We start from the raw sequence: 55,431 nt of genomic DNA, 5'->3' as shown, positions 1-55,431 counted from the left end.
CTGATGTCGATAAAGGGGCAATTATCCAGACGGGACAACACCCCATCTGTGTCTCACGGACTTGCGAACAGGGAATGCGACATGACCGATCACTCTCCAAAGACAGCCCTTGTCACCGGCGCCTCGCGCGGAATCGGTGCCGCCATCGCCGAACGCCTCGCGGCAGATGGCTTTGCCGTGGTGGTGAACTATGCCGGAAACGAAGAGGCCGCGTCCGACGTGGTGGCGCGGATCGAAGCCAAGGGCGGGCGGGCCGTTGCCGCCCGGGCCGACGTGGCCGATCCCACGCAGGTGGCGCAACTCTTCGACCGGGCCGAGGCGGCCTTTGGCGTCCCGGACGTGCTGGTGGCCTCGGCCGGGATCATGCAACTGGCTACGCTTGCAGAGAGTTCGGATGATCTCTTTGACCGCACCATCGCCACCAACCTCAAGGGCACGTTCAATACTCTGCGCGAGGCGGCCCGGCGGATGCAGGATGGCGGACGGATCATGACCCTGTCGAGCTCTGTCGTCGGCGCGAAGCTGCCATCCTATGGTGTCTATGCCGCCACCAAAGCCGCGGTGGAAGTGATGGGCGACATCCTGTCGAAGGAACTGCGCGGGCGGAACATCACCGTCAATTCCGTTGCTCCCGGACCGACGGCGACCGCTCTCTTTCTCGATGGCAAGACCGATGCGCAGATCGAAGCGCTGTCCAAGGCCAACCCACTGCAGCGTCTGGGCCAGCCGGAGGACATCGCGAATACCGTGTCCTTCCTCGCCGGTCCTGATGGAGGCTGGATCAACGGCCAGACCCTGCGTGCCAATGGTGGCATGGTGTGAAAGAGGCGCTCATGCCCGAAATCTCCCCGGTCAACGGCGCATCACGCGGGTTCGGCGCCAAGACCGCGCGCTTGCCGCAAACGGTCAGACCATCTGCGCCCCTATGCCCGAGCCCCAAGAGCGAATTGGCCCAAAGGGCCCGGAAATACCGGTCCATGCCGCTCAGTCCACGGCGACACGCGCTCTTTCAGGCCTGCTTTCAGGTGTGTCGATGCGTGCGAGAACTAGATCGATCATGTCCTGAGCGTATTCGATCTGTTGAGCAAGAATGTCCGCCTGGGCGGGCAGGCTGGCCCTGGCTTCGACGGTCAGCGCCTCCTCGAAGCGGGTGCCCGTAGAGGCCACACGGTGCGATACCCGGTGCAGAATGTCATGCGCCTTCAGGCGGCCGAGACGCTCGGACAACTGCATCATCACGGCTTCGGCATGAATGAGGCCCTGGGTCATGTCGAGGTTTCTCGCCATGCGTGGGGCATTGACCTCCAACCCGGACACCAGCTCGTTCGTCAGTGTCACGGCGCCCGCCAGCTGTTGCACCGCCCGGCAGAGGGCCGTGCGTTCGCGGTAGCCGTGGCCGATGCCGCGCTCATGCTCTTGCAGCATTCCCTCGAGCACGACGGTCGGAACATGGCGCGTGTCCCGCGCGGCTTCGAGGATCGCCTCGCAGATCACCGGGTTGCGCTTTTGCGGCATGGTCGAGGAACTGCCGCGGCCCTCGGCGGCGGGTTCCAGCAGCTCGCCGACCTCGGTCGACATCAGGTGCGCTATGTCACTGGCCATCTTTGCCAGCGCCGCAACCAGCGCCGCGACAGCCGAGGCAAGGGCAACCATGCGGTCGCGGCTGACGTGCCATGAAATGTCCGGCTCCCGTAGGGACAGCGCGGCGGCCAGATCCCGGCGCACGGCCATCCCGTGCCCCTGCAATGCGGCAAGGCTGCCGACAGCGCCGCCGAATTGCAGCACCTCGGCGCGGGACAGGGCCTCGGACAGGCCGTCGCGGGCGCGCAGGATCTGGTCAAGCCATACGGCAACCTTGTAGCCGAAGGACACCGGGACCCCATGCTGCAGCTTGGAGCGTCCCGCGATGGGCGTGCGGCGATGCGCAGCGCAGAGATCGGCCAGCAGGTGCGCGGTCCGATCCAGATCATTCAAGACCCCCGACAGCGCCTGACGCAGCTGAAGCACCATGCCCGTGTCCATCACGTCCTGCGTGGTGGCCCCGTAGTGAACCCATTGACCGTGGGGCCCTGCCGCATCGGCAATCATCGCGACCAGCGGCGCGATCGGGTACCCCACCGCCAGCGATCCGGTCCGGAGCTTGGCAAGGTCAAGCTTGCCCTGATCGCAGGCCGCCCGGATCGGGGCGACCGCCTGGCCGGGGATGACACCGAGGCGGCCCTGGACCTCTGCGAGGGCCGCCTCGAACTGCAGGTAGGCATCGACCGTCCCGGCCTCGCCAAAGATCTTGGCGCAGCGCTGGTAGCCTTCGCTGCCACAAAGAAGACCCGGATCGGTCGATGCAAGCGTCATTGTCGTCAGCCCTCGGCGCCCGGTGCGATCGCGTCCGGGATCTCGACGCCGATTTCCGTGTAGTAGCGCGCGGCGCCCGGATGCAGCGGTATGAAGGTGTTCTTCAGGATGTTCTCAGCCAGCGTCTGCTTGGCCGCCGCGTGGGTCGAAATCATCCGGGCGTTGTTCTCCAGCACTGCGCGGGTGATCTGATAGGCAATGTCGTCGGACATCGAGGCATCTGCCACGACGAAATTCCACATGGCGACAGTTTGCAGGTCGCTTGCTGGTGTCTTGTACGTACCCTCCGGGATGCTGAAGCTAACCGCGTAGGGGTTCTCATCCAACAGACGCGCCTGTGTGGCCGCGGACATGCCGAAGATCATCACGTCCTGCGTGTTTTCGAGTTCGGAAAGCGCCGGATGCGGGATCCCGCCAGCAGTCACGATCGCATCGAGACGGCCATCGGCAAGCTGGCTCGCCTGATCCCCAATGCCGCCGTATTGCAACGACACGTCCAGATCCATGTTGTCCAGCCAACGGGTCCAATAGGTGCCGCCGGTGCCGGCGCGGGGACCGGCGCCGACCCGCTTGTCCGCCAGATCATCGATCGAGTCGATGCCGCTATCGGCCAGGGCAATCATCTGAAAGGGCGTCGGATACATGGCGAACAGCGCGCGCAACCCGTCGTAGTCCTGTCCCGGTGCCAGTTCCAGCGCACCGTTCATGGCCTCGAAAGCCGGGCCCGAGGTGGTCATCGCCAGTTCGGTCTGTCCGGCCTGCAGGAGCACAAGGTTCTGCGCAGGGCCCTGGGTCTGGCGGGTCGAGGTCGGGATGCCGACCACGTCGCTGAGGATCTGGGCCACACCTTCTCCATAGACGGCGTAGACGCCACCCGGGGACGCGGTCGAGATTGTCATGGAAGCCGGGGCGTCCTGTGCGGAAGCCGGCAATACCCCGGCGGCGAAGAATGCCGCGCTGGCGATCAGTCTGGTTGCGATGGTCATGAGTTTTCTCCTCTTGCAAACTCGGTGAAGTGAAGGGGTCAGGCGGTTTGATGGGATTTGCGGTGCGAGCGGCGTGCCCAAAGCAACAGGCCCACCGTGATGCCGAGGCCCGCAATGTCTGTCGGCAGACTGGACCACAGCAGCAGCAGCGCCGCGATCCCGGCCATTACACGCATCGGCGGACCCAGGGGGCCGAACAGCTGGCCTTCGCCGGCGACGGCGATCAGCCAGATCGCCACCAGCGCCGTGGCAAAGACATGGGCGGTCTCGATCCAGCTGCCCAGCATCAGGATCTCGGGGCTGGTGTAGAACATGAAGGGCAGGACAAAGGCCGCGATGCCGAAGCGCATGGCCCGGATCGAGGTCGGCCACGGCTTGCCCCCGGCGATTGCCGCACCGGCAAACGCCGCAATCGCGACCGGCGGTGTGATCGCCGAGATGACAGCGCAGTAGAACACGAACAGATGCGCGGCCAGCGCCGAAATCCCCATTTGCTGCAGGGCAGGGGCCACGACGGCCGCGGCAATGGCATAGGCGGCGGTGGTCGGCATACCCATGCCGAGGATGATCGAGATCATCATCGCCAGCACGAATGCCAGGGCCTGGCTCTCGCCCGCTGCCGCCAGCAGTACCGAGGAAAAGCGCCCCCCGAGCCCGGTCAGCCCCAACACCCCGACAACGATGCCCGCGCAGGCCATCACGCTGATCAGCTGCAACGACTTGCGCGCGCTGTCAGAAAGCCCCTCGTAGGTGGTGGTGCCGAGCGTGCGCAGAACGCGGGGCAGGGCGGGGGCCTGTCCGCGCAAGACGGCCAGCCCCAGCATCATCACGGCGCTGGTCACGAAGGCGATGGCCCCGGCGTAGTTCACCTGCAAACCGCTCATCGGCAGCGCCACGAAGAGCACCAGCGGCAGGGCCAGCACACGGGACTGGAAGCCGATCTCGCGGCACATCAGCACCAGCAGGGTCGAGGCCAGCCCCCATGTGCCCGCCGCGATGATCGAATAGCCGGACAGCAGCAGGTAGAGCAGCACGACCAGCGGAAGCAGGAAGAACACATCTGCCATCAGGTCACGCGGCTTCGGCAGTTCCCTGCGCGGCACCCCGGTTAGGCCCAGACGCACCGCCTGCAGGTCGACCGTCATGTAGATTGCGATGTAGAACAGCAGGCAGGGCAGGATGGCGGCGGTGACGATCTCGGAATAGGGGATGCCGGTGATCTCGGCCATGATGAAGGCCCCGGCCCCCATGACCGGTGGCGCAAGCTGGCCGCCCGAGGAGGAGGCCGCCTCGATCCCGCCAGCGCTTTCGCGCGGGTAGCCGACGCGGCGCATCATCGGAATCGTGAAAGTGCCGGATGCCACGACATTGGCCACCGCAGAGCCGGACACCGTCCCGAACAGCAGGCCCGAAAAGACGGACACCTTGCCGGGACCGCCGCGGGTTGCGCCGAACAGCGTCATGGCAAGCCGCATGAAATAGTCGCCCGCGCCAGAGGCCTGCAGAAAGACGGCAAAGGAGACGAAGAGGATGATGTAGCGCGATGAAGCCGCCACCGTCATGCCAAAGACCGCGTCCTGGCTGTAGACGAAGGAAAAGAAGTTGTCGGTCTGAAAGCCCGAGTGCCGCAGGATGCCCGGCATCCAGGGCCCGACGAAGACATAGGCCACGAAGATCAGCGCGATCACCGGCAGGACCAGCCCCGCCACGCGGCGGGCGAACTCCAGCACCACGATGGTCCCTGCGATGCCGCACAGCATGTCGGCGGTGGTGGTGATGACCCCGGTGCGCATGATCAGCTGGTCGACATTGATAGCAATATAGGCCGAGCATCCCAGCGCGGCCGAGATCAGGATCCCGTCGGGCACCGCGACCAAGCGGCCGCGTTCACGGCGCCAGGCCTTCAACCCGACAAAGGCGATCACCGCGCCGAGGTTGACGTGCAGCACGCGATAGACCCATTCGTCGATGGACCAGAAGTTCAGAACCGCCAGGTGGAACAGCGCGTAAAGAGCCGATACCGCGGTCAGCAGCAAGGCGATCCTGCGCGGCAGTTGCCGGTCCAGTCCCTCGGCATCGAGCTCTTCTGCTGCGGTTGGTTGGCTCGACGGAACCGCGCGGTCATCGGTCATGGTATTTTCCTCCCTTACCAACTTGTTCGGACAAGTTGACATGTTCGGATAGGTTGGGTAGAGTCGCGAGACGTGTCAAGCGCCTAATTTCAATGGTTGCGCAACCTGTTGAAAGGAAATGTAAAAATGAAAAAGCGTTACCCTGAAGTGGCGGCGAGACTGATGGCAGACCTGCGAGCGGGCGCCTTCCGCGTCGGTGAGGCCCTGCCGAGCGAGGCCGCCTTGTGCGCGCGCTTCGGTGCCAGCCGGTCGACCATTCGCAGCGCGCTGACCGAGTTGGCGCGGCTGGGCATGATCGACCGCAAGCAGGGCGCGGCGACGCGGGTCATCAGCAGCGAGCCGCCGCCGACCTACGTGCACTCCATGACCGCCACCGGGGATCTGCTGCAATTCGCGGGCGCCTCGAGGCGTGAGGTGCTGAGCGTGAGCCGGGTCGTCGCGGACGATGCTTTGGCGCAGAGACTGGGGGACCGGCCCGGACGGCGCTGGTGCCTCATCCGCCAGACTCGGCATGTCGACGGGCTGGAGGCTCCGGTGGGCTGCACGGATGTCTTTCTGAACGAGACATATGCAGATATCGCCGATGAGGTGCAGGACTATTCCGGCCTTGTCTACACGCTGCTCGAGGAACGGCACGGGGTGATCATCCGGGAGATCCGCCAGTCGATCAAGGCACGGCCGGTGCCCGAGTCCTTGGCCGACCTCCTACAGGTGGCGCCGGGCAGCCATGCCCTGGAATTGCGGCGCCAGTATCTCGACGGCGGGGCGGAGAACCAGATCGCCACGGTCAGCATCCTGCCCGCGGATCGCTACTCTTACGAGATCACGCTGCGCCGCGAAAGGATGTAGCAGGATTGCCGGCAGACGGATCTTGATGCGTTCATGCTGTTGGGGGCCATCGCGCTGGCCGCTGGCAGGACCTCCTTCGATGCATCGCGCCACGGTCGATTCGAACGGGCGGCGCAGCGGTTTGCTCTCAAAAAGGTGGCCGTGTCGGCCCGTCGAAAGGGCGCAAAGTGAACGTCGCCCCGGAATTCGGACACTGATGCAGCTATGATTTGCGGTCTGCCGATCTCCGACGAGAAACGGAGTCCGCGAACGTCCGGTCGAGAGCGCCTTTGCCCTTCAGATTGCGCTCGGTCTTCTTCATCCAATGTTCTGCCGCCTGGCGGCTCGGGAACGTGTCGCCGAGGGTGAGGATGATCTAGCCGCGCTATTTCTTCGGGATCACCGCAGTGAAGCTCTTTGCGCCGTCTTTCTTCTGGCGCGCCATGATGGTACCCATCCGGGTCTTCTTTCGGGAAATCGTTGCCGATGGTCGGCAGATCGAACCGGGAGGCGCGCGGCGGGTGGACCTTTGTCCAGGGGGCGATACCTCGCCGGCGCTCCCGGCGGAGAGCGGTGTAACAAATCGGGTGTCGGTGCAACATTTGTTGCACCACCCCCGCAAACGGGGCCAAAAGGCCCACAAATCCAAGACGACGGGTCAGGTGACCATGAGTGCAGAGCCAGATAGACAAGGGGTTTCGGACGTCCACAGGGCCGCGCGGCTAAGCGTGGCACCCATGATGGATTGGACCGACAGGCATTGCCGCTATTTTCACCGGCTGATCTCCGGCCGCGCGCTGTTGTATACAGAGATGGTGACAGCGCCCGCGCTGGTGCGCGGCGGGGCGCTGCACTTGCTGGACTTCGATGCCTCGGAACATCCCGTGGCGCTGCAGCTTGGCGGTTCGGACCCGCAGGAACTGGCGCAGGCGGCGAAACTGGGCCAGGCGGCGGGCTATGACGAGATCAACCTGAATTGCGGTTGCCCCTCCGACAGGGTGCAATCGGGCACTTTCGGCGCGGTCCTGATGAAACATCCGCAGACGGTGGTCGACTGTGTCAGCGCCATGCAGGATGCGGTGGATGTCGAGGTGACGGTGAAATGCCGCATCGGCGTGGACGACCAGGATCCCGAAGAGGTGCTGCCCGAATTCCTGGCCCGGCTGGGCGCCGCGGGCTGTTCGCGCATCATCATCCACGCGCGCAAGGCCTGGCTGCAGGGGCTCAGCCCCAAGGAGAACCGCGACATTCCCCCGCTGGACTACGACCTGGTGCAGCGGATGCGGGGCCTGTTCCCGCACCTACACCTTTCGGTCAACGGCGGCATCACCGATCTCGACCAGGTCTCGGCCTTCCTTGAACAGGGGCTCGATGGGGTCATGGTGGGCCGCGCCGCCTATCACCAGCCCTGGGACATCCTGGGCACGGCGGACGCGCGGATCTGGGGGCAGGGGGACGACCAGAGCGCCGAGGACGTGGCCCGCGCCATGCTGCCCTACATCGAGGCGCACCTGGCGGCGGGCGGCAAGCTGCACCAGGTCACGCGGCACATGCTGGGCCTCTTTTCGGGCCGTCCGGGCGCGCGGCGCTGGCGGCAAGTTCTCTCGACCGGGGCGACGCGCGAGGGCGCGGGACCGGAGCTTGTCGAAGAGGCGCTTACACATATCGGACCAGCAAAGGTGGCCTGAACAAGATGGATCTTTCGGTACTTCTGCCCCTCGTGGGTATTCTCGTGGTGGCGGCGGGCTTTGCCGGTATCCTTGCGGGGCTTTTCGGCGTGGGCGGCGGGATCATCCTGGTCCCCGCCTATTTCTACGTCTTCTCGGCAACGGGGTTCGACGGGCCGCAGTTGATGCAGATCTGTCTGGCGACCTCGCTGGCCTCGATCATCGTGACCTCGACCCGTTCGGTCATGGCGCATAACAAGCGCGGCGCGGTAGACTGGGAGATCCTGAGGACTTGGGCACCGGGGATCGCTTTGGGTGCGGTGCTGGGGGTCTTGATCGCCGCCGGGTTGCGGTCAGATGCGCTGGCGGTGATCTTTGCGGTGCTGGCGACGATCGTGGGCATCTACCTGGCCTTCGGGGGCAAGGACTGGCGCATAGCGCCACAGATGCCAGGGACGGTGACACGGGCCATCCTGTCGCCGGTGCTGGGCTTCCTGTCGGTGCTGATGGGGATTGGCGGGGGCAGTTTCGGCGTGCCGCTGATGACGCTCTACAGCGTGCCGATGCACCGTGCGGTGGCAACGGCGGCGGGCTTTGGCCTGCTGATCGCGGTGCCCTCGGTGCTGGGGTTCCTCCTCGTGCAGGTCGACGGCGCGCCGCCCTGGACGCTGGGCGCGGTCAACGGGCCGGCTTTCCTGATCACCATCTGCATGACAGTCCTGACGGCCCCGCTGGGGGCAAAGCTGGCCCATGCGCTGGACGCGATGGTGCTCCGGCGGATCTTCGCGGTCTTCATCCTGATCGTCGCGGCCAACATGATGCGCGAGGCGCTGTGGGGCTGAGCGTGCTCGAAACGCGCGGCTGGACCCGTTTCGCCGCCGACCCCGCAACGCGGGCCTGGGCGGCAGCGGCGCATGAGGCGGGCCGCGCCGTGCTGGCCGACCCGGCACAGCGCGCGACCTGGCTGCAATGCGAGGGCACCTGGTTCGTGGGCGTCGATGCCCTGCCGACGGCGCCGGATGGCAGTATCGGAGGTGTTCCCCTGGCCGGGGCCGCGCCCGAGGCTCTGGCACCGCTGCCCGACTTGCACCCGGCACAGCTCTCGATCACTTTTCCGGGCTACCCGCGCCCCCGCGCGGGGGAAAGCGTGGCCGGGTTTCGGTATCGTCTGAAACGCGACGCGGCCCATGTGGACGGGGTGCTGGCCGAAGGCGCGGCGCGCCGCCGCCGTATCCGCGAACCCCACGCCTGGATTCTGGGCCTGCCGCTGACCGAGGCGGATGCCGGCGCCAGCCCTCTGGTCGCCTGGGAGGGCAGCCACCTGGTCATGCGGGACGCCCTGCGCGGCGCCCTGGCGGGCCACCCGCCCGAGACCTGGGGCGAGGTGGATGTGACCGATGCCTACCAGGCCGCGCGGCGCCGCTGTTTCGAAACCTGCCGCCGGGTCGAACTGCCCGCCGCGCCGGGCGAGGCGCTCCTGCTGCATCGGCTGACCCTGCACGGAATTGCCCCCTGGGCCGAGGGCGCCCAGGCGCCACCGGAAGGCCGCATGTTGGCCTATTTCCGCCCCCAGATCATGGGCGGTGCGGAGGCCTGGCTCTCCGGGTGAGTTCCGCGCCAGGCCCCGGGCTTCTTCTCTGCAAAAATACTCCGGGGGGATCGACCGAAGGGAGATGGGGGCAGCGCCCCCTCCCATGCCCGATTCAGGCCGCTGACGAAGCGGCTGGCCAATTGCGCTGGCGCTCAGTCCCGGGACTTGACCCGCGCCGCACGCCCGCCGCGCCGCTTGCGGAGGCGTCCGGCACGATCGGGCAGGTCCTCGAGAACCTCGCGGCGCTCGTCCTGGCTCATGCTGGACCACATCGAGATTTCGCGCGTGGTGCGCAGGCAGCCGGTGCAAAGCCTTTCCTGCGGATGGATCACGCAGACCTTGATGCAGGGGCTTTGGACCTCGTTGCGGGACCAGATATCGTCTTTCATGCCCACGTGCTCCGGCCTAGTCGTCGGGTGCGTCCGCCGCACCCGACTGTGGGTTCAGGTACCGCATCCGGTCCAGTGCTCCTTGCAGGATATAGGCGGCGGCGACGTGGTCGATGACCTCGGAGCGACGTTTTCGTGTCGTATCCGCCTCCAGCAGGGCCTTTTCCGCCGCCACGGTCGACAGGCGTTCGTCCCAGAAGGTGATCGGACCTTCCCAGAGGCTGGCGAAGTTGCGGGCGAAGGCACGGGTCGATTGGCAACGTGGTCCCTCGCTGCCATCCATGTTGCGCGGCAGGCCCAGCACCACGCCGCCGATGTTGCGGGCCCGCAGGATCTTGACCAGTGCCGCCGCGTCGACGCCGAATTTCTTGCGCTTGATGGTTTCCAGAGGGGTCGCGACCGAGCGGAAACTGTCGCTGACGGCCACACCGATGGTCCGTGTCCCCAGGTCCAGCCCGGCCAGGGCCACCATTGGCGGCAGGTCGGCGGTGAAACTGTCGATGGTGTCGTGGATCATCGGTGCGGCACTCCGTGGATGTCGGCAACCCGGATGAGCGCCGTGCGGCGCGCAGGTTGTCTCGCCTGCGGCCTCTGGCCTCCGGCTCGGGGCAGGGGGCGCTGCCCCCGTCGCGCGCGGCGCGACTCCCCCGGAGGTATTTTCAGGCCCAAAGAAGGCCGGGGCGCGCAGGGAGCAGATATGGAGGTCAATCGGCGACACCGGCGCGTTCTGCGGCGCTTTTCAACAGTTCGAGGGCTTCGGGGCTTTGGGCAAAGACGGTCTGTGCCTCCGTGTAGATTGCGCCGGCGCGGTCGGTTTCCCCAATGACACCCAGCGAAGAGATCAACCGTGCCCAATCCTCGACCGGGCCGCCCTCTTCGGCGAGGCGGCTGGAGAGCTGGCTCACCATGCCTCGGATCATCTGCTGGCGTTCCTCCGGCGTCATGTCCCGGGCGGCGTCGATGTCGGCGGCGCTGGGCCCGCGGGGCGTGGCGGCGGCGAGCTGCGGCATCTGGAAGTTCTGGACGCCGGCCATGAAGGCGAGGTCCTCGATCTGGTCACTGATCGGCTGCACCCAGGGGTCCTGCGCGCTGCTTTCGCGCAGCAGCTTGTTCCACATGCGGAAGCCGACGTCGGGGCGCCCCACCTGGGCCATCATCAACCCGCCGTAATAGCGCGCCACACCATTGTCGGGATCGCGCGAGAGGGCCTGTTCCAGCACTGCCTGTGCCTCGGGCGAGACGTAACCGCCGGCGGCCAGGATCATCATGTCCGCGAGATCGGTGAAGTCCTTGGCGGTGGCCGCGTCGCCCTTGAGCCGGATGATCTGGCTCTGCGCCTTGTAGGCGGCCGAGAAATTCCCCAGCGCCGCTTCGGAGCGGGTCAGCAGCACATGGCCCTGGATGTCGTCCGGGCGCGCCTCTACCGCCTGGCGCAGCCGTTCGACCAGCGCCAGGTATTGCGGCGTGGCGTCGGGCGCGGCCTGGGGGGGAATGCGCGCCTCCATCGTGGCCTGCGAGGGGCGGCTTTTCAGCGCCTCCTCGGCCCGGGCCAGCCGCGCCTTGAGCGGCACGTCGCCATACCCCGCCGCGCCGATCTGGGCGTAGAGACCGAAGGCCCCGCCCACAACGACCAGAGCGATGACCGCCGCCAAGGCAAATCCCAGCGCTCGGGGTTGCTCGGCCCGGTCGCCGCGCGCCTGCATCTTGGCGTCCGCTGCCAAAAGCCGGCGCGAGATCTCGACCCGCAGGCGTTCTGCTTCTTCCGCGGGGATCTTGCCGCGGGCCGCGTCCGCCTCGATCTCTTTCAACTGGTCGCGATAGACCTCAAGGTCATAGGCCTCTGCCGGGCCCGTGGCGCGCCGGCCGCGCAAGAGGGCCAGATTCAGGGCGCCGGCGCAAAGCAGGGCCAAGGCGGCGGTCACAATCCAGAATACGGTCATCGGCCTCCCTTTCTGTTATCCCACTTAAGGCGCTGCGGGGCCGGAAAAAAGGGCAAAAGCCCGTGATGGTGCGCCATGTCGCAATCGGATGCTATTGCGACGGTTACATCCGTTGAATCCATGTCGTTCCGGTAAAATGCTGCTGAACGGACGTGCCGGATTCGAGCCCATGAAACGTTATTCTGCCTTTGCCATTGCCAGAGAAGCCCTTTCCGGCCACAAGAACTGGGAACGCGCCTGGCGCAACGCCCAGCCCAAGCGCCGCTACGACGTGGTCATCGTCGGCGCCGGCGGGCACGGTCTGGCAACGGCCTACTACCTTGGCAAGAACTTTGGCATCACCAATGTCGCGGTGATCGAGAAGGGCTGGCTGGGCGGCGGCAACACCGGGCGCAACACCACGATCATCCGGTCGAACTACCTTCAGGATCCCTCTGCCGCGATCTACGAAAAGGCGCGCGCGCTCTATGAGACGCTCAGCCAGGACCTGAACTACAACGTCATGTTCAGCCCCCGCGGCGTCATGATGCTGGCCCAGACCGAGCACGAGGTGCGCGGCTACCAGCGCACCGCTCATGCCAATGCGCTGCAGGGTGTCGAAACGCGGTTCATCACGCCCCGCGAGGTCAAGGAGATCGTGCCGATCATCAACCTCGACGGACCGCGCTACCCCGTGCTGGGCGCGCTCTGGCAGGAGCGGGCGGGAACCGCGCGGCATGACGCCGTGGCCTGGGGCTATGCCCGTGCCTGTTCCGCGATGGGCATGGACATCATCCAGAAATGCGAGGTCATCGGCGTGCGCCAGGAGGGCGGGCGCGTGACCGGCGTGCAGACCACAAAGGGCGACATTTCGTGTGAGAAACTGGGCATCGTGGTGGCCGGACATTCCGGGGATCTTGCCGCCATGGCGGGCTTCCGGCTGCCGCTGGAATCGGTGCCGCTGCAGGCGCTGGTGTCAGAGCCGATCAAGCCGATCATGGATTGCGTCGTCATGGCCAATACAGTGCACGGCTACATGAGCCAATCCGACAAGGGAGAGATGGTGATCGGCGGGGGCACCGACGGGTACAACGCCTATACCCAGCGTGGCAGCTTTCACCACATCGAGGAAACCGTGCGCGCCCTGATCGAAACCTTCCCTATGGTCTCGCGGCTCAAGATGCTGCGGCAATGGGGCGGGATCGTGGATGTGACGGGTGACCGGTCCCCAATCCTGTCGAAAACCCCGCTGGAGGGCTGTTTCATCAACGCCGGCTGGGGCACGGGCGGCTTCAAGGCGATCCCCGGCTCTGGCTGGGGCTTTGCGGAACTGATGGCCAGGGGCCACTCGCCGCTCTGCGAGGAGTTCTCCATGTGGCGTTTCGGCGAGGGGAAATTCATCGACGAATCCGTGGCGGCAGGGGTGGCGCATTGATGCGCGTGCTACCGCTCATGTCTGAAACCGCGCGGAACCCCGTGGGGGGGCAGGTCGTTCTTTGGTCAGATCGTAGAAACGAGATGACAATCAAGGAGGCTTCGCCATGTCCGACGCCACGCATAATAACACGACAACCACAACCACGACCCGTGACCGGGGCGGGAACAGCGCGCTGGCGTTCATCGTCGGCATCCTTGTCGTCGTCGTGGCCCTTCTGGGTTATGTCGTCTTCTCGGGCGGTGTCCCAACGGCCTCGGGTGACGACGGCGCAGATCTCAACATCACCGTGCAAAGCGAAGATGGCGCAGCGCCCGCGGCCGACCCGAAAGGGGGCGGCGACAACTGATCCGTCCATCAGGACCCTAATTTTTCCGGGGGCCGAGGCGCGTCTGCGCTTCGGCCCCTTTGCCTGTTCAGGCATCACATCCCCCAACGACTCTATGCTGCAAGAGGAGACCGGACATTGCTAACTTTCCAATGCCCCTATTGCGGCGTCCAGGCCGATGAAACCGAATTGCACGCGGGCGGCGAGGCGCATCTGACGCGGCACGGTCCCGGGTCCTCGGACGAGGACTTCGAGGGCTACCTTTTCATGCGCGAAAACCCCAGGGGCGTGCATTTCGAACGCTGGCGCCACGTCAACGGCTGCGGCAAGTGGTTCCACGCCGCACGCTGCACCATGACGCTGGAGGTCTTCGGCACCTATCCCGCCCAGACCACGGAACCGCCGAAGAGGATCCTCGACGCGATCACCTCCAAACGCCCCGGCTGGACGTGGAGAGAGCTGTCCTGATGTTTCTTCTCTCTGAAAATACTCACTTTCCAACGGCCAATACAGTGTGGAGGCCTGAGACATGAGCACCCGTCTCGCCACAGGCGGCCGCCTGATCGATCGCAGCAGCGACATTTGTTTCACATTCAACGGCAAGACCTTCCGCGGCCACGAGGGCGATACGTTGGCCTCGGCGCTCTTGGCCAATGACCAGGTGCTGGTGGGCCGCAGCTTCAAGTATCACCGCCCGCGCGGTGTCGTCGCCTCGGGCGCCGAGGAACCCAACGCGCTGGTGAACCTGGGACGGGACAACACCCACGAACCCAACCAGCGCGCCACCACGACGGAACTGTTCAACGGGTTGCAGGCCACCTCGCAGAACCACTGGCCCTCGCTCGACTACGATATCGGCGCGCTGAACGGGCTGTTCGGCCGTTTCCTGACGGCGGGCTTCTACTACAAGATGTTCATCCACCCGCGGCCCTTCTGGAAGCATCTGTACGAACCCTTCATCCGCCAGTCGGCAGGGTTGGGCCGTGCGCCGGATCCGGAAACCCGCGACCCCGACACCTACGAACACTTCCATGCGTTCGTCGACGTGGTGGTGGTCGGCGGCGGCGTGGCGGGGCTTCAGGCGGCCAAGGCGGCGGCGGACACAGGCGCCAGGGTGCTGGTCATGGAGCAGACGGCCCATTGGGGCGGCCGCGCGCCAGTGGATGGTGGGTCTATCGACGGCATGGCCCCCGGGGACTGGATAAAGAAAACCGTCGAAGTCCTTGATGGAATGGAGAATGTCACCCTGCGCACCCGTTGCATGGGGGCGGGCGTCTATGACCACGGGTACCTGCTGGGCTACGAGCGTCTGACCGATCACGCGCCTTTCATGAACGGCCCGCGTCACCGCCTGTGGCGCGTCCGCGCGAAACAGATCATTACCGCCACCGGCGCCATCGAGCGGCCCCTCAGCTTTGCGGGCAACGACATTCCCGGGGTCATGCTGGCCTCGGCGGTGCGCGACTACCTGGTGAATTTCGGCGTCGCCGCAGGCCAGAAGACCGTCGTCGTGACCAACAACGACGATGCCTATCGCACCGCCATCGCCTTGAAACAGGCGGGGCTGGAGGTGCCGGCGGTGATCGACGCCCGCCAGATGGGCGGCGGTGCGCTGATGGAAGAGGCCAGGGCCCTGGGCATCCGCGTCGAAACCGGACGGGCCATCGCCAAGGTCAAGGGCGGCAAACGTGTCACCGGCGTGGCGGTCTGCTCGATGGCGGGTGGCGGCGCCATGCTGTCGGAAATCAAGTGCGATGCCGTGGCCATGTCCGGCGGCTGTTCGCCGGTGGTGCACCTCTGGTCCCATTGTGGGGGCAAGCTGACCTGGGACGAGGAACGCGCCTTTTTCCGTCCCGATCCCGAGCGCGCACCGACCAGCCATGACGGTCGGCCCTTTGTCACCGTGGCGGGCAGTGCCAATGGCGAAATGCACCTCAGGGATGTTCTGGAAGATTCTGACAAGGCAGGAAAAAACTCCAGCAAGGCCGCCGGTCGAAAACCCCGCCGCTTTGCCCCGCCCAAGGGCGAGAGCGCAGAGGAGACGCCGCTGCGTCCCGTCTGGCTGATGCCGGAAAACGCCTGGGACGACCTGCGCATGAAGTCCTGGCTGGACTACCAGAACGACGTCAAGGTCTCGGACGTGCAACTGGCCGCCCGCGAGGGCTATGAGAGCGTCGAGCACACCAAGCGCTATACCACGCTGGGCATGGCGACGGATCAGGGGAAACTCAGCAACATCAATGGACTGGCGACCCTTGCTGCATCTCTGGGTGAAGAGATCCCGCAGGTGGGCACCACCACCTTCCGCCCGCCTTATACGCCGATCAGCATGGGGGCGATTGCCGGTGAGGCGCGGGGCGAGATATTTCAGCCGATCCGCAAGACGCCGATGCACGACTGGCACGAGAAACACGGCGCCGCTTGGGAACCCGTCGGGCACTGGCGCCGTCCCTACTGCTATCCGCAAAGAGGTGAGGACAAGCACCAGGCGGTGCACCGCGAGGTGCTGGCCACCCGCGACAGCCTTGGCCTGCTGGACGCCTCGACCCTTGGCAAGATCATCGTCAAGGGGCCGGATGCCGGTCGCTTCCTCGACATGCTCTACACCAACATGATGAGCACCCTGAAACCGGGCCGCTGCCGCTACGGGTTGATGTGTACGGAAAACGGTTTCCTGACCGATGACGGCGTGGTGGCGCGGATCGACGAGGATACCTTCCTTTGCCACACCACCACCGGCGGCGCCGAGCGCATCCATGCCCATATGGAGGAATGGCTGCAGACCGAATGGTGGGACTGGAAGGTCTATACCACCAACGTGACCGAGCAATTCGCCCAGCTTGCCGTGGTCGGCCCAAATGCGCGCAAGCTGCTGGAAAAGCTGGGCGGCATGGATGTCAGCAAGGACACGCTGCCCTTCATGGCCTGGGCAGATGGCACGCTGGCCGGGTTCCCGGTGCGTGTCTACCGGATCTCCTTCTCGGGCGAACTCAGCTACGAGATCGCCGTGCCCGCGAACCTCGGCCGCGCCTTCTGGGACCGTGTCGTCGAGGCCGGGCAGGAATGGAACATCACGCCTTATGGCACCGAGGCGCTGCACGTCATGCGGGCCGAGAAGGGGTTCATCATGATCGGGGACGAGACCGACGGCACGGTGATCCCGCAGGACCTTGGCCTGCACTGGGCGATCTCGAAGAAGAAAGAGGACTACCTGGGCAAACGCGCGCAGGAGCGCAGCCACATGGCCGATCCGCACCGCTGGAAGCTGGTGGGGCTGGAAACCGTCGATGGCTCGGTCCTGCCCGATGGCGCCTATGCCGTGGCGCCGGGCAGGAACGCCAACGGCCAGCGCAACACGCAGGGCCGGGTGACCTCGACCTACCATTCGCCGGCGCTGGGCAAGGGGATCGCGATGGGCCTTGTCCACAATGGCCCCGACCGTATGGGAGAGATCATTCCCTTCGTCAGGGACGATGGCGAAACCGTGGTCGAGGCGAAGATTGTCAGCCCCGTTTTCTTTGACCCCGAAGGAGAGAAGCAGAATGTCTGACCCGGTTCTGCCGCTCGGCGGCGCACAATACGAGGGGCTGGTGGACGTCCGCGAGACCGGGCCGCAGGGCATGATCGCCCTGCGCGGCGACCTGGCGGACGAGCTTCTGCAAGAGGCCGTGACACAGTTGACCGGGCTGCCCATGCCCGGTGTGCGCGGTGCGCAGGTCATGGGCGAAAGCGGGGTGCTCTGGATGTCGCCGGATGAACTGCTGGTGCTGGTGCCTTACCGGCAGGCACCGCGCGCCTGCGCGCAATTGGCCGAGGCCCTGCAGGGGCAACATGCGCTGGTCGAGAATGTCTCTGACATGCGGGCCATGTTCCGGCTGCGTGGCACACAGCTGCGCGACGTGCTGGCAAAGCTGGCTCCTGTGGACTTTGCCCGTGACGCCATGCCGGCGGGCGAGTTGCGCCGCACCCGGTTCGCCCAGGTGGCGGCGGGCGTCTGGCTGGTGGACGATACCACGGCGCAGGTCTTCTGCTTCCGCTCGGTTGCGGACTACATGTTCAACCTGCTCTGCACCGCCGCCGATCCCGACGCATTCGTAGGCTTTCACGCCGGGTGACCGGGCAGGGCGGTTGCCTTGGCGGGCGGCTCTGCCGATAGTGGCAGGGCTCACCCCCGAAACGGAGCCGCCATGCGCCGCCTCATCCTGTCCGCTCTTGTCCTGGCCGCCTTCTCCGGAGGCGCAGCGGCGGAAAAGACGGCTTATCATTGCCGCATCGACGGCACGTCCGAACGCCAGTGGATCCAGCCGGTGATCTTCATTGCGCTGGACAGGGCGATCGACCGGGTGGTCGTCTCTGACGCCTCGATCCTCGTGTTCAACGACGGCGTTCCGGTCGAGGGACGGCTGGTCAGGGACAACCGCTCACGGGTGACCGTCTCGTGGGAGCTGGAGGTGCGCTCCTCCGGAAACCGCCGGGTGCTGCTGGATTATCGCGCGACCTTCCTCAAGGCCAGCGGAAGGATCAACGTGACGGCGCAAACCCGTGGCAAGGATAGACTTTTCAACAGGGCGGGGAATTGCTTGCCGACAAAACTTTCGCCTTGAAGTCACCTTTGGGCGACGAGGCAGGGTTGACCTTCGGCGGGAAGGGGGACACCTATTGGGGCAATGAACCGCCACATCACGAAGGGGTGAACCATGTCTTTCGAACTTCCCGATCTTCCCTATGCGCACGACGCTCTGGCCAGCCAGGGCATGAGCCAGGAGACGCTGGAATACCACCACGACATCCACCACAAGGCCTATGTCGACAACGGCAACAAGCTGATCGCCGGCACCGAGTGGGAAGGCAAGAGCCTCGAAGAGATCGTCAAGGGCACCTATGACGCGGGCGCGGTGGCACAGTCCGGCATCTTCAACAATGCCTCGCAGCACTGGAACCACATGCAGTTCTGGGAAATGATGGGCCCCGGCCCGAACGCCATGCCGTCCGAGCTTGAAGCCGCGATCAAGGACAGCTTCGGCACCGTCGACGAATTCAAGTCGCAGTTCTCCGCCGCAGGTGCGGGCCAGTTCGGCTCGGGCTGGTGCTGGCTGGTCAAGGACACCGACGGCGGCCTGAAGGTCACCAAGACCGAGAACGGCGTGAACCCGCTGTGCTTTGGTCAGACCGCGCTGCTGGGCTGCGACGTGTGGGAGCACTCCTACTACATCGACTTCCGCAACAAGCGCCCGGCCTACCTGACCAACTTCCTCGACAACTTGGTCAACTGGGAAAACGTGGCCTCGCGCATGTGAACCGGATCGCGGGGCGCCGCGTCCCGCTGATCGGAAAAGACGCCCTCGCAGGTTGCTGCGGGGGCGTTTTTCGTTTGGTGGCCGGGGCATTCGCACGATTCCCAAACGCGTCACGAGATCCTATGATGCGAGCATCCTTGTCATGGGCGCGCGGAAATGTGCGGGCCTTCAGCCGCATTTCGGAAAGGTCTGTCCAACCATGCGTACACCCGGGGCTGGCGTGGCTCATCCGCAGCGCAATCCGGCATCGTCCGGTCGGACAGGGGGCGCAGGATGTTGCGCAATCTGATCGTTCGGGCGAACCAGACCCAGCAATTTCTGTGGCGCACCCATCCGGATGGGCGACGGCAGGTGTCCAGGCGGGTCTGGGTTCTGATCTTTGTCACGCCGGTGCTGTTCCTGGCGGCGGCGGCACTGCTGGCCTACGACAGCCTCAGCTTCACCTCGCGCGCGGACCGCACGATAGGCGAAGTCGTGCGTGTCTACGAGTGGGAGGACTGGACCCCCTGGGCGGGCAACCAAACGGTCTATGGCCCCGTCTTCCGCTATGAATTCCGCGAGGGCGAGATGACCGAGGCCAGCCTGGGACAATCCTCCGCCAACTGGGGGTTCGAGATCGGATCGCGGCACCAGATCCTGTTCAATCCCGATACCAAGGGCAATGTGAAACTGCCCGTGTTCGAACATCTCTGGGCGCTGCCTCTGACAATTCTCTGTATCGGGCTGATTACGCTCGTCCCGGCGCTTTTCGGGGCCTGTCGGGTGCGGCGCTGGCTGCGCGGCGGGGCAGGCGGCTGAGGCAGGGCGCGCCGTCACCGGGGCGTCGGCTTGCAGTGGCCTGCGCGGCTCTGTAGGGCAGGGGCACTGACCGGAGACCATCATGCCCCCCCAGACCCAAGGCATCCTCCTGATGATCGGCGCATGTTCGATCTGGGGGCTCTCGCCGATCTACTACAAGCTGCTCTTGCACGTCCCGCCGCTGGAACTCCTGGCGCATCGCACCTTCTGGTCGCTGGTGGTCTTTGCCGGGTTGCTGGCGGTGCAGGGACGCCTGCGTGAGCTGCGCGGGGCGGTCGGGCGGCCAAGGGCCGCGCTGATCACCGCCATCGCGGCGCTGATGATCACCGCCAACTGGTTCCTCTTCATTTTTTCGGTGCAGATCGGGCAGGTGCGCGAGACCTCGCTGGGCTATTACACCTTCCCGCTGGTCGCCGTTCTTCTGGGCGTGATCGTTCTGCGCGAAAGGCTGTCGGCGCTGCAATGGGTTGCCGTGGGACTGGCCACCCTGGCGGTGGCGCAGCTGACCTGGGGACTGGGCGCCGCGCCCTGGATCGCGCTGATCCTGGCCACGACCTTTGGCATCTACGGCATTGTGAAGAAACGGCTTTCCGTCGGTCCCGTCGTCTCTGTCACCGGCGAGGTTCTGCTGCTGGCGCCTTTTGCCCTGGGCTGGTTGGCGGTGCTGGAATTGCAGGACAAGGCCATTTTTGGCGATGACCTGTACACCTCGGGCCTGCTGGTCTTTTCCGGCCTGTTGACGGCGCTGCCTCTGGTGCTCTTCTCGGCCGCCGCGCAGCGCGTCAACATGACCACGCTGGGGGTGCTGCAATACCTTAACCCGACGCTGCAATTCCTCTGTGCCGTGGTCATCTTCAAAGAGCCGCTGACCCCGTTCCACCTCGTCGCCTTTGGCCTGATCTGGACCGCGCTGGCGATCTACTCGGCCTCGGGCTTTGTTCAGGACAGGGCGCGCCGCAAGAGCGTCATGACCTCCTCGGCCGAACCGCCGCTCTGAACGAATTCCAGCAGCGTGGGATCGGCAAACCCGGTGTCCACGACATGTTGCATCAACGCCTTCAGCGGCGCCCAGTAGCCGGCCACGTCCAGCAGGATGATGGGCTTGGCATGCAGTCCCAGCTGGCGCCAGGTCAACACCTCGAAGAACTCGTCCAGCGACCCGGCGCCGCCGGGCATGACCACCACCGCGTCGGCATTCATCAGCATGACCTTCTTGCGCTCGTGCATGGTCTCGGTGACGACGAAACTGGTGAGATCGGTCTTGCCGACCTCCAGTTGCATCAGGTGGGTTGGGATCACGCCGAAGGTCTCTCCGCCGGCGGCCTGCGTGGCGCGCGCGATCAGCCCCATCAGTCCCACGTCGCCCGCGCCGTAGACCAGACGCCAGCCTTCCCGCGCCAGCGCCTCTCCCAACGCGGTGGCCTCGTCCGCATAGTCGGGATTTCCCCCCTTGCGGGAGCCGCAGTAGACGCAGATGGACATTGTGGGCATTTCAGGCTCCAAGGCTTGCAGAAAAAACGACTTTTGACGCTTCGTAGCCTGTGGTTTATAAACGCTCAACCGTCCTGTGGCTCCGCTGAGGGACCGAGGCCGCAGGCGCTGACATTCGGAAGGCTGCCATGAGCAAGATCGCACTCTACTTGGCCCTCGCAAGCGCCGGCACCGCCGGAGCCATCTCTGTCATGGTCGCCACCGGCATGATCGACCCGCCCTGGGGCGGCATTCCCGATGGGCCGGCACCCGATCCCGTGGTCGCCGCGCCGGATGCGCCGCCGGTTCCCAGTTTCGATGGACCCGACACGCCGCTCGCCGCCTCGACCGTTGCCAGGCCCGCCGCAGATCCGGTGAAAAGCGACGATCCGGTGCCCGCGCCCACGGCCTCGGTGGACAAGCCCGATCCCGCCACCCGTCCGGTCGAGACCGTGGATGGCCCGGATCCGGCAGACCCGGCGGAGGCGACCGATCCTGTCACGCCGCCGCTGGAGACCGCCGATGCCCCAGCCCCCGCAGAGGCGCCGGACGCACCGGCCCCGACCCCGGCGGAAGGAGCAGAGGCCGCGGCGCCGGGTGTTTCGATCGCCGCCGTCGACCCCGATGGGCCAGAGCCGGACCAGACCGTGCCCGGCCCGGCCCCGGGCGATGCCCCCGACGAAACCACTGCCGCAGCCGCCCCGTTGGCAGAGGCTCCCGATCCGGACAGGCCCGAAGCCGAGGGGCCCGACCCCGAGGCACCGGAGGTGGCAGGCGCGCTCTTGCCGCTCTTCGATCCCGACGCGGCCCCGGTGCAGGAACTGTTGCTGGACGGGGACGAGGCGGTGATCCGCCCCAGCTTCGACGTTGTGCGCGCCGAAACCGACGGTTTCTCGTTGATCGCGGGCGGCGGAGAGCCGGGTGCCCTGCTCGAGGTGATCGTGAACGGCGAACCGGTCGAAGAACTCAAGATCGGCGGCGACGGCAAATTCACCACCTTCCTCAACCTGCCGCCGGACGAAGGCGCGGTCATCACCCTGCGCCAGACCGCCAAGGAACGCGTCGTCCTGTCCGAGGGCGAGGTCATCGTCGCGCCGCGCCAGGTGGCCGCCGCCGACCTGACACCGGAACGCCAGCCGAAAACGCCCGCGGCGACAGGCCCGATCCTTGAACGGGAACCGGATGCGGATGCACCGGCGGGTGATGTGCCGCGGGCCACCGCAGACCCCGATGCCGGCTCCGTAGATCCGGAGGGCGTGCCGCCCGCGAGGAACGATCAACTGGCCCGCGTCGATCCGCAGCCCGAGGTTGGCACCGGCCCCGAACCGCTGGGCGCGCCAAAGTGGAACGGCGCCCCCCAGCGCGGCCCGCTGCCTGGGACCGACCCGGAGCCTGCCATCGCCGGCGCCCCGCCGCGTCCCGGCGGCCTGCCGGGCTCGCAGGCGCCGGTGGACAGCCAGGACCCGACCGTTCCAAGCGCCCGTGTGCGCGACCCGGCCAGCCCGGAAGGCGCGGCGCCTGTCGCCGGGACCGCCGTGCCGCGTAGCGGGGACGACCCGGCGATCACCGCGCGGGCCGAACCGGACGCGGGCGACGCGCCCCCGACTGCGCCGCCGCCCGCCGTCCTGCTGTCTTCGCCGCGCGGGATCGAGGCGCTGTCGACCGCGCCGATCGCACCGGGCGACGTGGCGCTCGACTCGATCAGCTATGACGACGAGGGCGACGTCTTGCTCTCGGGCCGGGGCAAGACGGCGTCCTTTGTGCGGATCTACCTGGACAACACCCCGGTCACCACCTCGCGCATCCGCGAGGATGGCCGCTGGCGGGTGCAACTGCCGCAGGTCGACCAGGGCACCTACGTCCTGCGCGTCGACCAGATCAACGAGCGCGGCCAGGTCATCGCCCGCGTCGAAAGCCCCTTCCTGCGCGAAAGCACCACGGTGCTGGAAGGGGTGGTCTCGAAGGGGACCGGCCCGGTGCGCAGCGTGACGATCCAACCGGGCAACACGCTCTGGGGCATCTCGCGCCAGCGCTACGGCGACGGGATGCAGTACGTCCGCATCTACGAGGCCAACCGCGATCGCATCCGCGATCCCGACCTGATCTATCCCGGCCAGATCTTCGACCTGCCGCAGACGGTGACCGACTGACGAAAATGCAATGCCGCGCGCGTGACGGGGCGGGCAGGGGGCGCTGCCCCCTCGGCCTGCGGCCTTCACCCCCGGAGTATTTTCCGAGAGAAGAAACAGAACGTCGCGATCCTGTTCCGGGTCGGGCAGTTCGGCGGGGGGAACTGGGGGGCCGCACGAGACACCGCAAGCGTGGGCACCGCTTGCAGAACCGGGCGCCGCGGCCTAGGTGATAGGGCCAAACAGGAAAGCCTTTCATGCCCCCCGACAGTTCCACCGACGCCCAGATCGCCCGCGACGAACGCCGGTCCGGCTGGCGTACGATCCGCCGCGTCGGCCCCTATCTCTGGCCCGAGGGGCAGACATGGGCCAAGCGCCGGGTGGTGATCGCGCTGGGGTTCCTGGTTCTGGCCAAGCTGATCGCCGTGGCCACCCCCATCCTGTACAAACAGGCGGTCGACACTCTCTCTGGCGAGGTTTCGGACCTGATGCTGGGGGCTGTCGGCCTGACGCTGGCCTATGGCATGGCGCGCCTGATGACCGTCGGGTTCCAGCAGTTGCGAGACGCGATCTTTGCCAAGGTGGGGCAGCGCGCCCTGCGGCGGCTGGCGCTGGAGACCTTCACCCATATACACCGCCTCTCGATGCGTTATCACATCACCCGCAAGACCGGCGGGCTGAGCCGCATCATCGAGCGCGGCGTGAAGGGGGTGGAGTTCCTGCTGCGCTTCCTGCTGTTCTCCATCGGGCCCTTGATGCTGGAACTGCTGCTGGTGGCCGGGGTGCTCTTTTTCCTGTTCGATGTCTGGTATCTCGCCGTCGTGGTCGGGGTCGTCGCGCTCTATGTCGCCTTCACCTTCAAGGTGACCGAGTGGCGGGTGAAGCTGCGGCGCGAGATGAACAAGCAGGACACCGACGCCAACCAGAAGGCGATCGACAGCCTGCTGAACTTTGAAACCGTCAAGTACTTCGGCGCCGAAGAGCGCGAGGCGGCCCGCTACGATCGCGCCATGCAGGGCTATGAGCAGGCGGCGATCAAGACGGCGACCTCGCTGGCGATGCTGAACGTGGGGCAGTCGCTGATCATCACCTCGGGGCTGGTGGCCGTGATGGTCATGGCCGCCGTGGGGGTGCAGAACGGTGCGCTGACCGTGGGCGATTTCGTCATGGTCAACGCCTACATGATCCAGATCACCATGCCGCTGAACTTTCTCGGCACGGTCTACCGCGAGATCCGGCAGGCGCTGGTGGACATGGGAGAGATGTTCGACCTGCTGGAACAGCCGCGCGAGGTGTCCGACAAGCCCGGCGCGCCGGAACTTGCGGTCTCGGGCGGGGTGGTGGAATTTGACGGGGTGCGCTTCGGATATGATCCGACGCGGCCGATCCTCAAGGGCATCGACGTGGCCGTGGGCGCGGGCGAGAATGTGGCGCTGGTCGGGCCCTCGGGCTCTGGCAAGTCGACGATCGGGCGGCTCTTGTTCCGGTTCTATGACGTGGACGGCGGCGCGGTGTGCATCGACGGGCAGGATCTGCGCGACGTGACCCAGGACAGCCTGCATGCGGCCATCGGCGTGGTGCCGCAGGACACGGTGCTGTTCAACGACACGATCCGGTTCAACATTGCCTATGGCCGTGACGGCGCCAGCGACGTCGAGATCGTGGAGGCCGCGAAAGCCGCGCAGATCCACAGCTTTATCGAGAGCCTGCCCGAGGGCTATGACACCCAGGTCGGCGAACGCGGGCTGAAGCTCTCGGGTGGCGAGAAACAGCGGGTGGGCATTGCGCGCACCCTGCTCAAGGATCCGCCGATCCTGCTGCTGGACGAGGCGACCAGCGCGCTGGACACGGAAACCGAAGCCAGTATTCAGGATGCCCTGCGCCGCGCGGGCGAGGGGCGCACGGTCATCACAATTGCGCACCGCCTGTCCACCATTGCCGATGCCGACCGGATCGTTGTCCTACAAGAGGGCGAGGTGGTCGAACAGGGGACGCATGACGCGCTTCTGGCGCAGGGCGGGCGCTATGCCGCGCTCTGGGCACGCCAGCAGGCCAGCGAGGACGAGGCGGCCTGATCAACGGGCCGTCCCGTCCCGGGATCACCCGTTCCGCCGCCTCATCCGGCATCCAGCGCCGTTTGCACGCCTTCAAAGAACCCGCCCAGGTGTTCGCCATCGACCAGCGCGTGATGCACCTGGATGCCCATCGCCATGCGCCAGCCGTTGCCCTCGGGCACGATCTTGCCCCAGGCCACCCGGGGGATGCAGTCGTCCGCATGGGGCATGGCATTGTCCAGCGCGGTGAAATCCAGCCAGGGCAGGCAGGACATGTAGGCCACGCCGTCCATCCCCTCGGCATTGCCGGCCAGCGTCGCGCGATTGCGGGCCTCTTCGATGGCCGCCTTGGCGCCCGCGTCGAAACGCGCAAAGTCGGGGTCGAAGGGCACATAGGAAAAGTTGAACCCGCCATCCGGGCGCGGCACCGGGGTCGACAGCATCACCCTGTCGTGCCGGACCACGCTGTCGCCGCGGAACCGCATGTTGAGTTCCGGCACGCCGTGCAGGCCGCAGCCGATCGCATGCAGGCTGGCGCGGAACAGAGAGTGTCCCGCCGGTTTTCGCTGCTTCATCAGATGCGTTGCGTCCATCCGCACGGTCACCGCGTAATGCGGCTTTTCGAAACCGCGGAACCATTTGAATTGCGCCGTGCGCGGCCAGGTGTCGAGGTCGACGGGGTGTTCGGCCATCTTTGAAACTCCCTCTGGTACGTTCTGAACCGATGCCGGTTTCAAAGGGCAATTGAAACTGCTTCTGGCCGTTGACAGAAATCCTTATAGCGTCGCTTGTTGCCTATCGGAAACAAGATGCTAGGCTCGCCGCCAAACACCAAGAGAGGTATACTATGGTCGACCGAGTGGAACGCGCCGGGCTGAAAGTCGATGAACGACTGGCCAGCTTCATCGAAGAGCAGGCCCTGCCGGGCACGGGCATCGGGGCCGAGGGGTTCTGGCAGGCCCTGTCAGAGCTGGCGCATGACTTCGGCCCGCTCAACCGCGCCCTGCTGGACAAGCGCGAGGCGATCCAGAAACAGATCGACGACTGGCACAAGGCGCGCGCCAACCAGCCGCATGACCACGAGGCCTACAAGGCCTTCCTGACCGAGATCGGCTACCTGCTGCCCGAGGGTGATGATTTCGAGATCGAGACCGCAAATACCGATCCCGAGATCGCCACCGTGCCCGGCCCGCAGCTGGTGGTGCCGATCACCAATGCCCGCTACGCGCTCAATGCTGCCAATGCCCGCTGGGGCAGCCTTTATGACGGGCTCTACGGCACCGATGCGATGGGCTCGCTGCCGCCCAAGGGCGGGTATGAGAACGGCCGTGGTGCCCGCGTGATCGCCCGCGCCCGCGTCTTCCTGGACGAGGCCTTTCCGATCGAGGGCGTCAGCCATGCCGACGCCCGCCGCTATCACGTCCAGAACGGCGCGCTGCTGGTCGACGATCAGCCGCTGATCGACCCGTCGAAATTCCGCGGCTACCGCGGCCACCCCAAGGCGCCCGAGGCGGTCCTGCTGTGCAACAACGGGCTACACGTCGAACTGGTCTTTGACCGCACCCATTTCATCGGCGCCCGCGACCAGGCGGGGCTGGCGGATGTGCGTCTGGAGTCGGCGGTTTCGGCGATCATGGACTGCGAGGATTCCGTTGCCTGCGTCGATGGCGAGGACAAGACCCTGGCCTATGCCAACTGGCTGGGCCTGATGCAGGGCACCCTGTCCGAGACCTTCGAGAAGGGCGGCAAGACCGTCACCCGCAAGCTGATCCCGGACCACGAGTTCCTTGGTGCGGACGGCGCCCCCTTCACCGTAAAGGGCCGCGCCCTGATGCTGGTGCGCAACGTCGGCCACCTGATGACCAACCCGGCAATCCTCTTGCGCGACGGGTCCGAGATCTTCGAAGGGCTGATGGACGCGATGGTGACCGTGCTGATCGCGCGCCACGATCTGCAACGCACCGAAGGGGGCCTGCGCAATTCGCACACCGGGTCGGTCTATGTCGTGAAACCCAAGATGCACGGGCCGGAAGAAGTGGCTTTCGCCGACGAGGTCTTCACCTTTGTCGAAAAAGCGCTGAACCTGCCGCAGTATACCGTCAAGCTGGGTATCATGGACGAAGAGCGCCGCACCTCGGTCAACCTCAAGGAATGCATCCGGGCGGCAAAGCACCGGGTCGCCTTCATCAACACCGGCTTCCTCGACCGTACCGGCGACGAGATCCACACCTCGATGGAAGCGGGGCCCTTCAGCCGCAAGGATTTCATCAAGCGCAAGGGCTGGATCGGCGCCTACGAGGCGCGCAACGTGGATATCGGGCTGGAATGCGGCCTGTCCGGCAAGGCCCAGATCGGCAAGGGCATGTGGGCCATGCCCGACAAGATGGCCGCCATGCTGGAGGCCAAGATCGAACACCCCAAGGCGGGGGCCAACTGCGCCTGGGTGCCGTCGCCCACCGCCGCCACGCTGCACGCGCTGCACTACCACAAGGTCGATGTCTTTGCCGTGCAGAAGGCGCTGCGTGCCGGTGGCCGCCGCGCCCATGTGGACGCGGTGCTGGAGATCCCGCTGGCCACCTTCCGCAAGTGGCGTCCCGAACAGATCCGGCGCGAGGTCGAGAACAACGCGCAGGGGATCCTGGGCTACGTCGTGCGCTGGATCGACGCCGGTGTGGGCTGTTCCAAGGTGCCCGACATCAACGACGTCGGCCTGATGGAAGATCGCGCCACCTGCCGCATCTCTGCCCAGCACATCGCCAACTGGCTGCACCACGGCGTTGTCAGTCGTGACGAGGTCATGGAGATCATGAAGCGCATGGCCGAGGTCGTGGACGGCCAGAACGCCGATGACCCGTCCTATCAGAAGATGGCGCCGGGCTTTGACGGGATCGCCTTCCAGGCGGCATGCGACCTGGTCTTCGAGGGCCGGGTGCAACCCTCCGGCTATACCGAGCCGGTGCTGCACAAGCGGCGGCTGGAACTGAAGGCGGCGGGCTGACTGGCCGACAAGGGGCGCGTGGTGCCGGGGCCTGGCCCGGGCACGTCGCGCCTTTGCCGGAACAAATGAAATTCATGCAAAACAGGGAAAGACAGTCATGGCGATTTCGCTGAGACGGGCGCGGACGATCATCCGCAAGACATTTGACGCAGGCAAGGAGGACGGCATGAAGCCGCTGTCCGTCGCGGTGCTGGATGCGGGCGGCAACCTGATCGCCTTCGAACGCGAGGACGGCGCCAGCCCCGGTCGCTTTCAGATCGCGCAGGGCAAGGCCTATGGCGCGGTGATGCTGGGCATGCCCGGCTCTGCCCAGATGGCGCGGGCCGAACAGCAGGCCTATTTCATCTCGGCGGCCAACGCGGCCTTCGGTGGTCAGCTGGTCCCGGTTCCGGGCGGCATTCTCGTGCGCGACGCCAAGGGGCGGACGCTGGGCGCCGTCGGTGTCACCGGCGACACCTCGGACAACGATGCCAAGGCCGGCAAGGCCGGGATCGAGGCCGCTGGCCTGATCGCCGAAATCTGAACCGGTCCGGGGCGAGCGCACGCTGGGTGCTCTCGCCCCGAACTTCTGTGGCCGTGGCGGTCCGGTTCCACCGGTGTGATGGTCCTGCCCAAGCTTCGTGCAGATTGCGCGCGCTGTGTGCGGCCGCAGGCCGCTCTGTGCGGGGGGACACTTTTCGCGCGGGCGCATGTGGTCTACATATGCTCTGTTCAAAAGGAGCAGACACATGGCGCGTCCCCTCGTCGGCATCATCGGAAACCAGTACCTGATCAACGATCAGTACCCGACCCATGCGGGCGGCACGATGAACTCCGAGGCGGTCTCCGAAGTGTCGCACTGCCTGCCGGTGGTGATCCCCTCTGACCCGAGGCTGGTCAGTGTCGAGGAACTGCTCGAGGCTTTTGACGGCTTCGTGCTGACCGGCGGGCGGCCCAACGTCCACCCCGAGGAATACGGCGAGGAATGGACAGAGGCGCACGGCCAGCCCGACCGCAACCGCGATGCGATCACCCTGCCGCTGGTGCGGGCCTGCGTGCAGCGCGGCCAGCCCTTTCTCGGCATCTGCCGTGGCTTTCAGGAGGTCAACGTGGCGATGGGTGGCTCGCTCTACCCGGAGATCCGCGACCTGCCGGGCCGGATGAATCACCGGATGCCGCCCGATGGCACGCTGGAAGAGAAATTCGCCCTGCGCCACAAGGTGTCGCTGACCGAAGGCGGGCCGTTCCACCAGTTGTTCGGCTCGGCCGAGGTGATGACCAACACCCTGCACGGGCAGGGGATCAAGACCGCCGGGTCGCGCATCGTGATCGACGGCTTCGCCCCGGACGGCACGCCAGAGGCGATCTACGTCAAGGATGCGCCGGGCTTTACCCTGTCGGTGCAGTGGCACCCTGAATGGAACGCGGCCAGCGATCCGGTCTCGCGCCCGCTCTTCGAGGCATTCGGCGCCGCCGTGCATGACTGGGCGAAAAAGGGCACCGAGGGGCTGCGCGTTGCGGGGTGAGGCCCGTCAATCCCGTGACAGATGACGAAAAAGCCCCTGCCTAAACGGCAGAGGCGGAACTCGTTACTAAAGGCCCGAAAACACGCACCGGGACTGAACTATACTTTAAGTTATATCTTTTCGTTTGCCTAGATTGTGCGGCTGATCTTTTCGTGCAATTAGGGAGACTTGTCTTCTTTCGACGGGAGCAGCCGATGCCCGGCACGGCGCCGGGCATCAGTCCAGTCATCCGGCCTCAGACGTAAAAGTCGAAGGCCTTGTTGAGCGGCAGCTCACGCACCCGTTTGCCCGTCAGGTCAAAGAGCGCATTGGCCAGTGCAGGTGCGGCAGGGGGCGTGCCAACCTCGCCGATCCCGTTCAGGCGCTCCTGGTTTTCAAGGATCTGCAGCTGTGTACGGGGCATCTGCGCCATGCGCAGCGGCTCGTAATCGGGAAAGTTTTTCTGCTCCGCGACGCCGCCCGCGAATGTCACCTCTTCGCCGATGGCGGCCGACAGGCCATAGACCATCGCCCCGGTCAACTGCGCTTCGATGATCGACGGGTCCAGCGCCACGCCGGGGTCGGCGGCGATCCAGGCGTCGGTCAGGCGCACCGCGCCGTCCACGTCGCGCACCTCGATCACCATCGCCGTGGGGGTGCCAAAGCTGTAGACCATCGCCAGGCCCCGTCCGACACCTTCCTCTGTCTTGCCGGTCCAGCCGGACATGTCGCGCACCGCCTCCAGCGCGTAGAAGGCGGGCAGCCATTCGTCGCGTGTCAGTTTCAGCCGCATCTCCAGCGGGTCGGCCCCGGCAGCCACCGCCAGCTCATCCATGAAACACTCATGGAAGAACCCGTTGAAGCTGGCCCCGACCGACCGCCAGAAGCCCAGCGGCGGCGCGATGTCCGCCTTGTGGCCCGCGACGCGGTAGTTCGGGATGCCGTAGGGCTGGTTGTAGATGCCGTCGACGATCCCCTTGTCCGGCCCGCCGGGGGCAAAGCCGACCCAGCGTTTCAGCGCCTGTTCCGCGATCGAGGGCGAGGCGACCTTGGCGTCGAAGGCCACCGGCGCGCCGTCCGCCACCGCCCCCGTGATCCGCGCGATGGCGGGCGGGCGATAATAGTCGTGGGTCATGTCCTCTTCGCGCGACCAGGTGACATTGACCGGCGTGCCGGGCATGGCCTTGGCAACCTTGGTCGCCACAACCGCGTAGTCGAACTCGCCCCGGCGGCCAAAGCCGCCGCCCATCAGCGTCACGTTCACCTCGACCTCTGACGGGTCGACCCCGGCCTCGGCGGCACAGGCATCGCGCAAGAAGGTCGGCCCCTGGTTGCCGCACCACAGCCGCAGGTGTTGGCCGTCGAACCAGGCGGTGGCGTTCATCGGCTCCATCGTGGCATGGGCGAGGAAAGGCACGCGGTATTCCGCTTCGACCGCCGTTGCGCCTGCGGGCAGGCGGTCCGGGTTGCCATCGTCGCGCAACACGGAATCCGGTTCGGTGTCCAAGGCCGCCTCGACCGCGGCCACCATCGCCTCGGTGCTCTCCGGGTAGGGGGCGGGTTCCCACTCGACCTCGATGGCGTCCACGGCCCGCTGGGCCAGCCAGGTGTTGGTGGCGATCACCGCCAACCCGTCGCCCAGGTCCACCACCTTTTCGACGCCGGGCATGCGGCCCGCCTCGAAGGCGTCATAGCGTTTCATGCCGCCGCGCGTGGGCGACTGGCGCACCGCAGCAAAGCGCATCCCGGGCAGGCGCGTGTCGATGCCGAACTGCGCGGTGCCGGTGGACTTGCCCAGCATGTCGACGCGCGGCAGCGAGGTGCCCAGAAGCCGCCATTCGCTGCGCTCGCGCGGTTCGATCCGGGGCGGTTCGACCTCCGCCGCCTCGGCGGCCAGTTCGGCATAGGGAATGGCGGTGCCATCGGGGCCGATCACCGCGCCGTTTTCCGTGCGCAATTCGACAACGCCGACATTCAGGCGCTTGGCGGCGGCGGTCTTCAGCATCTCGCGCGCGGCGGCGCCGGTGGCGCGCATCCGCTCGTAGCCGTCCTTCATGGCGGTGGACCCGCCCGTGACCTGCATGGAAAACACCTTGCCCATGACGCCCATCATCTCGCCCAGCGAATGCTGAAAGGCCGAGGCGTCATAGCCCTTGTGGGTCTGGCCCTCTCCCATCAGCGCGCTGTTGTAATAGGCCTGCGCCGGCGGGCCGTGGATGACGCGCACATCCTCCCAGGCCAGGTCCATCTCCTCGGCGATCAGCGCCGCCCAGGTGGTCATGGTGCCCTGTCCCATTTCAGCGCGGGGCGCGACAAGGGTCACGCCTTCGCCGTCGATCAGGACAAAGGCGTTCAGGCTGGCCTCTCCTTCCGCGGGCTTCAGCGGATTGGGCGCGGGGCGACTGACGTACCAGGCGCCAAAGGCGGCGCCACCGGCGACGGCCACGGCCCCGAAAAGAAATGTGCGGCGGGCGATCTTGCCGATCCGGGACATGGCTCAAGCTCCTTGCGCGGCGGATTTGATGGCGGCCCGGATACGCGGGTAGGTGCCGCAGCGGCAGAGGTTGCCGTTCATGACCGCGTCGATGTCATCGTCCGTGGGGTTCGGCGTTTCGGCCAGCAGGGCGGCGGCCTGCATGATCTGGCCCGACTGGCAATAGCCGCATTGCGCCACCTGGTGATCCACCCAGGCTCGCTGCAGCCGGTGCAGCGCATCCGGTGTGCCCAGCCCCTCGATCGTCGTGACCTCTCCCCAGACGTCGCCGACCGGCACCTGGCAGCTGCGCACCGCCTCGCCGTCGATATGCACCGTGCAGGCCCCGCAGGCCGCGACACCGCAGCCGAACTTGGTGCCGGTCAGGTTCAGCGCATCGCGCAGTGCCCAGAGCAGCGGAACCTCGTCGGGCAGGTCCACCTCATGCGAGGTGCCGTTGACGGTGAGCGTGGTGGCCATGTCGTTCTCCTGGTCGATTTCTGACAAAATGGGTGAAATATGTCAGAGTGTCAATTGACAGTTTTGCGCAGTTTTGTCAGGACTGATGTCATGATGGATGCAGTCCCAGCCGATCAGGTCAAGCAAGAGGCCATACTCACAGCCGCGCTGGCGGTGATGTGCCAGTATGGCTATCGCCGTACCTCGATGGGGGACATAGCACAGGCGGCGGGCATGTCCCGTCCCGCGCTCTACCAGCATTTCCAGGGCAAGGAGGACATCGCCCGCCGCATGGTCGAGGTCTATTTCGACACGGCCGCGCGCGCGGTGTCCGAGGCATTGGCGGGCGAGGGCAGCGTCGAGGATCTGCTGGCGCGGGGCTTTGCCGCCAAGACCGGGCCGATGATCCGCAACATGCTGGACAGCCCGCACGGTGCCGAACTGCTGGACATCAAGGACAGCCACGCGCGCGAGGTCGTCGAGGCCGGGACGGCCCGGCTGACCACCGTCTTTGCCGACTGGCTGACGCGCGAGGCGGCGGCCGGTCGCGTGCGGCTGGATGGGTCGCCCGAAGAGGTGGCGGCGCTGCTTCTTGGCGCGCTCGACGGGATAAAACGCCCGCCCTACGCGCAATTCCAGACGGCCCGCGATAGACTGGCACATGTGCTGGGACGCGGGCTGACGGCGGGCTGACGCGGTCGGGGCGTTACCCGGCCTGCCGCCCATTTCGCAGCGTCTCTGCGTCGATTGCCAACAGGTCCAGCAATCCGGTGTCCCGAAACCCCAGAGAGCGCGACAAGGACAACGAGGCGGCGTTTCCCGTCAGGATGCCGGTTTGGAAACGCCGCACCCCATGCCGTTCCGCCATTGTGAGCATCGCCTTTGCCCCGAGCTGTCTTGCGATCCCGTGTCCGCGCCAGTCCTTTCGCGTCGAAAGAAACCCCCACCAGGCCTCGCCTTGCAGGGACGGGGCGCATGTCGCCTGGACAAGGGCCGCCGCGAAGCCGACGATCTCGCCATCCCGCGTTCTGGCATAAAGGCTGACCGCCGGGCCAAAGGCGCCGCGCAGAAAGGCGGCAGAGGGCAGGAGGATGCCGCAGGCGCGGGTCAGATCGTCAAGCCGGTCGAGGTCCGTGTCCGGCGTATCCGGCCCGACCTCCACCGTGGCGAGTCCCGCGGGCAAGCCGCTGTCGCACAGAAAGCTGCGGGCGCCGGCGAGGGCGGATTCATCCGCGCCCCATCGCTGCTGGATTTCCAGCCCAAGCCCGGCGTCCTCGATCGCGGCCCGGCGCGAGCTGGCAACCTCCGGTGTCAGCCGGGTCCCCGGTCCCAACCCCTGCAACCGGGCCAGCGCGATCTGCAGGCTTGTGTCCTGCGTGCCGGTTCGCAACAGCCCGACCGCGCGCCCGTGAAAGCAATAGTCAGGATCGTCCTGCAGGATCTGCCACAAGAGATGCGCGCGTCGTTCAAGACCCTGTTGTTCCGGGCTGCCAAAATACCTGTTCGGGATGGCCATGCGGGATGGTCGCATGAAACGGCCATCCTGTCACCGAAACCGGGCCGTGGGGCGTTTTGTACAAAATGCTGATTTCGGTGTACGTTTTGTACAAAACGTACAGCCGTCAGATCTCTCCGCCCGCGATCTGGATTGCCTGTCCGTTCACGCTGCCCGAGGCCTCGTGACACAGCCAGACCGCCGCCTGCGCCACTTCCTCGGGCGCGATCAGCCGACCGTGCGGGTTCACGTCCACCATTGCCGCGCGGGCCTCTGCCTCGGACCAGCCGGTGCGCTTCATGATGTTGTCAACATTCATGGTCACGATGTCCGTATCCACGTAGGCGGGGCACAGCGCGTTGAAAGTAATGGGCTTTCTCGCGTAGTCCGCAGCCAGTGCCCGGATCAGCCCCATCAGCGCGTGTTTCGACGCGGTATAGGTCGGCGCCCCCTTCAGTCCCCTGATCCCCGCGATTGAGGACACAGCAATCACTCGACCCCAGTCGGTCTCGACCATGTTTTTCAGGCATTCGCGGATCGTCAGAAAGGCGCCATCGACATTGGTGGCCATCATGGTCCGCCAGAACTCCATGTCCGTCTTGAGGATCGACCGCCCCTCTGCAATCCCGGCATTGGGCACGCAGATCTGAACCGGGCCGCGTGCGGAGACAGCCTCTTTAACGCCATGAATTATCGAGGTTTCATCCATCACGTCCATCGAGATCGGAAAGATCCTCTCGCTCCGCGCCGCCTCCAACCGCTCGGCGTTGCGCCCGGTGATTGTGACTTGTGCGCCCTCTGCGGCCAGGGCCCGTGCAATTGCCAGTCCGATGCCGCTGCCCCCGCCGGTCACCAGCGCGTGTTTGCCTTCGATCATCTCCGCCTCCCTCTTTGCCCGAAAGCCTACCGTGCCCCGGCGCTGTGACAAGAGGTCCGCGAGAGGTTGCTTGGCAATGCTATTCACGCATGCGAATGTGTTTGAGATTTTCGGGAGGATCTCATGAACACACGTTTTGCCCTGACCACGGCGCTGGTGCTGGCGGCCGTCACCGCGCAGGCCAGCGAGGACATCGCCGACAAGTACCCGCAGTCCGAACTCTACGACAAGCCGGTCGAAGTCATCCCGCATGTCTTTTCTGCCATCGGCGCGACGGCACCGCCGACCTATGAAAACTCCGGCCATAACAACAACTTGTCGTTCGTTGTTACCGGTGACGGCGTGGTGGTCATCAACGGCGGTGCCTCGGCGCGGCTGGCCAGGGCGCTGCATGACGAGATCAGGGCCGTCACCGATCAGCCGGTGAAGCTGGTCATCAACGAGAACGGGCAGGGTCATGCCATGCTCGGCAATTCCTACTGGGCCGATCAGGGCGTCGACATCCTTGCCCATGCCGAGGCCATCGAAGAGATCGAGGAAAACGGTGATTTCATCCTGCAGGGGATGCAACGTTACAACCAGGACAAGGCCGAGGGCACCCGGGTCGTTGTGCCGAACATGTCCTTTGACGATGAACACGTCTTTGCCCTGGGCGAAGTCGAATTCCACGTCCTGCACCTTGGTCCTGCGCACGGCCCAGGCGATACGCAGGTCTGGATCCCGCAATGGGGTATCGTGATCGCCGGTGACATCGCCTTTCACGAGCGCATGCCGCCGATTTTCGCTGATACCTGCACCAGTTGCTGGATCGAGACCTTCGACGGACCCTTCACCGGACTTGGCGCGACCTATGTCATTCCCGGGCACGGGCATCCGACGAACATGGCCCAGGTGACGCGCTATACCACGGACTATCTCAAGGACCTGCGGGCCAAGATCGGCGACCACATCGACGAGGGCGGCGACCTGGCGGATGCCTATTACATCGACCAGTCCAACTGGGCGCATCTGGATACTTTCGAGGAGCTGGCCACCAAGAACGCGGGCCGGGTCTTTGAGGAGATGGAGTGGGAATAACCCGTTTCAGCTATTGGAGGAGAACGCGGTGCTTGTTGATTATCGGGCTCGGCTCCTGCCCGTGGTGACATGACAAGGAAGACCGGGAAGATGAAATCATCGGTTGCACGGGCTTTGACGCCGAAACCGCAGCGACCATCCTGCCGGAACAAATGACCCGCGAGGTGTCGGGCCGGATGGACGAAATCCCCGCGTGATGGAAAGGAAAACGTGCTGGTCATGCAGTCGGGGTATCACGGACGGCGCCTGACACGCCGACCAGGATCCGCGGGTCCGGACGAGCAATTGCAGGAGAGTGCTTGCTGATGAAATGGATGGACATGCCGCCGGTCTGGTTGGTGGGGGCCTTGGGCCTGGCCTGGGTACAAAAGACCCATTTTGGCTATGGTTTGGGCTTTGGCCCTGTCGTCGCCGATCTCCTTGGCGGACTGCTGGTCGGAGGCGGGGTGATCCTTATGGTGCTGGCGCTCTACGAAATGCGGCGCCACCGGACCACCGTGATCCCGCACCGGGAAGCGGACCGCCTGGTGACGAGCGGGATCTTCAAACGTTCACGCAACCCGATCTACCTTGGCGATTCAATGATCCTTTTGGGGATCATCCTGTATTGGGACGCGGTCCTGGCGCTGCCACTTGTGCCAGTCTTCGTCTGGGTGATCGAACGGCGTTTCATCGTACCCGAGGAAAATCACCTGCGCCGGAAATTCCGCGCGGCCTTTGCCCGGTACGAAAAGGATGTGCGGCGGTGGATCTGATCGCGGAATGACTGCGAATTCAGCACTCATCCTTTGGTAGAGGTGACCTGTGGTCGCATGCTGCCCCCGGCATGCCGACCACGGCGGTTCCCAGGCCAAGGGTCCCGCACATGATGCAAAAGCTAAGTTTCCGAAACCACGAGGAATATTTCGACGGGGTGCCGACATGGCGTGCACGGGCGGGCAACAATGTTTCGATTCCTTGGCGCGCGGCGCAATAATAGTTGTCCGACTTTAACTTTTGGTCATGGTGTGTTTTACAACCCGCGCTGCCTGTCGCTGCAGAGCCGCATGATTGCGCTGAAATGCGAATTAACGCCTCATCAGGGGCGTAGGAGTACCTGAGAACAAAGGGGAATACCGTGAAGATAGGGACGCCAAGAGAGGTTGAATCTGGAGAGAATCGCGTTGCGATGACCCCGGATTCTGCCCGCCAGCTGCAAAAGCTGGGTTATGAATGTTTGATCGAATCCGGCGCGGGGTCGCGGGCAGAGTTCTCCGATGCGGATTACGAGGCTGCGGGCGTCAAGGTCGTCGGCAGCGCTGCCGACCTCTGGGGCGAGGCGGATATCATCGCCAAGGTGCGTATTCCGACGCTGGACGAGCTGGAATACCTGACACCCGAGAAGACGCTGATCACCTTCTTCAACCCGGGCGGCAACCAGGAAGGCCTGGACATCGCCAAGGAGAAGGGCGCCAACGTCATCGCGATGGAAATGGTGCCGCGGATCAGCCGCGCCCAGAAAATGGACGCGCTGTCGTCGATGGCCAATATCGCCGGCTACCGCGCCGTGATCGAGGCATCGAACAACTTCGGCCGGTTCTTCACCGGGCAGATCACCGCCGCGGGCAAGGTGCCCCCGGCCAAGGTGCTGGTCGTGGGCGCCGGTGTTGCCGGCCTGGCCGCCATCGGCACCTCGACCGCGCTGGGTGCCGTCACATACGCCTTTGACGTGCGGCCCGAAGTGGCCGAGCAGGTCGAGTCGATGGGCGCCGAGTTCGTCTACCTCGACTTCGAGGAGGAACAGCAGGACGGCGCGGCAACCGGCGGCTATGCCTCTGTCTCCAGCCCCGAGTTCCGCGAGGCGCAACTGGCCAAGTTCCGCGAACTGGCGCCCGAGGTGGACATCGTCATCACCACGGCGCTGATCCCCAACCGCGAGGCCCCCAAGCTGTGGCTCGAGGACATGGTCAAGGCCATGAAGCCGGGCTCGGTCATCGTCGACCTGGCCGCCGAGAAGGGCGGCAACGTCGAAGGCACCGTCAAGGACGAGAAGGTCGTCACAGACAACGGCGTGACCATCGTCGGCTACACGGACTTCCCCTCGCGCATGGCGACGCAGTCGTCGACGCTTTATGCGACCAACATCCGTCACATGATGACCGATCTGACGCCCGACAAGGACGGCAAGATCAATCACAACATGGAAGACGACGTGATCCGTGGCGCGACGGTCACCCACCAGGGAGAGATCACCTTCCCGCCGCCGCCGCCCAAGGTGCAGGCGATCGCGGCCAAGAAGCAGGAAAAGCCCAAGGAACTGACGCCCGAGGAGAAGCGCGCGCAGGAAGTGGCGGCCTTCAAGGCGCAGACCAAGCAGCAGGTCACCCTGCTGGGCGTGGGCGGTGTGCTGATGTTGCTGGTGGGTCTTGTCGCCCCGGCCAGCTTCCTGCAGCATTTCATCGTCTTCGTGCTGTCGGTCTTCATCGGCTTCCAGGTGATCTGGAACGTCAGCCATTCGCTGCACACCCCGCTGATGGCGGTCACGAACGCGATTTCGTCGATCATCATCCTTGGTGCGCTGATGCAGATCGGAACCAGCGGCACGCTTGTTCTCATCCTCGCCGCGGTCTCGGTCTTCTTTGCCGGGATCAACATCTTCGGCGGCTTCCTCGTGACCCGGCGCATGCTCGCCATGTTCCAGAAATCGTAAAGAGGACAAGGACTCATGGAATACGGATTTACCACGGCGGCCTATGTGGTCGCGGCTGTCCTCTTCATCCTGTCGCTGGGTGGACTTTCGGGCCAGGAAAGCGCCAAGCGCGCCGTCTGGTACGGCATCGTCGGCATGGCGCTGGCGGTGTTTGCCACGCTGATCGGACCGGGCTCGGGTCTCTGGATCTTGTCGATCATCCTGATCGCCGCTGGCGGCGTGATCGGCTATTTCCTGGCCTCCAAGGTCGAGATGACCCAGATGCCGGAACTCGTTGCCGGGATGCACGCGCTTGTCGGTCTTGCGGCTGTCTTTGTCGGCTATAACGCCGAACTGGTCATGAACACCGTTGCCGCGCTGCAGTCCGAAGGGACAACAGAGGCACTGGAGGCGCTCAAGGGCTTCTCGGCCAAGGTCGCGCACAAGACCCCGGCAGAGATCAACATCCTCAAGATCGAGGTTTTCCTGGGCGTCTTCATCGGTGCCGTGACCTTCACCGGTTCGGTCATCGCCTATGGCAAGCTCTCGGGCAAGGTGACCTCGGCGGCGAAAAAGCTTCCCGGCGGCCACATGCTGAACCTCGCCGCGGCCATCGGCTCGGTGATCCTGCTGGTGATCTACATGAGCACCGGCGGCGGCTGGACCCTGCTGCTGATGTCGGTTCTGGCCTTCTTCATCGGCTATCACCTGATCATGGGCATCGGCGGCGCCGACATGCCGGTCGTTGTCTCGATGCTCAACAGCTACTCGGGCTGGGCGGCGGCGGCCATCGGCTTCAGCCTTGGCAACGACCTTCTGATCGTGGTCGGTGCGCTGGTGGGCTCCTCGGGTGCGATCCTGTCCTACATCATGTGCAAGGCGATGAACCGGTCCTTCGTCAGCGTCATCCTCGGCGGCTTCGGCGGCAGCGCCGGCCCGGCGATGGAGGTCGAGGGCGAACAGGTTGCCATCGACGCCGACGGTGTGGCGCAGGCCCTCGAAGAGGCCGACAGCATCATCATCATCCCCGGTTACGGCATGGCGGTGGCACAGGCTCAACAGAACGTGGCCGAACTGACCCGCCGCCTGCGCGCCCAGGGCAAGGAGGTGCGCTTTGCCATCCACCCGGTGGCGGGCCGTCTGCCCGGGCACATGAACGTGCTCCTGGCCGAGGCAAAGGTGCCCTATGACATCGTGCTGGAGATGGACGAGATCAACGAGGACTTCCCCGACACGGATGTTGCGATCGTCATCGGCTCGAACGACATCGTGAACCCGGCGGCCCAGGAAGACCCGAACTCTCCCATCGCGGGGATGCCGGTGCTGGAATGCTGGAAGGCGAAGCAGGTCTTTGTCTCCAAGCGGGGCCAGGGCACCGGTTACTCGGGCATCGAGAACCCGCTGTTCTTCAAGGAGAATACGCGGATGTACTACGGCGACGCGAAACAGTCGCTGGGCGAGTTGCTCAACCGCATCTCGTGACGGCATGGCGGGTTTCCGCCATTGCCACATATAACCAGGATCAATGGGGTCGCCGTTTCGGCGGCCCCATTTTAGTCTGGCGCGAAAAGAGGGGACACTATGGAACTGGCACTGCAGATCAATTCGGTGTTTCGCGTGGCTGGCTGGCAGATCGTCAAGCCTCTGGAGCCGCTGACGCCGGATCGCCTGCGCGAGGATCTCGCGCAGTATTCCAAGCGCGCGGTGGTTGTCGACCTTGGGTATTACTCCAGGAACGACACAGAGAACGGGGCGTTTCGGATCTATGCCGTGCGCGGTCAGGACTGGGAGCACCCCCTGGTCGATATCAAGGTGAGCGATGCGAACATGGCGCTGGACCTGCTGCGCCAGATGCCGGGTTTGCTGGGACGGCTCGGCCCGCTTTGAGCCGCGGCTTTGCAATCTGTCTTGGTGGTATTTGCAAATGGCAGGGTTAGCAGGGTTTGCACATCTACTTAATGCTCCCTTGCGGCGGCGCAGCAAGTCGGGCAAAACATGAGTGAAATATTCATGACGAGGGGGAGCCCCATGAACCTGACGATGAACCGCAACGTCCTGGCCGAAGCCTTCGGCGCCAACGAGGGTGCTGCGCTGCGCCTCAAGCAGGTGGCGCTGGTGGTGCTGGGCATCGCCGTGCTCGCCGCCGCGGCCAAGATCAAGGTGCCGATGTGGCCCGTCCCGATCACGATGGGCACGTTTGCCGTGCTGACTGTCGGCGCCGCCTACGGTCCGCGCCTGGGTCTTGTGACGATCCTCGGCTACATGATCATCGGCGCGCTTGGCTTTGATGTCTTCGCGGGTTCCTCGGCCGAGGCATTCGGCATCGAATACATGATGGGTGGCACCGGCGGCTACCTCGTCGGCTACGTTCTGGCGACCGTTGCGCTGGGTATTCTTGCCCGCGCAGGCTGGGACCGTTCGGCGCCCAAGATGGCCGGCGCCATGCTGCTGGGCAACGTGATCATCTACGTTCCGGGCCTGATCTGGCTAGGCATGCTTTACGGCTGGGACAAGCCGATCCTGGAATGGGGCCTGACGCCCTTCCTCGTCGGTGACGCGATCAAGCTGGCACTGGCCGCCGTGATCCTGCCGCTGGCATGGAAACTGGTGGGCCGCGCGCGCGGCTGACCCCGCCAGTCCTGAGAAACCGAAAGGCCGGGCCTTGTGCCCGGCCTTTTGCGTTTCAGCCCCTGCGGTCGGCGGCGAAGGCCGAGAGATCGGCGTTCACCGGTTCGCCTGCCATCATCTGCGCCAGCCAGCGCCCGGTACGCGGGCCGCCTGTCAGGCCGATGTGCTGGTGTCCGTAGCCAAGACAGACATTGGCCAGCCGCGGGCTGGGTCCGATCACGGGAAGGGAATCCGAGGTGGCGGGCCTGTGCCCCATCCATTCGCTGGTGTGGCTGTAGGTCAGATCGGGAAAGATGCGCGCCACGCTGCGCCGCACCAGGTCGAAGGGCGCGCGCGAGGCCGGGGCTTTCAAACCGCCGAACTCCACGATACCCGCCGCCCGCAGGCGCCCACGCATCGACGTGGCGACGAATTTGCCCGAAGTCACCATGACCGGCGCACGCAATTCGATGTTGGGGGCGTGGAACTCGACGTGATAACCGCGCTCGCTTTCCAGGGGCACAGTGACGCCAAGCGCGCGGGCAATCCCGCCGGACCAGGCGCCAAGGGTCACTGCAAACCCCTCTGCCGCGATCTCGCCCCTGTTGGTCAGCGCGGCCACGGCGCGCCCGTTTTCCTCGCGAAAGCCTGTCACGCTTGCCTGTACGATCTGGCCGCCGCCCGCCTCGAAGGCCGCCGCCAGGGCGCGGACATAGGCGCCGGGATCTGTGATCGTGCCGTGCTGCGGGTTGTCGACTCCATAGCCAAAGCGCCCTTCCAGTGCCGGATCGAAGGCTGCCATGTCCTCGGGCGTCATCTCGCGCACCGTGTAGCCATTGCGCCGCCTTAGCTCCCAGCCATAGGCATCCGCCTCGAACGCCTGCTTGCTGGCATAGCCGTGCAGGTAGCTGCCGGGCCGGATGAAGTGCGCGGCTTCCGTTCCTTCAGCCAAGGCCTGGTGCTGGTCGGCGCTGTCCTGCAGCAGCAGGGTCAGCGCGCGGGTGATCTGCTCGACCTTGGCCTGCCGTGCGTGTCCCATGTAGCGCAACAGGAAGGGGACGAGGCGCGGGAGGTAGCCCCATTTCAGGAACAGCGGCTGGCGCGGGTCGAACAACATGCCAGGGGCCTTCCAGATCAAGCCTGGAACGGGCAGGGGCACCACGGCGCCCGCCGCGATGATGCCCGCGTTGCCTGTCGAGGCACCGGCCGCGGGGCCTTCGCGGTCGACCAGCGTGACCTCGCATCCCATGCGTTGCAACCAGAGCGCGGTAGAGACCCCGACCATGCCTGCGCCGATCACGGCCACCTGACGATATGCCTTCATGCTGTCCCCCTGTTGCGGCGCGACAGTGGCGCGGATCGGGGACCGGAGGCAAGGGGGCTTCAGGCCAGTTCGGTCTCGATATCGGCCCCCTTTTCCAGCGTCTTGTGCACCGGGCACTTGTCCGCGATTTCCAGCAGCCGGGCGCGTTGGTCGGCAGTCAGGTTGCCTTCCAGTTTGATCCGGCGGACAAAGTGGTCCACGCGTGTCGTCGCGCTTGTCCCCGCGTCTTGGGCGTGCACTTTGTCGTGGGTCACGTCCACGCTGATCCCGGTCAGCGGCCACCCCTTGCGCCGGGCATACATACGGATGGTCATCGAGGTGCAGGCGCCCAGCCCCGCCGAGAGGAACCCATAGGGTGACATGCCCCGGTTGCTGCCGCCATAGGCTTCGGGCTCATCCGCCAGTGCGTGATGATGCGGACCGTTCTGGATGTCCTGCAAAAAGCCATCGGCCGCGGCCTCCGTCACGCGCACCACCCCCTCCGGCGCGCCGATCGGCGGGGCGGGGGCCGGCAGGTCGAGGTAGCGATCGGCCCAGGCCGCGATCACCTCGGCGACGTATTCCGCGTCCTTCGGGGCAGAGACGAGGTGATCGGCATCATCCAGCGTGACAAAGCTCTTGGGATGTTTCGCGGCGGTGAAGATCCGCGTGGCGTTGGAGATATCGACCACGGAGTCGCGCGGCGCGTGCAGCACCAACAGCGCCTTTTTCAGCGATCCGATGACCGGTTCCAGTTCCTGCGCCTTCACGTCCCGCACGAAGTCCCGCCCGATGGTGACGGGCCGCCCGCCCAAGTCCACCTGTGCCTGGCCTTCTTCCTCGATCCGGTCCAGCGCATCGGCAAAGTTGTGCGTGACGTGATCGGGGTCGAAGGGCGCACCGATGGTCGCCACGGCCTTGGCCGAGGCGATGTCGGGCGCTGCCCGCAGGACCGCAGCACCGCCAAGGGAATGGCCGATCAGCAGGCTGGGCGCCATGCCGCGGCCCTGCAGGTATTCGGCGGCGGCTTTCAGGTCGCCCACGTTGCTGTGAAAGGTTGTATTGGCAAACTCGCCGCAGGAATGGCCCAGTCCGGTGAAATCGAACCGCAGCACAGCGATCCCCATCGCGGAAAGCCGCTGAGCGATGCGCCGTGCCGCGGCGATGTCCTTGCCGCAGGTAAAGCAATGGGCGAAGAGTGCAGTGGCGAGCGGCGTGTCCTCGGGCAAGTCCAGCCGTGCGGCCAGCCTGTCGCCGGCATGACCGGGGAATGTGATGCGTTCGGTGGGCATTGGGGCGTCCTGACGTTTCGTGGTTGGGTCAGAGAATGGGGCGGGCCGGGGCGGCTCACAAGCTAACTGTCAGGAGCGTCACGGCATGGTGAGTTTGATGCGCGCGCTGGTGAGCATTGTTGCAGGGGTTTTGGTGCTGGTCGCGCTGGCCAGCTGGGGCGGCGCGCTGCACCCGGCGGGAGACTCGCTGGCGGTGGCGCGGCTGCCGTTGGTGGCGCTGGCGGCTTTGGTCGTGATCTGGACCGGATGGCTGCGCTGGGTGCGCTGGGGGCTGGCTGGTCTGGCGCTGGTGGTGCTGGGGCAGGCGGTCGTCATGAAGCTGACAGCGCCGACACCGGGCGGATTTGCAGTCTACCAGAAGAACCTGCTGTACCGAAATGCGCAGATCCCCGAACTGGCGGCGGATATGCTGGGCCAAGCCCCGGACGTCATCACCCTGCAGGAGCTGACCAGCCGCAATGGCGACATCCTGGACCGGCTGGCGCCATCCTATCCTCATAGCACCACCTGTCCTTTCTACAGCTGGAGCCGCAATGCCGTGCTGTCGCGTCATCCGGTGCTGCCGGGCGGGACACTATGCCTGCCGGGGCAGGGGGTGGCGGGATTGCACCTGGACACACCGCAGGGACCGGTCTGGGTGTTGTCGGTGCACCTGCGCTGGCCGTGGCCGCATCCCCAGGCGCCGCAGTCAGAGGTGCTGGAAGGAGTTCTTGCCGGGCTGGAGGGGCCCGTCGTCCTGTCCGGCGATTTCAACATGATGCCCTGGGGCAATTCGGTGCGGCGCCTGACAGGGGCGGCGGGCGTGCAGCGTGCCGGGCCATTGCAACCGACCTACTGGCTGGCACCGCATGGCTGGCCCGCCGGGCAGGCGCTGCCTATTCCGCTGCCGCTGGACCAGGTCTGGGCGCCCGGCGGCGGTCGGATGGAGACGCGGCCGCTCTGGGGATCGGATCATGCCGGGGTTCTGGCAAGGGTGCACCTGAATGCTGATTGACGGTATCGGGCGTTTCGTGCCGCGCGATGCACGGGACCGGGCGGAATGGGACCGGTTGGGGGCCTTTTGTGCACAGTGGGGGCTGGCAGCCTTCTTCCGCGATCCACTCATCGGCGGCCATGTCACCGGCTCTGCCTTTGTACTGTCACCGGACAGGCAGTCCGTTCTGCTGACCCATCACGCCAAGCTGGATCGCTGGTTGCACCTGGGCGGCCATTGCGACGGCATCGCGGACGTGCGCTTTGTGGCCTTGAAAGAGGCCTACGAGGAATCGGGGCTGGCGCGGATTTCGTTTCTGTCGCCGGACGTTTTCGACATTGATATCCACCAGATCCCGGCACGCGGGACGGACCCGGCGCATCTGCACTATGACGTCCGTTTCCTGATGCAGGCCGAGGCGGGCGACCTCAGCGCTTCGGCAGAGTCGAAGGCACTGGCATGGGTGCCGCTGGAACAGGTGCAGGACTACACGCAGGCAGAGTCGGTCCTGCGCATGGCACGGCGGGTGAAGGCGGAGGTGTGAGAGCCTAGGTTCCCATCAGCAACGGGTCGAAAGGATAGGAAATCAGGTTCTCGTAGCCATCCTCGGTGATGAGCACCTGCTCTTCCAGCTTGATCGAGAAATCGCCGCCGTCGGGCGACACCAACACCTCGACACACAGCGTCATGCCCGGCTCCAGCTCGTAGTCGAAGGCACCTTCGACCATATGGTCCGGGTAGGCCACCAGGGGCCATTCATCGCAAAGACCCACACCGTGCATGAGGCAGCCGTATTTCAGCCGCTGGAACTCGGGCCGCAGGACATGGGTGTTGCGGGACAGATCCTGGATGTTCACCCCGGGGCGCAGCATTTCCATGTTGGTCATGACATGTTCATGCCCGTGTCGCATGGCGTCGATCATGTCGGGCCGTGGCGCCCGGTCTCCCACCCACCAGGTGCGCGAGATGTCGACGCAGATGCCGTAGCTGCCGACAAGATCCGTATCGAAGGCGACGATCTCATTGTTCTGGACGATTCGCGGACCGCATTCCTGGAACCAGGGGTTCGTGCGTGGGCCGGAGGTCAGCAACCGCGTCTCGATCCATTCGCCGCCGCGACGGATGTTCTCGGCGTGCAGGACGGCCCAGATATCGTTCTCCGACACACCGCCCAGGGGGACGTTGGCGCGGGCAAAGTGTTCCATTTCAAGCATCGCGGCCTCGCAGGCGTTGATGGCGCAGCGCATGGCCCTGATCTCGTCCGGACCCTTCACGGACCGCGCCTTTTCGGTGACTTCCTCACCGGGGAAGACGGTCAGGCCCTGCGCCTCGAGCGCGCGCAGCCCATGGATCATGGGTTTGTCCACCGCCAGCCGCGTGTTGCCGGGGGCGTGCTGCGCCAGCAGGTCCGCCACCTCGGCGGCAAACCGGTCAGCCGCCACGTCCAGCCCATCGCCGCGGTCGAAATAGAACAGGTCCGCGCCCGAGCGCGCCTCGCGCACCAGCGGGTTGAACGAGGACAGGAAAGGCGCGTTCTTGTAGTCCCAGATCACCATGTAGCCGTCGGCGCAGACCAGCACGGCCCGGAACGGGTTGTGGGTGTTCCAAAGCTGCATGTTGGTGCTGTCGGTCGCGTAGCGGATGTTGAGCGGGTCGAAGACCAGCAACCCGGCAAGGTCCCGCGCCACGACGTGATCTGTCAGCCGCTGCCAACGATAGCGCCGCATTTCCTGCAGGTCGGGCAGTTCAAGCCCCGCGGCGGCCCATTCGGCCAGTGCCAAGCGTGTGGGGCCGATCTCGATCCGGTCCATGTCGTTGGGGGTGTTGTCGCCGGTCATGGCGCCGCGTGTCGGGTCTATCTTGCGGGTATCGCGGAAATGGGTGTTCATGGCGTCTTCCGAAGGCTGGTTCCGTCAGCCTGCCGGGGCATCCCGGGGCTGGCGCGCGGAATTACGACCGTACAGGGGGTCGTTTTTTGACCGTATTCTTTCCGGTGACGTAGTGGCCGGCGGCTGGTGAAGGTCGCGTGACGGGCATAGCCTGCGCTCATGATCCTGCAAGACCGAATCCCCTATGATGTCACCGCACCGCGCCCCTTGCCGGGAATTGCCCCTCTGGATCCTGCGGACTGGCTGATCGTGGACGAAGCCTATGCCGCGCAGATGGCAGAGCGTCGTCGCCTGCTGACCGAGCGCCGGGACGAGGTGCTGGCCCTGTTCGCCGCTGCCGTTCCTGCGGCGGACGAGCTCATGGAAACGGTTCTTGCGGCGCTGCCTGACTTGTTTTTGCGGGGCGACAACAGTGTTCTGTGCCCCGACGGCGCGCGTGTTTCGCTGGACGGGGCGGATCCGCTGGGAACACTGGGGCGGATCGTGCAGGAAGACCTGTGCCTGATGGAAAAGCATGGCGATCAGCATGTGCTGACTGGCGCTGTGCTTTGTTTTCCCGCCAGTTGGCGGCTGGACGAGAAATTCATGCGTCCGATGACGGCGATCCACGCGCCGGTGGACAGTTTCGATGACAACATCGCGCGCCGGGTACAGCGACTGTTCGACGGGGTGCAGGCCGGGCGTCCGCTGTGGCGGTTCAATGCCCTGCGCTACGCCGAGTCAGAGCTTTTCCATCCGCGCTCGATGCACAACCCGCGTGCACCGGTCGAACCCGCCACCGCGCCATTCTGGCGGTCAGAGCGGCAGTGCATCCTGCGCCTGCCGAAGACCCGCGCGGTGGTCTTCTCGATTCACACCTACCTTGTGCGCAGCGAGGACGTCACTGCAGCAACTGCCGGAGGAAATAGTCCATCTGGCCGGTCGTGCTGAGCACGGCGATCAGGCTGGTCACGGCGATCATCTGGCTGGCGCGTCGCAGACCGAACCAGGAATGGCGCCGTTTCATCGTGGTCTCCGCCACCACGGCGGGCAGGTTTGGGATTTGCGCGGATTTTGAACTTTCGGGGTAGAGCGAGCCGCAGATACCCTGTGCGGCTGCGGCGCTTTCGAACAGCGCATCCTCGATCTCCGTGTCGACCCGGCCGATGCGACGGGGCGAGACGAAGTTGCGCAGCCGGATGAAATCCTCGCGGTCGATGAGCGTCTCGGGCGAGAACCATTCCAGGATGTCCGCCGAAGAATGATTCAGCGCGGCCCGTACCGTGTCGGACAGCAGGCGCGCGGCGTCGGTTTCGTCGGGCGGGGTCCCATCCGCGGTCACCACCTGCAGAACCACTTTCGGTCCGTAATCGCTTTGCTCTTCGGGGAGAACGGCAATGCCCAGGTGCTGCCCCATGACGAGTCCCGGTTTTCGCCTGGTCGGAGCCTTGGCGTCCTGACGCGGATCAAGACGGGCCAGTACCTTTGCGGCACTGTCGAGATAGGGGCCGGGGTGCAGATCCCGCGTATCCGGCAGGATCATCCCCGCGTAGGGGTGTTCGAAGGTCATTCTGCTCTCCTGTCACGGCGTGGTGGCCGCTACAGGAAAGGTTGACCCCGAAAAATGTTAACAATCGGGCGATTCGGGGAAAATTACGCGGTTCCGGGCGCCTTGTTTCCCGATCGGTCTCAGCGACCGATCCTTTCGGCGGCTGCGGCGATGGCCTGTTGATAGACGGTGGCGGCGTTCCATTCGTTCAGCACGCGGAAGTTATGCGTTCCGGGGCCGAAGGGCTGGCCGCGCTTCCAGCCCTTCTGGCGCAGGAAATTGGCGGTCGAGGCCAGCGCGTCGGCCTGGTTGTAGAAATCGACACGCCCGTCGCCATTGGCATCGACACCATAGCGCATGGCGTTGCCGGGCAGGAACTGGGTGTGGCCCAGCTCTCCGTGAAAGGCGCCTTTCTGGCCGGGCGAGAGCATGCCACGATCCACCATTTTCAGCGCGGCAATGGCATGAGGCCGGAAAAGCTGTGGGCGGCGACAGTCATAGGCAACCGTCAGGATCGAGTTGATGACAGGTTCGCTCCCCATCGTGCGGCCATAGCCCGTTTCCATGCCATGAATGGCGACGACGATACCTGCCGGCACACCAAAGTGCTTTTCGAGGCTGTCGTAGAAGGCCTTGTTCTGGTTGATGCGCTTGCGGGCGCCATTGGCGAAACTGTCGAGCGAGCCGAGGCGGATCTGCACGAATCGTTCGAAACTATATTTCACGCCTTTCTGGTTGCGGTCCGCATTGATTGTCTTGGTCGAATACCGCGCTTTCATGAGGGCGTCGATGCCGCGATCGCCCACGCCGGCGCGGCGCGCCTCGGCCGCGAATTCACCCTTCCAGGCGTCGAAGCCCGAAGCGGTATTACCGCAACCCGCGGCAAACGCGGGGACAGCGGTCAGAATGGCAAGGGCAAGGGCAGGGGCGAGGCGGCGCATGGCAGGGCTCCGGTTCGGACAGGTTCTCCGGAAGGTTAGCCGCGTCACGAGGGGGCGCCAAGGGGGAAGGTCGCAGGATGGCGGGTGCCCGCTGCGGAGCAGGGGATCAAAAACGAAAACGGGCGCCACCGGGGCGCCCATTCCGTAGTAGATCGTGCGGCGATCAGCAGCTGTAGTACATGCCGAACTCGACCGGGTGCGGCGTGTGCTCGAACAGTTCGATCTCTTCCATCTTCAGTTCGATGTAGCCTTCGATCTGGTCCTTGGTGAAGACGTCGCCGGCGAGCAGGAACTCGTGGTCGGCCTTCAGGCAGTCGATGGCCTCGCGCAGCGAGCCGCAGACGGTGGGGATGCCTTCCAGCTCTTCGGCCGGCAGGTCATAGAGGTTCTTGTCCATCGCCTCGCCCGGGTCGATCTTGTTGTTGATGCCGTCCAGGCCGGCCATCAGCAGCGCCGCGAAGCACAGGTAGGGGTTCGCGGACGGATCGGGGAAACGGGCCTCGACGCGCTTGGCCTTGGGGCTTTCGGTCCACGGAATACGGACGCAGCCAGAACGGTTGCGGGCCGAGTAGGCGCGCAGGACCGGGGCTTCGAAGCCGGGGATCAGGCGCTTGTACGAGTTGGTGGACGGGTTGGTGAAGGCATTCAGCGTCTTGGCGTGCTTGAGGATGCCGCCGATGAAGTACAGTGCCTCTTGGCTCAGGTCCGCATACTTGTCACCCGCGAACAGCGGCTTGCCGTCCTTCCAGATCGACATGTTGCAGTGCATGCCGGTGCCGTTGTCGCCGTAGATCGGCTTGGGCATGAAGGTGGCGGACTTGCCGTAGGCATGTGCCACGTTGTGGATGATGTACTTGTACTTCTGCAGCTCGTCTGCCTGCTTGGTCAGCGAGCCGAAGATCAGGCCCAGCTCGTGCTGGCACGACGCCACTTCGTGGTGGTGCTTGTCGACCTTCATGCCGATGCGCTTCATGGTCGAGAGCATTTCCGAGCGCAGGTCCTGCGCGTCGTCGGTCGGGTTGACCGGGAAATAGCCGCCCTTGACGCCGGGACGATGGCCCATGTTGCCGGTCTCGTACTCGGTGTCGGTGTTCCACGATGCGTCGACCGCGTCGACCTCGTAGGAGACCTTGTTGATCTTGTTCGAGAAACGCACGTCGTCGAAAAGGAAGAACTCGGCTTCCGGACCCCAGTAGGAGATGTCGCCGATGCCCGAGGACTTCAGGTAGGCTTCTGCCTTCTCGGCGGTGCCGCGCGGGTCACGCTCGTAAGGTTCGCCGGTGTCGGGTTCGACGACCGAGCAATGCAGGCAGAGCGTCTTTTCGGCGTAGAACGGGTCGATGTAGGCGCTTTCGAGGTCGGGCATGAGTTTCATGTCCGATGCTTCGATCGATTTCCAGCCGGCGATCGAGGAGCCGTCAAACATGAAGCCTTCTTCGAGGAAATCCTCATCGACCTCATCTGCGATCACCGTGACGTGCTGCAGCTTGCCGCGCGGATCGGTGAACCGGATGTCGACGTAGGCGACGTCCTCTGCCTTCATCATGTCGAGAACAGCGTTGCTCATAACTGTTGAGTCCCTTTCTGTCATACTGTTGGGATGCCTGCGGCCCAGCGGTACCGCGGTCAATTTTCTGAATTACAGCGCGTCCGAGCCGGTTTCGCCGGTACGGATTCGGATGGCCTGTTCGACCTGGCTGACAAAGATCTTGCCGTCGCCGATCTTGTCGGTCTTGGCGGCCTCGACGATGGCCTCGATGGCGGCATCGACCTGGTCGTCGTCAAGAACGATCTCGATCTTCACCTTGGGCAGGAAGTCGACGACGTATTCCGCGCCACGGTAGAGCTCGGTATGGCCTTTCTGGCGGCCAAAGCCCTTCACCTCGACGACGGACAGACCTTGGATGCCCGCTTCTTGCAGCGCCTCCTTCACCTCATCAAGCTTGAATGGCTTGATGATCGCTTCGATCTTTTTCATGAGACCTCGCTCTCCCTTGCGCTATTCGTGGACTTGGCAGATCACTTCTGGATGATCGCCACAATCCGATAGGCCTTGTGAGAGGCAGAAGCGAAGAGCGAATTTTCGGGCGCGGTCAAGTTTTGTGCGATATGCGTAAAAAACGTGCAGAAATGAATCGCGAGGCAAAATGACAGAGCTTCTGACCGCGGAACAGATGCGCAAAATCGAGCAGGCGGCAATCGACAATGGCGCCGTGACGGGCCTGGAGTTGATGGAGCGTGCAGGTGCCGGGGTGGTCGAGGCGATTGTTGAGGAATGGCCGGACCTGGGGCAGGGGGCGCATCGGGCAATCGTTCTGTGCGGTCCGGGGAACAATGGCGGCGACGGGTTCGTCATTGCGCGGCTGTTGCACGGTCGTGGGTGGGACGTGGAGGTGTTTCTTTTTGGCGATGCGGACAGATTGCCGCCGGATGCAAAGGCGAATTGCGCGCGGTGGGACAAGTTGGGCGCCGTTTCAGCCTGGGATGCGTTGCGCGTCGAGGAAGCCGCCGCGGATCTGGTCATCGACGCGGTATTCGGAACCGGCCTTACGCGGCCCGTGCCCGACGAGGTCGAGCGAGAATTGCTCAAGGCTGCGGCCAAGGACAAGTCTAAGGCTAGGGTTGTGGCCGTGGACATGCCCTCGGGGCTTTGTGCGGACAGCGGCAAAGTCGTCGGCGGCGGTGACGGGGCTTCCAGCGACCTCGTGGTGTCGTTCCACTCTGCAAAGATCGGTCATTATCTGAACGGTTCGTACCAGCGCTGCAAATCCTTGGTCGTAAAGGATATCGGGTTGGACCACGTGCCTGATGAAAGCCAGGTGCATCTCGTGGACATGGGGAGGCACTCGCATGGCGACGTCTCGGCGCTTTCGAAACGAATGGTTGACCACAAGTATTCCCACGGCCATGCCCTCATTCTCTCCGGCGGCTTTGGCAAGACCGGCGCGGCGCGACTGGCCGCACGCGGTGCCCTTCGGGTCGGGTCCGGACTGGTGACCTTGGGCGTGCCTGGTGCGGCGCAGATGGAGGTGGCAAGCCGGATCACCGCGCTGATGCTGGCGCGGGTCGAGGACGGCGATGAATTGGCGGAGGTTCTGGAGGACAAGCGCCTCAACGCGTTGTGTCTAGGCCCCGGCATGGGGGCAGAGCGGGCGCGCGACCTCGTGCCTGTGGCGTTGACCGCAAGGCACAGACCGCGCGTGGTGCTCGATGCCGATGCGTTGACCGCTTACGCGGATGCTCCAGAGGCGCTTTTCGAAATGCTGCACGCGGATTGCGTGCTGACGCCGCATGGCGGGGAGTTCGCGCGGCTCTTTCCGGACATCGCGAATGAGTTGAACAAGAAACCGAGCCGCGGACCGGCGTTTTCCAAGGTGGACGCCACACGGAAAGCCGCCGGGAGGGCGGGCTGCGTGGTGCTGTTCAAGGGGCCCGACACGGTGATCGCCGATCCGGGTGGCGCCTGTTCGGTCAATGCTGCGATCTACGACAGGGAGGCGCCCTGGCTTGCGACCGCCGGATCAGGCGACGTCCTTGCCGGTTTCATTTCCGGGTTGCTGGCCCGTGGCATGTCGGCAATGCAGGCTGCAGAGACCGCTGCCTGGCTCCATGTCGAGGCCGCGCGCAGTTTCGGCCCCGGCCTGATCGCCGAGGACCTTCCCGAAGAGTTGCCAAGGGTGTTCCGGGCGCTCGGGCTCTGACGCCTGTCAGGCGGTCACGCGGGTTGTGGCAGATGCCAGTTCCAACCCGTCCGCGTAAAGGATGTGCGGTGCGTCAAAGGAGAGTTCGACCAGTTGCATGTCGATTTCGCCCGCGCTCCGGATGAACCGTCCGTCGATCAACCGCGCCAGCGGCACCAGTGCCCGGTCCTTGCCAAACAGCGCCTTGGCCCGCCAATCACGCAACAGGACCTCTTGCGCGGCGGGCAGGACCAGCGTCAGGTCGGGCCGCATATGGCCGAGGCTGCCCGGGGCCACGAAAACTGCGGGCAGCCGCCGGCGCAAAGGCCGTAGGGCTGCAAGCCGCGCTGTTCCGCTGTCCCTCGTGATGATCCGGTCACCCGAACCAAGATACTCCACCGGCAGCGCGCCTTCGAGCGTCAGAACGATCGTACCGAGTGGAAGCGCATTGCAAGCGGGACCTGCGCAAGGTGGGCGCAGGGATCCCGCGCCGCTGCCGCGCCCGACCATGTCATGGGTCATCGTCACTTGTTCCTGTATGTTGCTGCCGGTCTTTTCTTGTTTTGCGGCAGGATAAGCCAAGATCCGGTTTACGTGGCCGTCAATTGCACAGGCTTATAAAGGAATTTTCCGCTCGCCTCGGTCACGGCGCTTTGCTATTCACCGCGTCGTTGCGGGTGTGGCGAAATTGGTAGACGCACCAGATTTAGGTTCTGGCGGAGCAATCCGTGGGGGTTCAAGTCCCTCCACCCGCACCACTCTCCCTTGAGAACCTGGCCTTTATTTAGGTTCGGCTGAACCAAGGTTGCATCGTGCCGCGCCGGCGACCGAGGTTCTTGCCAAGATTGCGACGGCGGTTTTGCCGATCCCGGTTGCAGATCCATACCAGCGACGGCGGGTGGGCGTCGTCGAGGGGCGCGCAACGGGCTTGGGGGCTTGGATAACAAAACGGACCAAATCCGGGTCGCTTCCTGTACTGGTCGCGATCATCCCTCTGCGCAGGTCCAACTTGCGGTTCCGGGCGCGCAAATGACAGGTGCGGTTTGCGCCTCACGAGTCCCTGCGGACTTTTCCCAGGTTTGAAAACGCGTTAGCCCTGTTCTCAGTGCGGGTGCCAGCAGAGCAGGATCGAATTCATGAGTACCGGGCGGGTATCGCCGATCGAACTGTACCTTGGAAACGGCGAGGCCAGTGACGCAGTTCGGCGGCAGTCCGGCACCGTCGAGATGTCCTGGCAAAGAAACCCCGGCACGGACGGAAGTGGCGTCAGCTGGAGTCTGTCGCAGTTCCGGACCTCCGGGCCGGACAGTGTCGAGGTGACAAGTTCTCGCGATGGAGACTTCGTGTTCACACAGGTCGTTCTCAAGGGCGGTTTTGAAGCAGAGCTTGCCTGCGGGCGGCGCTACCAAGACTCCGCGCCCGGATTGATCCGGCCCAGTGTCTCAGGAGCGATGTATCGTTTCGGCGCGGCCGACAATGCGATTTTCGGGGCGCTCGCCTCGCTGGAGACGGTAAAGGCCTGGTTCGGCGGACCGGTGCCCAAAGGGGTCCGACCTCTGATCGAGGGCGGAAGCAACACCTACCACCGCGCCCGGGCGCTGCCCTTGCACCTGCGCCAGGCATTGATGACAGCCCTGTCGAACACCTCGCCGCTGGGGCACCGCATGGTAAGTGCGGCGGCCCAGCAGATTCTGGGATTCCACCTGCAAAGCCTTTGCGAGGATGGCGTGCCAAACGTGACGCCATTGGCTGGAAGTCTTGCGCGCGATGCGCATGCGCTCTTGCAGGAAAGTCCGCAGAGACCGCCGTCACTTGCCGAAATTGCCAGCCAGTTCGGTGTCTCGCCACGCCGCTTGGATCGGGCGTATCAGGCCGAGTTCGGCACCAGTTTCAACCGGTCCCTGCAGCAGGTCCGCTTCGACGCGATCTGTTCCGCCCTTCAGCAAGGCATGCCGATCAAGGTGGTGGCGCACAGCTTCGGGTATTCAAGCGTCAGCAATTTTTCATCGGCCTTTCGCCGCCGGACGGGATTGCCGCCGCGCAGATGGCTCGAACGGCAGGCGGCCTTTCGGCGCTGATCCTTCGGATGCCCGGAGGGACGGGTCATTCGTCAACAATCTCTACCGAATATCAACAAAGATGGAGGTGGGGCAGCGGGTCGGCCGTTCGTAGGGTCCGGCATGCGGACACCTTCCGCGCCGGGCGCGCTTTCGCATCAGCCCCCCGTTGTCGGAAGATCGCGCCCGGTCAATCACAATCATAGCAGTGGAGATCGAGACCCCATGCCGACATCTTACACATTCGGAAGTTCC

General features: G+C 65.1%; 52 protein-coding genes and 1 tRNA gene (1 of these 53 cut by a window edge). 33 read left to right on the top strand and 20 right to left on the bottom strand.

Features of this window, described 5'->3' with window-relative positions; all coding sequences use genetic code 11:
• Window positions 1-81 precede the first annotated feature (81 nt).
• Window positions 82-822 carry an SDR family oxidoreductase gene (locus ACQY5B_RS13730; RefSeq protein WP_420324845.1) on the top strand — a complete coding sequence of 247 codons (741 nt, stop codon included), beginning with the start codon at window positions 82-84 and terminating at the stop codon, window positions 820-822.
• A 162-nt stretch (window positions 823-984) separates the two neighbouring features.
• On the opposite strand, the gene ACQY5B_RS13725 is transcribed toward ACQY5B_RS13730, so the two are convergent.
• From ACQY5B_RS13725 to ACQY5B_RS13715, 3 genes are read right to left on the bottom strand one after another with little or no spacing between them, the layout of a single operon-like run.
• A complete protein-coding gene (locus tag ACQY5B_RS13725; RefSeq protein ID WP_420324846.1) occupies window positions 985-2,352 on the bottom strand; it encodes a class-II fumarase/aspartase family protein in 1,368 nt (455 codons plus the stop codon).
• Between the two features lie 5 nt (window positions 2,353-2,357).
• Complete coding sequence (locus ACQY5B_RS13720) at window positions 2,358-3,338, bottom strand: TAXI family TRAP transporter solute-binding subunit (protein WP_305970609.1); 981 nt, start codon at window positions 3,336-3,338, stop codon at window positions 2,358-2,360.
• Between the two features lie 38 nt (window positions 3,339-3,376).
• A complete protein-coding gene (locus ACQY5B_RS13715; protein ID WP_420324847.1) occupies window positions 3,377-5,470 on the bottom strand; it encodes a TRAP transporter permease in 2,094 nt (697 codons plus the stop codon).
• A gap of 162 nt (window positions 5,471-5,632) precedes the next feature.
• Between ACQY5B_RS13715 and ACQY5B_RS13710 the strand changes: the two genes are divergently transcribed.
• From ACQY5B_RS13710 to ACQY5B_RS13695, 4 genes are all read left to right on the top strand, one after another.
• Window positions 5,633-6,319 carry a GntR family transcriptional regulator gene (locus ACQY5B_RS13710; protein WP_420324848.1) on the top strand — a complete coding sequence of 229 codons (687 nt, stop codon included), beginning with the start codon at window positions 5,633-5,635 and terminating at the stop codon, window positions 6,317-6,319.
• A gap of 716 nt (window positions 6,320-7,035) precedes the next feature.
• Window positions 7,036-7,986: a tRNA dihydrouridine(20/20a) synthase DusA gene (gene dusA / locus ACQY5B_RS13705; RefSeq protein ID WP_420324849.1), complete on the top strand. Its 951-nt coding sequence runs from the start codon at window positions 7,036-7,038 to the stop codon at window positions 7,984-7,986.
• Window positions 7,987-7,991: 5 nt separating this feature from the next.
• Window positions 7,992-8,807 (top strand): sulfite exporter TauE/SafE family protein, encoded by an 816-nt coding sequence (locus tag ACQY5B_RS13700; RefSeq protein ID WP_420324850.1) that lies wholly within the window; start codon window positions 7,992-7,994, stop codon window positions 8,805-8,807.
• A 2-nt stretch (window positions 8,808-8,809) separates the two neighbouring features.
• Entirely contained in the window at window positions 8,810-9,574 is a 765-nt protein-coding gene (locus ACQY5B_RS13695; RefSeq protein WP_420324851.1) for a phytanoyl-CoA dioxygenase family protein, read from the top strand.
• A gap of 134 nt (window positions 9,575-9,708) precedes the next feature.
• On the opposite strand, the gene ACQY5B_RS13690 is transcribed toward ACQY5B_RS13695, so the two are convergent.
• The 3 genes from ACQY5B_RS13690 to ccmI form a co-directional block, all read right to left on the bottom strand.
• Window positions 9,709-9,945: a DUF1289 domain-containing protein gene (locus tag ACQY5B_RS13690; protein WP_420324852.1), complete on the bottom strand. Its 237-nt coding sequence runs from the start codon at window positions 9,943-9,945 to the stop codon at window positions 9,709-9,711.
• A gap of 16 nt (window positions 9,946-9,961) precedes the next feature.
• Window positions 9,962-10,462 (bottom strand): Holliday junction resolvase RuvX, encoded by a 501-nt coding sequence (gene ruvX, locus ACQY5B_RS13685; protein WP_420324853.1) that lies wholly within the window; start codon window positions 10,460-10,462, stop codon window positions 9,962-9,964.
• Window positions 10,463-10,649: 187 nt separating this feature from the next.
• On the bottom strand, window positions 10,650-11,885 hold the full coding sequence (gene ccmI / locus ACQY5B_RS13680; RefSeq protein WP_420324854.1) for a c-type cytochrome biogenesis protein CcmI: 1,236 nt from the start codon (window positions 11,883-11,885) through the stop codon (window positions 10,650-10,652).
• A 169-nt stretch (window positions 11,886-12,054) separates the two neighbouring features.
• Here ccmI and ACQY5B_RS13675 point away from each other — a divergent pair, with 169 nt between their 5' ends.
• From ACQY5B_RS13675 to rarD, 9 genes are all read left to right on the top strand, one after another.
• Window positions 12,055-13,299 (top strand): sarcosine oxidase subunit beta family protein, encoded by a 1,245-nt coding sequence (locus tag ACQY5B_RS13675; RefSeq protein ID WP_420324855.1) that lies wholly within the window; start codon window positions 12,055-12,057, stop codon window positions 13,297-13,299.
• A 106-nt stretch (window positions 13,300-13,405) separates the two neighbouring features.
• Window positions 13,406-13,648 carry a hypothetical protein gene (locus ACQY5B_RS13670; RefSeq protein WP_305970599.1) on the top strand — a complete coding sequence of 81 codons (243 nt, stop codon included), beginning with the start codon at window positions 13,406-13,408 and terminating at the stop codon, window positions 13,646-13,648.
• 117 nt (window positions 13,649-13,765) lie between these two features.
• On the top strand, window positions 13,766-14,095 hold the full coding sequence (locus tag ACQY5B_RS13665; RefSeq protein ID WP_420324856.1) for a sarcosine oxidase subunit delta: 330 nt from the start codon (window positions 13,766-13,768) through the stop codon (window positions 14,093-14,095).
• 61 nt (window positions 14,096-14,156) lie between these two features.
• Window positions 14,157-17,177 (top strand): sarcosine oxidase subunit alpha family protein, encoded by a 3,021-nt coding sequence (locus ACQY5B_RS13660; RefSeq protein WP_420324857.1) that lies wholly within the window; start codon window positions 14,157-14,159, stop codon window positions 17,175-17,177.
• Window positions 17,170-17,742 carry a sarcosine oxidase subunit gamma gene (locus ACQY5B_RS13655; protein ID WP_420324858.1) on the top strand — a complete coding sequence of 191 codons (573 nt, stop codon included), beginning with the start codon at window positions 17,170-17,172 and terminating at the stop codon, window positions 17,740-17,742. Before ACQY5B_RS13660 ends, ACQY5B_RS13655 begins: the two co-directional genes overlap by 8 nt.
• 72 nt (window positions 17,743-17,814) lie before the next feature.
• On the top strand, window positions 17,815-18,231 hold the full coding sequence (locus ACQY5B_RS13650) for a hypothetical protein (RefSeq protein WP_420324859.1): 417 nt from the start codon (window positions 17,815-17,817) through the stop codon (window positions 18,229-18,231).
• Between the two features lie 93 nt (window positions 18,232-18,324).
• Window positions 18,325-18,924, top strand: coding sequence for a superoxide dismutase (locus ACQY5B_RS13645; RefSeq protein ID WP_305970594.1), 600 nt, complete (start codon window positions 18,325-18,327; stop codon window positions 18,922-18,924).
• Window positions 18,925-19,197: 273 nt separating this feature from the next.
• Complete coding sequence (locus ACQY5B_RS13640; protein WP_420324860.1) at window positions 19,198-19,722, top strand: DUF3592 domain-containing protein; 525 nt, start codon at window positions 19,198-19,200, stop codon at window positions 19,720-19,722.
• Between the two features lie 82 nt (window positions 19,723-19,804).
• Window positions 19,805-20,719, top strand: coding sequence for an EamA family transporter RarD (gene rarD / locus ACQY5B_RS13635; protein WP_420324861.1), 915 nt, complete (start codon window positions 19,805-19,807; stop codon window positions 20,717-20,719).
• Here the strand turns inward: rarD and ACQY5B_RS13630 are convergent.
• A complete protein-coding gene (locus ACQY5B_RS13630) occupies window positions 20,662-21,213 on the bottom strand; it encodes an LOG family protein (protein ID WP_420324862.1) in 552 nt (183 codons plus the stop codon). The genes rarD and ACQY5B_RS13630 overlap by 58 nt on opposite strands.
• A gap of 128 nt (window positions 21,214-21,341) precedes the next feature.
• Between ACQY5B_RS13630 and ACQY5B_RS13625 the strand changes: the two genes are divergently transcribed.
• Together ACQY5B_RS13625 and ACQY5B_RS13620 are read left to right on the top strand one after the other, a co-directional pair.
• The gene (locus ACQY5B_RS13625; protein ID WP_420324863.1) at window positions 21,342-23,342 is read left to right on the top strand and encodes a LysM peptidoglycan-binding domain-containing protein; all 2,001 of its coding nucleotides are present in this window, start codon (window positions 21,342-21,344) and stop codon (window positions 23,340-23,342) included.
• A gap of 236 nt (window positions 23,343-23,578) precedes the next feature.
• Window positions 23,579-25,396 carry an ABCB family ABC transporter ATP-binding protein/permease gene (locus ACQY5B_RS13620; RefSeq protein ID WP_420324864.1) on the top strand — a complete coding sequence of 606 codons (1,818 nt, stop codon included), beginning with the start codon at window positions 23,579-23,581 and terminating at the stop codon, window positions 25,394-25,396.
• Window positions 25,397-25,437: 41 nt separating this feature from the next.
• Here the strand turns inward: ACQY5B_RS13620 and ACQY5B_RS13615 are convergent, their stop codons facing one another.
• The gene (locus tag ACQY5B_RS13615) at window positions 25,438-26,067 is read right to left on the bottom strand and encodes a CatA-like O-acetyltransferase (RefSeq protein WP_420324865.1); all 630 of its coding nucleotides are present in this window, start codon (window positions 26,065-26,067) and stop codon (window positions 25,438-25,440) included.
• A gap of 155 nt (window positions 26,068-26,222) precedes the next feature.
• On the opposite strand from ACQY5B_RS13615, the gene ACQY5B_RS13610 reads away from it, so the two are divergent.
• From ACQY5B_RS13610 to ACQY5B_RS13600, 3 genes are all read left to right on the top strand, one after another.
• A complete protein-coding gene (locus tag ACQY5B_RS13610) occupies window positions 26,223-28,373 on the top strand; it encodes a malate synthase G (RefSeq protein WP_420324866.1) in 2,151 nt (716 codons plus the stop codon).
• Window positions 28,374-28,470: 97 nt separating this feature from the next.
• Window positions 28,471-28,896 (top strand): GlcG/HbpS family heme-binding protein, encoded by a 426-nt coding sequence (locus ACQY5B_RS13605; protein WP_305970586.1) that lies wholly within the window; start codon window positions 28,471-28,473, stop codon window positions 28,894-28,896.
• 205 nt (window positions 28,897-29,101) lie between these two features.
• Window positions 29,102-29,878, top strand: coding sequence for a gamma-glutamyl-gamma-aminobutyrate hydrolase family protein (locus tag ACQY5B_RS13600; protein ID WP_420324867.1), 777 nt, complete (start codon window positions 29,102-29,104; stop codon window positions 29,876-29,878).
• A gap of 235 nt (window positions 29,879-30,113) precedes the next feature.
• On the opposite strand, the gene ACQY5B_RS13595 is transcribed toward ACQY5B_RS13600, so the two are convergent.
• Window positions 30,114-32,351: a xanthine dehydrogenase family protein molybdopterin-binding subunit gene (locus ACQY5B_RS13595; protein ID WP_420324868.1), complete on the bottom strand. Its 2,238-nt coding sequence runs from the start codon at window positions 32,349-32,351 to the stop codon at window positions 30,114-30,116.
• Between the two features lie 3 nt (window positions 32,352-32,354).
• A complete protein-coding gene (locus ACQY5B_RS13590; RefSeq protein WP_420324869.1) occupies window positions 32,355-32,810 on the bottom strand; it encodes a (2Fe-2S)-binding protein in 456 nt (151 codons plus the stop codon).
• A gap of 90 nt (window positions 32,811-32,900) precedes the next feature.
• Between ACQY5B_RS13590 and ACQY5B_RS13585 the strand changes: the two genes are divergently transcribed.
• Window positions 32,901-33,482: a TetR/AcrR family transcriptional regulator gene (locus ACQY5B_RS13585; RefSeq protein WP_420324870.1), complete on the top strand. Its 582-nt coding sequence runs from the start codon at window positions 32,901-32,903 to the stop codon at window positions 33,480-33,482.
• Window positions 33,483-33,495: 13 nt separating this feature from the next.
• Here ACQY5B_RS13585 and ACQY5B_RS13580 read toward each other — a convergent pair whose 3' ends face one another.
• Window positions 33,496-34,320, bottom strand: coding sequence for a GNAT family N-acetyltransferase (locus ACQY5B_RS13580; protein WP_420324871.1), 825 nt, complete (start codon window positions 34,318-34,320; stop codon window positions 33,496-33,498).
• Between the two features lie 91 nt (window positions 34,321-34,411).
• On the bottom strand, window positions 34,412-35,161 hold the full coding sequence (locus ACQY5B_RS13575; protein WP_420324872.1) for an SDR family NAD(P)-dependent oxidoreductase: 750 nt from the start codon (window positions 35,159-35,161) through the stop codon (window positions 34,412-34,414).
• A 123-nt stretch (window positions 35,162-35,284) separates the two neighbouring features.
• On the opposite strand from ACQY5B_RS13575, the gene ACQY5B_RS13570 reads away from it, so the two are divergent.
• From ACQY5B_RS13570 to ACQY5B_RS13545, 6 genes are all read left to right on the top strand, one after another.
• Window positions 35,285-36,238, top strand: a complete 954-nt coding sequence (locus ACQY5B_RS13570) for an MBL fold metallo-hydrolase (protein WP_420324873.1) — start codon at window positions 35,285-35,287, stop codon at window positions 36,236-36,238.
• A gap of 305 nt (window positions 36,239-36,543) precedes the next feature.
• Entirely contained in the window at window positions 36,544-36,993 is a 450-nt protein-coding gene (locus ACQY5B_RS13565; RefSeq protein WP_420324874.1) for a methyltransferase family protein, read from the top strand.
• Between the two features lie 362 nt (window positions 36,994-37,355).
• Complete coding sequence (locus ACQY5B_RS13560; protein ID WP_420324875.1) at window positions 37,356-38,927, top strand: Re/Si-specific NAD(P)(+) transhydrogenase subunit alpha; 1,572 nt, start codon at window positions 37,356-37,358, stop codon at window positions 38,925-38,927.
• A 15-nt stretch (window positions 38,928-38,942) separates the two neighbouring features.
• Window positions 38,943-40,388, top strand: a complete 1,446-nt coding sequence (locus ACQY5B_RS13555) for an NAD(P)(+) transhydrogenase (Re/Si-specific) subunit beta (RefSeq protein ID WP_305972385.1) — start codon at window positions 38,943-38,945, stop codon at window positions 40,386-40,388.
• A 99-nt stretch (window positions 40,389-40,487) separates the two neighbouring features.
• Window positions 40,488-40,793 carry a hypothetical protein gene (locus ACQY5B_RS13550; protein ID WP_305972384.1) on the top strand — a complete coding sequence of 102 codons (306 nt, stop codon included), beginning with the start codon at window positions 40,488-40,490 and terminating at the stop codon, window positions 40,791-40,793.
• Between the two features lie 141 nt (window positions 40,794-40,934).
• On the top strand, window positions 40,935-41,534 hold the full coding sequence (locus ACQY5B_RS13545; RefSeq protein ID WP_420324876.1) for a biotin transporter BioY: 600 nt from the start codon (window positions 40,935-40,937) through the stop codon (window positions 41,532-41,534).
• A 55-nt stretch (window positions 41,535-41,589) separates the two neighbouring features.
• Here ACQY5B_RS13545 and ACQY5B_RS13540 read toward each other — a convergent pair whose 3' ends face one another.
• Both ACQY5B_RS13540 and ACQY5B_RS13535 read right to left on the bottom strand, forming a co-directional pair.
• On the bottom strand, window positions 41,590-42,837 hold the full coding sequence (locus ACQY5B_RS13540; protein WP_420324877.1) for an NAD(P)/FAD-dependent oxidoreductase: 1,248 nt from the start codon (window positions 42,835-42,837) through the stop codon (window positions 41,590-41,592).
• A 59-nt stretch (window positions 42,838-42,896) separates the two neighbouring features.
• Window positions 42,897-44,108, bottom strand: coding sequence for a bifunctional alpha/beta hydrolase/OsmC family protein (locus ACQY5B_RS13535; RefSeq protein WP_420324878.1), 1,212 nt, complete (start codon window positions 44,106-44,108; stop codon window positions 42,897-42,899).
• Window positions 44,109-44,193: 85 nt separating this feature from the next.
• Between ACQY5B_RS13535 and ACQY5B_RS13530 the strand changes: the two genes are divergently transcribed.
• The gene (locus ACQY5B_RS13530; protein ID WP_420324879.1) at window positions 44,194-45,102 is read left to right on the top strand and encodes an endonuclease/exonuclease/phosphatase family protein; all 909 of its coding nucleotides are present in this window, start codon (window positions 44,194-44,196) and stop codon (window positions 45,100-45,102) included.
• A complete protein-coding gene (locus tag ACQY5B_RS13525) occupies window positions 45,092-45,625 on the top strand; it encodes an NUDIX hydrolase (protein ID WP_420324880.1) in 534 nt (177 codons plus the stop codon). Before ACQY5B_RS13530 ends, ACQY5B_RS13525 begins: the two co-directional genes overlap by 11 nt.
• A gap of 4 nt (window positions 45,626-45,629) precedes the next feature.
• Here the strand turns inward: ACQY5B_RS13525 and dddP are convergent, their stop codons facing one another.
• Window positions 45,630-46,970 (bottom strand): dimethylsulfonioproprionate lyase DddP, encoded by a 1,341-nt coding sequence (gene dddP, locus ACQY5B_RS13520; protein WP_420324881.1) that lies wholly within the window; start codon window positions 46,968-46,970, stop codon window positions 45,630-45,632.
• Between the two features lie 159 nt (window positions 46,971-47,129).
• On the opposite strand from dddP, the gene ACQY5B_RS13515 reads away from it, so the two are divergent.
• Window positions 47,130-47,900 carry a heme-dependent oxidative N-demethylase family protein gene (locus tag ACQY5B_RS13515; RefSeq protein WP_420324882.1) on the top strand — a complete coding sequence of 257 codons (771 nt, stop codon included), beginning with the start codon at window positions 47,130-47,132 and terminating at the stop codon, window positions 47,898-47,900.
• On the opposite strand, the gene ACQY5B_RS13510 is transcribed toward ACQY5B_RS13515, so the two are convergent.
• The 4 genes from ACQY5B_RS13510 to ACQY5B_RS13495 all read right to left on the bottom strand — a co-directional run bounded on the left by ACQY5B_RS13510 (window position 47,851) and on the right by ACQY5B_RS13495 (window position 51,417).
• Entirely contained in the window at window positions 47,851-48,519 is a 669-nt protein-coding gene (locus ACQY5B_RS13510; protein ID WP_420324883.1) for a hypothetical protein, read from the bottom strand. The two genes, ACQY5B_RS13515 and ACQY5B_RS13510, sit on opposite strands and share 50 nt — an antisense overlap.
• Before the next feature lie 119 nt (window positions 48,520-48,638).
• A complete protein-coding gene (locus ACQY5B_RS13505; protein ID WP_420324884.1) occupies window positions 48,639-49,439 on the bottom strand; it encodes a lytic murein transglycosylase in 801 nt (266 codons plus the stop codon).
• Between the two features lie 163 nt (window positions 49,440-49,602).
• The gene (gene glnA / locus ACQY5B_RS13500; RefSeq protein ID WP_305972374.1) at window positions 49,603-51,006 is read right to left on the bottom strand and encodes a type I glutamate--ammonia ligase; all 1,404 of its coding nucleotides are present in this window, start codon (window positions 51,004-51,006) and stop codon (window positions 49,603-49,605) included.
• Between the two features lie 72 nt (window positions 51,007-51,078).
• Window positions 51,079-51,417 (bottom strand): P-II family nitrogen regulator, encoded by a 339-nt coding sequence (locus ACQY5B_RS13495; RefSeq protein ID WP_305972373.1) that lies wholly within the window; start codon window positions 51,415-51,417, stop codon window positions 51,079-51,081.
• Window positions 51,418-51,586: 169 nt separating this feature from the next.
• On the opposite strand from ACQY5B_RS13495, the gene ACQY5B_RS13490 reads away from it, so the two are divergent.
• Window positions 51,587-53,140: an NAD(P)H-hydrate dehydratase gene (locus ACQY5B_RS13490; protein WP_420324885.1), complete on the top strand. Its 1,554-nt coding sequence runs from the start codon at window positions 51,587-51,589 to the stop codon at window positions 53,138-53,140.
• A gap of 6 nt (window positions 53,141-53,146) precedes the next feature.
• Here the strand turns inward: ACQY5B_RS13490 and ACQY5B_RS13485 are convergent, their stop codons facing one another.
• Window positions 53,147-53,641 (bottom strand): Hint domain-containing protein, encoded by a 495-nt coding sequence (locus ACQY5B_RS13485; protein WP_420324886.1) that lies wholly within the window; start codon window positions 53,639-53,641, stop codon window positions 53,147-53,149.
• Between the two features lie 151 nt (window positions 53,642-53,792).
• Between ACQY5B_RS13485 and ACQY5B_RS13480 the strand changes: the two genes are divergently transcribed.
• The 3 genes from ACQY5B_RS13480 to ACQY5B_RS13470 all read left to right on the top strand — a co-directional run.
• A tRNA-Leu gene (locus tag ACQY5B_RS13480) sits at window positions 53,793-53,877 on the top strand.
• 378 nt (window positions 53,878-54,255) lie between these two features.
• A complete protein-coding gene (locus tag ACQY5B_RS13475) occupies window positions 54,256-55,197 on the top strand; it encodes a helix-turn-helix domain-containing protein (RefSeq protein ID WP_420324887.1) in 942 nt (313 codons plus the stop codon).
• A 204-nt stretch (window positions 55,198-55,401) separates the two neighbouring features.
• Window positions 55,402-55,431, top strand: partial view of a Hint domain-containing protein gene (locus ACQY5B_RS13470; protein ID WP_420324888.1) — the 5' end (the start) only. Its footprint extends 900 nt past the window's final position; the window shows 30 of its 930 coding nt (coding positions 1-30); it begins with the start codon at window positions 55,402-55,404; the stop codon falls past the right edge of the window.

This window comes from Antarctobacter sp. (assembly GCF_965277915.1).
GTDB lineage: Bacteria > Pseudomonadota > Alphaproteobacteria > Rhodobacterales > Rhodobacteraceae > Antarctobacter.
This window is presented reverse-complemented; position numbering and strand designations above follow the sequence as displayed.

Excerpts from the sequence above, each read along its gene's own strand:
- ACQY5B_RS13715 (WP_420324847.1), bottom strand. The coding sequence starts at position 5,470 with ATGACCGATGACCGCGCGGTTCCGTCGAGCCAACCAACCGCAGCAGAA.
- ACQY5B_RS13690 (WP_420324852.1), bottom strand. The coding sequence starts at position 9,945 with ATGAAAGACGATATCTGGTCCCGCAACGAGGTCCAAAGCCCCTGCATC.
- ACQY5B_RS13600 (WP_420324867.1), top strand. The coding sequence starts at position 29,102 with ATGGCGCGTCCCCTCGTCGGCATCATCGGAAACCAGTACCTGATCAAC.
- ACQY5B_RS13625 (WP_420324863.1), top strand. The coding sequence starts at position 21,342 with ATGAGCAAGATCGCACTCTACTTGGCCCTCGCAAGCGCCGGCACCGCC.
- ACQY5B_RS13555 (WP_305972385.1), top strand. The coding sequence starts at position 38,943 with ATGGAATACGGATTTACCACGGCGGCCTATGTGGTCGCGGCTGTCCTC.
- ACQY5B_RS13545 (WP_420324876.1), top strand. The coding sequence starts at position 40,935 with ATGAACCTGACGATGAACCGCAACGTCCTGGCCGAAGCCTTCGGCGCC.
- ACQY5B_RS13565 (WP_420324874.1), top strand. The coding sequence starts at position 36,544 with ATGAAATGGATGGACATGCCGCCGGTCTGGTTGGTGGGGGCCTTGGGC.
- ACQY5B_RS13650 (WP_420324859.1), top strand. The coding sequence starts at position 17,815 with ATGCGCCGCCTCATCCTGTCCGCTCTTGTCCTGGCCGCCTTCTCCGGA.
- ACQY5B_RS13585 (WP_420324870.1), top strand. The coding sequence starts at position 32,901 with ATGATGGATGCAGTCCCAGCCGATCAGGTCAAGCAAGAGGCCATACTC.
- ACQY5B_RS13510 (WP_420324883.1), bottom strand. The coding sequence starts at position 48,519 with ATGACCTTCGAACACCCCTACGCGGGGATGATCCTGCCGGATACGCGG.
- ACQY5B_RS13615 (WP_420324865.1), bottom strand. The coding sequence starts at position 26,067 with ATGGCCGAACACCCCGTCGACCTCGACACCTGGCCGCGCACGGCGCAA.
- ACQY5B_RS13515 (WP_420324882.1), top strand. The coding sequence starts at position 47,130 with ATGATCCTGCAAGACCGAATCCCCTATGATGTCACCGCACCGCGCCCC.
- ACQY5B_RS13670 (WP_305970599.1), top strand. The coding sequence starts at position 13,406 with ATGTCCGACGCCACGCATAATAACACGACAACCACAACCACGACCCGT.
- ACQY5B_RS13485 (WP_420324886.1), bottom strand. The coding sequence starts at position 53,641 with ATGACCCATGACATGGTCGGGCGCGGCAGCGGCGCGGGATCCCTGCGC.
- ACQY5B_RS13655 (WP_420324858.1), top strand. The coding sequence starts at position 17,170 with ATGTCTGACCCGGTTCTGCCGCTCGGCGGCGCACAATACGAGGGGCTG.
- ACQY5B_RS13620 (WP_420324864.1), top strand. The coding sequence starts at position 23,579 with ATGCCCCCCGACAGTTCCACCGACGCCCAGATCGCCCGCGACGAACGC.
- ACQY5B_RS13590 (WP_420324869.1), bottom strand. The coding sequence starts at position 32,810 with ATGGCCACCACGCTCACCGTCAACGGCACCTCGCATGAGGTGGACCTG.
- ACQY5B_RS13660 (WP_420324857.1), top strand. The coding sequence starts at position 14,157 with ATGAGCACCCGTCTCGCCACAGGCGGCCGCCTGATCGATCGCAGCAGC.
- glnA (WP_305972374.1), bottom strand. The coding sequence starts at position 51,006 with ATGAGCAACGCTGTTCTCGACATGATGAAGGCAGAGGACGTCGCCTAC.
- ACQY5B_RS13580 (WP_420324871.1), bottom strand. The coding sequence starts at position 34,320 with ATGCGACCATCCCGCATGGCCATCCCGAACAGGTATTTTGGCAGCCCG.
- ACQY5B_RS13525 (WP_420324880.1), top strand. The coding sequence starts at position 45,092 with ATGCTGATTGACGGTATCGGGCGTTTCGTGCCGCGCGATGCACGGGAC.
- ACQY5B_RS13505 (WP_420324884.1), bottom strand. The coding sequence starts at position 49,439 with ATGCGCCGCCTCGCCCCTGCCCTTGCCCTTGCCATTCTGACCGCTGTC.
- ACQY5B_RS13640 (WP_420324860.1), top strand. The coding sequence starts at position 19,198 with ATGTTGCGCAATCTGATCGTTCGGGCGAACCAGACCCAGCAATTTCTG.
- ACQY5B_RS13710 (WP_420324848.1), top strand. The coding sequence starts at position 5,633 with ATGGCAGACCTGCGAGCGGGCGCCTTCCGCGTCGGTGAGGCCCTGCCG.
- ACQY5B_RS13675 (WP_420324855.1), top strand. The coding sequence starts at position 12,055 with ATGAAACGTTATTCTGCCTTTGCCATTGCCAGAGAAGCCCTTTCCGGC.
- ACQY5B_RS13530 (WP_420324879.1), top strand. The coding sequence starts at position 44,194 with ATGGTGAGTTTGATGCGCGCGCTGGTGAGCATTGTTGCAGGGGTTTTG.
- ACQY5B_RS13720 (WP_305970609.1), bottom strand. The coding sequence starts at position 3,338 with ATGACCATCGCAACCAGACTGATCGCCAGCGCGGCATTCTTCGCCGCC.
- ACQY5B_RS13490 (WP_420324885.1), top strand. The coding sequence starts at position 51,587 with ATGACAGAGCTTCTGACCGCGGAACAGATGCGCAAAATCGAGCAGGCG.
- dddP (WP_420324881.1), bottom strand. The coding sequence starts at position 46,970 with ATGAACACCCATTTCCGCGATACCCGCAAGATAGACCCGACACGCGGC.
- ACQY5B_RS13595 (WP_420324868.1), bottom strand. The coding sequence starts at position 32,351 with ATGTCCCGGATCGGCAAGATCGCCCGCCGCACATTTCTTTTCGGGGCC.
- ACQY5B_RS13610 (WP_420324866.1), top strand. The coding sequence starts at position 26,223 with ATGGTCGACCGAGTGGAACGCGCCGGGCTGAAAGTCGATGAACGACTG.
- dusA (WP_420324849.1), top strand. The coding sequence starts at position 7,036 with ATGATGGATTGGACCGACAGGCATTGCCGCTATTTTCACCGGCTGATC.
- ACQY5B_RS13645 (WP_305970594.1), top strand. The coding sequence starts at position 18,325 with ATGTCTTTCGAACTTCCCGATCTTCCCTATGCGCACGACGCTCTGGCC.
- ACQY5B_RS13730 (WP_420324845.1), top strand. The coding sequence starts at position 82 with ATGACCGATCACTCTCCAAAGACAGCCCTTGTCACCGGCGCCTCGCGC.
- ACQY5B_RS13475 (WP_420324887.1), top strand. The coding sequence starts at position 54,256 with ATGAGTACCGGGCGGGTATCGCCGATCGAACTGTACCTTGGAAACGGC.
- ACQY5B_RS13605 (WP_305970586.1), top strand. The coding sequence starts at position 28,471 with ATGGCGATTTCGCTGAGACGGGCGCGGACGATCATCCGCAAGACATTT.
- ccmI (WP_420324854.1), bottom strand. The coding sequence starts at position 11,885 with ATGACCGTATTCTGGATTGTGACCGCCGCCTTGGCCCTGCTTTGCGCC.
- ACQY5B_RS13535 (WP_420324878.1), bottom strand. The coding sequence starts at position 44,108 with ATGCCCACCGAACGCATCACATTCCCCGGTCATGCCGGCGACAGGCTG.
- ACQY5B_RS13495 (WP_305972373.1), bottom strand. The coding sequence starts at position 51,417 with ATGAAAAAGATCGAAGCGATCATCAAGCCATTCAAGCTTGATGAGGTG.
- ACQY5B_RS13550 (WP_305972384.1), top strand. The coding sequence starts at position 40,488 with ATGGAACTGGCACTGCAGATCAATTCGGTGTTTCGCGTGGCTGGCTGG.
- ACQY5B_RS13540 (WP_420324877.1), bottom strand. The coding sequence starts at position 42,837 with ATGAAGGCATATCGTCAGGTGGCCGTGATCGGCGCAGGCATGGTCGGG.
- ACQY5B_RS13700 (WP_420324850.1), top strand. The coding sequence starts at position 7,992 with ATGGATCTTTCGGTACTTCTGCCCCTCGTGGGTATTCTCGTGGTGGCG.
- ACQY5B_RS13725 (WP_420324846.1), bottom strand. The coding sequence starts at position 2,352 with ATGACGCTTGCATCGACCGATCCGGGTCTTCTTTGTGGCAGCGAAGGC.
- rarD (WP_420324861.1), top strand. The coding sequence starts at position 19,805 with ATGCCCCCCCAGACCCAAGGCATCCTCCTGATGATCGGCGCATGTTCG.
- ACQY5B_RS13575 (WP_420324872.1), bottom strand. The coding sequence starts at position 35,161 with ATGATCGAAGGCAAACACGCGCTGGTGACCGGCGGGGGCAGCGGCATC.
- ruvX (WP_420324853.1), bottom strand. The coding sequence starts at position 10,462 with ATGATCCACGACACCATCGACAGTTTCACCGCCGACCTGCCGCCAATG.
- ACQY5B_RS13630 (WP_420324862.1), bottom strand. The coding sequence starts at position 21,213 with ATGCCCACAATGTCCATCTGCGTCTACTGCGGCTCCCGCAAGGGGGGA.
- ACQY5B_RS13570 (WP_420324873.1), top strand. The coding sequence starts at position 35,285 with ATGAACACACGTTTTGCCCTGACCACGGCGCTGGTGCTGGCGGCCGTC.